This is a genomic window from Pseudalkalibacillus sp. NRS-1564 (genome assembly GCF_050467905.1).
Taxonomy (GTDB): domain Bacteria; phylum Bacillota; class Bacilli; order Bacillales; family Guptibacillaceae; genus Guptibacillus; species Guptibacillus hwajinpoensis_B.
In genome coordinates this window covers 57672-113006 of record NZ_JBITPM010000018.1, presented here as the reverse complement: position 1 = coordinate 113006, position 55335 = coordinate 57672, and the positions used below count along the sequence as shown (strand labels likewise).

At 40.2% G+C, this 55335-nt stretch carries 67 protein-coding genes and 1 other annotated feature (1 of these 68 cut by a window edge); of the genes, 38 read left to right on the top strand and 29 right to left on the bottom strand.

The features are described from left to right. Positions 1-815 carry the 5' portion of an MFS transporter gene (locus ACIFPW_RS09420; RefSeq protein ID WP_430243742.1) on the bottom strand. The gene continues 349 nt to the left of window position 1, outside the view, so the window shows 815 of its 1164 coding nt (coding positions 1-815); its start codon is at positions 813-815; its stop codon lies beyond the left edge, outside the window. A 183-nt stretch (positions 816-998) separates the two neighbouring features. On the opposite strand from ACIFPW_RS09420, the gene ACIFPW_RS09415 reads away from it, so the two are divergent. Together ACIFPW_RS09415 and ACIFPW_RS09410 are read left to right on the top strand one after the other, a co-directional pair. Then, the gene (locus ACIFPW_RS09415) at positions 999-1601 is read left to right on the top strand and encodes a TetR/AcrR family transcriptional regulator (protein ID WP_430243740.1); all 603 of its coding nucleotides are present in this window, start codon (positions 999-1001) and stop codon (positions 1599-1601) included. A 144-nt stretch (positions 1602-1745) separates the two neighbouring features. Further along, the gene (locus tag ACIFPW_RS09410; protein WP_430243739.1) at positions 1746-2510 is read left to right on the top strand and encodes an alpha/beta hydrolase; all 765 of its coding nucleotides are present in this window, start codon (positions 1746-1748) and stop codon (positions 2508-2510) included. A 99-nt stretch (positions 2511-2609) separates the two neighbouring features. On the opposite strand, the gene ACIFPW_RS09405 is transcribed toward ACIFPW_RS09410, so the two are convergent. From ACIFPW_RS09405 to ACIFPW_RS09395, 3 genes are read right to left on the bottom strand one after another with little or no spacing between them, the layout of a single operon-like run. Further along, a complete protein-coding gene (locus tag ACIFPW_RS09405; protein ID WP_430243737.1) occupies positions 2610-2855 on the bottom strand; it encodes a hypothetical protein in 246 nt (81 codons plus the stop codon). Then, positions 2839-3375, bottom strand: coding sequence for an RNA polymerase sigma factor (locus tag ACIFPW_RS09400; protein ID WP_430243736.1), 537 nt, complete (start codon positions 3373-3375; stop codon positions 2839-2841). Before ACIFPW_RS09400 ends, ACIFPW_RS09405 begins: the two co-directional genes overlap by 17 nt. Further along, on the bottom strand, positions 3365-3730 hold the full coding sequence (locus ACIFPW_RS09395; RefSeq protein ID WP_194220426.1) for a hypothetical protein: 366 nt from the start codon (positions 3728-3730) through the stop codon (positions 3365-3367). Before ACIFPW_RS09395 ends, ACIFPW_RS09400 begins: the two co-directional genes overlap by 11 nt. 174 nt (positions 3731-3904) lie before the next feature. On the opposite strand from ACIFPW_RS09395, the gene ACIFPW_RS09390 reads away from it, so the two are divergent. Beyond that, entirely contained in the window at positions 3905-4696 is a 792-nt protein-coding gene (locus ACIFPW_RS09390; RefSeq protein WP_430243734.1) for an SDR family oxidoreductase, read from the top strand. A gap of 169 nt (positions 4697-4865) precedes the next feature. Next, on the top strand, positions 4866-6152 hold the full coding sequence (locus ACIFPW_RS09385; RefSeq protein ID WP_430243733.1) for a PucR family transcriptional regulator: 1287 nt from the start codon (positions 4866-4868) through the stop codon (positions 6150-6152). Positions 6153-6594: 442 nt separating this feature from the next. Here the strand turns inward: ACIFPW_RS09385 and ACIFPW_RS09380 are convergent, their stop codons facing one another. Continuing rightward, on the bottom strand, positions 6595-6828 hold the full coding sequence (locus tag ACIFPW_RS09380) for a hypothetical protein (protein ID WP_430243731.1): 234 nt from the start codon (positions 6826-6828) through the stop codon (positions 6595-6597). Between the two features lie 384 nt (positions 6829-7212). Between ACIFPW_RS09380 and ACIFPW_RS09375 the strand changes: the two genes are divergently transcribed. From ACIFPW_RS09375 to ACIFPW_RS09365, 3 genes are all read left to right on the top strand, one after another. After that, on the top strand, positions 7213-8130 hold the full coding sequence (locus tag ACIFPW_RS09375) for a proline dehydrogenase family protein (RefSeq protein WP_430243729.1): 918 nt from the start codon (positions 7213-7215) through the stop codon (positions 8128-8130). Positions 8131-8160: 30 nt separating this feature from the next. After that, complete coding sequence (pruA, locus tag ACIFPW_RS09370; RefSeq protein WP_194220430.1) at positions 8161-9708, top strand: L-glutamate gamma-semialdehyde dehydrogenase; 1548 nt, start codon at positions 8161-8163, stop codon at positions 9706-9708. A 109-nt stretch (positions 9709-9817) separates the two neighbouring features. Further along, positions 9818-10021: a hypothetical protein gene (locus ACIFPW_RS09365; RefSeq protein WP_430243727.1), complete on the top strand. Its 204-nt coding sequence runs from the start codon at positions 9818-9820 to the stop codon at positions 10019-10021. On the opposite strand, the gene ACIFPW_RS09360 is transcribed toward ACIFPW_RS09365, so the two are convergent. Next, positions 10000-10755, bottom strand: coding sequence for an ATP-binding protein (locus tag ACIFPW_RS09360; protein ID WP_430243725.1), 756 nt, complete (start codon positions 10753-10755; stop codon positions 10000-10002). The two genes, ACIFPW_RS09365 and ACIFPW_RS09360, sit on opposite strands and share 22 nt — an antisense overlap. 31 nt (positions 10756-10786) lie before the next feature. Then, positions 10787-11593 carry a PAS domain S-box protein gene (locus ACIFPW_RS09355; protein ID WP_430243723.1) on the bottom strand — a complete coding sequence of 269 codons (807 nt, stop codon included), beginning with the start codon at positions 11591-11593 and terminating at the stop codon, positions 10787-10789. 217 nt (positions 11594-11810) lie between these two features. On the opposite strand from ACIFPW_RS09355, the gene ACIFPW_RS09350 reads away from it, so the two are divergent. Continuing rightward, a complete protein-coding gene (locus ACIFPW_RS09350; protein WP_430243721.1) occupies positions 11811-12377 on the top strand; it encodes a hypothetical protein in 567 nt (188 codons plus the stop codon). Positions 12378-12409: 32 nt separating this feature from the next. After that, complete coding sequence (locus tag ACIFPW_RS09345; protein WP_430243720.1) at positions 12410-12730, top strand: YnfA family protein; 321 nt, start codon at positions 12410-12412, stop codon at positions 12728-12730. 107 nt (positions 12731-12837) lie between these two features. On the opposite strand, the gene ACIFPW_RS09340 is transcribed toward ACIFPW_RS09345, so the two are convergent. From ACIFPW_RS09340 to ACIFPW_RS09330, 3 genes are all read right to left on the bottom strand, one after another. Beyond that, positions 12838-13464 carry a DUF2642 domain-containing protein gene (locus tag ACIFPW_RS09340; protein ID WP_430243893.1) on the bottom strand — a complete coding sequence of 209 codons (627 nt, stop codon included), beginning with the start codon at positions 13462-13464 and terminating at the stop codon, positions 12838-12840. 270 nt (positions 13465-13734) lie between these two features. After that, on the bottom strand, positions 13735-14193 hold the full coding sequence (locus ACIFPW_RS09335; protein ID WP_430243718.1) for a spore coat protein: 459 nt from the start codon (positions 14191-14193) through the stop codon (positions 13735-13737). Between the two features lie 16 nt (positions 14194-14209). Continuing rightward, the gene (locus ACIFPW_RS09330; protein ID WP_430243716.1) at positions 14210-14773 is read right to left on the bottom strand and encodes a hypothetical protein; all 564 of its coding nucleotides are present in this window, start codon (positions 14771-14773) and stop codon (positions 14210-14212) included. Positions 14774-14988: 215 nt separating this feature from the next. On the opposite strand from ACIFPW_RS09330, the gene ACIFPW_RS09325 reads away from it, so the two are divergent. From ACIFPW_RS09325 to ACIFPW_RS09310, 4 genes are all read left to right on the top strand, one after another. Next, on the top strand, positions 14989-15768 hold the full coding sequence (locus tag ACIFPW_RS09325) for a class I SAM-dependent methyltransferase (protein WP_430243715.1): 780 nt from the start codon (positions 14989-14991) through the stop codon (positions 15766-15768). Positions 15769-15801: 33 nt separating this feature from the next. Then, complete coding sequence (locus tag ACIFPW_RS09320) at positions 15802-16527, top strand: class I SAM-dependent DNA methyltransferase (protein ID WP_430243714.1); 726 nt, start codon at positions 15802-15804, stop codon at positions 16525-16527. A 266-nt stretch (positions 16528-16793) separates the two neighbouring features. Next, positions 16794-17573 carry a TerC family protein gene (locus ACIFPW_RS09315; protein WP_430243713.1) on the top strand — a complete coding sequence of 260 codons (780 nt, stop codon included), beginning with the start codon at positions 16794-16796 and terminating at the stop codon, positions 17571-17573. 104 nt (positions 17574-17677) lie between these two features. After that, the gene (locus tag ACIFPW_RS09310; RefSeq protein ID WP_430243712.1) at positions 17678-18094 is read left to right on the top strand and encodes an NUDIX hydrolase; all 417 of its coding nucleotides are present in this window, start codon (positions 17678-17680) and stop codon (positions 18092-18094) included. Between the two features lie 54 nt (positions 18095-18148). Here the strand turns inward: ACIFPW_RS09310 and ACIFPW_RS09305 are convergent, their stop codons facing one another. Next, positions 18149-19429 (bottom strand): histidine--tRNA ligase, encoded by a 1281-nt coding sequence (locus tag ACIFPW_RS09305; protein WP_430243710.1) that lies wholly within the window; start codon positions 19427-19429, stop codon positions 18149-18151. Between the two features lie 280 nt (positions 19430-19709). Here ACIFPW_RS09305 and ACIFPW_RS09300 point away from each other — a divergent pair, with 280 nt between their 5' ends. Continuing rightward, complete coding sequence (locus ACIFPW_RS09300; protein WP_430243708.1) at positions 19710-20633, top strand: aminoglycoside phosphotransferase family protein; 924 nt, start codon at positions 19710-19712, stop codon at positions 20631-20633. A gap of 17 nt (positions 20634-20650) precedes the next feature. Here ACIFPW_RS09300 and ACIFPW_RS09295 read toward each other — a convergent pair whose 3' ends face one another. Together ACIFPW_RS09295 and ACIFPW_RS09290 are read right to left on the bottom strand one after the other, a co-directional pair. Beyond that, positions 20651-21313 (bottom strand): DUF4396 domain-containing protein, encoded by a 663-nt coding sequence (locus ACIFPW_RS09295; RefSeq protein WP_430243706.1) that lies wholly within the window; start codon positions 21311-21313, stop codon positions 20651-20653. Between the two features lie 129 nt (positions 21314-21442). Continuing rightward, entirely contained in the window at positions 21443-22429 is a 987-nt protein-coding gene (locus ACIFPW_RS09290) for a zinc-binding dehydrogenase (protein ID WP_430243704.1), read from the bottom strand. A 199-nt stretch (positions 22430-22628) separates the two neighbouring features. Here ACIFPW_RS09290 and ACIFPW_RS09285 point away from each other — a divergent pair, with 199 nt between their 5' ends. After that, positions 22629-22781, top strand: a complete 153-nt coding sequence (locus ACIFPW_RS09285) for a hypothetical protein (RefSeq protein WP_430243703.1) — start codon at positions 22629-22631, stop codon at positions 22779-22781. A 30-nt stretch (positions 22782-22811) separates the two neighbouring features. Continuing rightward, the gene (locus tag ACIFPW_RS09280; protein ID WP_430243701.1) at positions 22812-23210 is read left to right on the top strand and encodes an NUDIX hydrolase; all 399 of its coding nucleotides are present in this window, start codon (positions 22812-22814) and stop codon (positions 23208-23210) included. 29 nt (positions 23211-23239) lie between these two features. On the opposite strand, the gene ACIFPW_RS09275 is transcribed toward ACIFPW_RS09280, so the two are convergent. Continuing rightward, the gene (locus ACIFPW_RS09275) at positions 23240-23656 is read right to left on the bottom strand and encodes a universal stress protein (RefSeq protein WP_430243700.1); all 417 of its coding nucleotides are present in this window, start codon (positions 23654-23656) and stop codon (positions 23240-23242) included. Between the two features lie 165 nt (positions 23657-23821). On the opposite strand from ACIFPW_RS09275, the gene lspA reads away from it, so the two are divergent. Then, entirely contained in the window at positions 23822-24283 is a 462-nt protein-coding gene (gene lspA / locus ACIFPW_RS09270) for a signal peptidase II (RefSeq protein ID WP_430243891.1), read from the top strand. Between the two features lie 69 nt (positions 24284-24352). Here lspA and spxA read toward each other — a convergent pair whose 3' ends face one another. Next, a complete protein-coding gene (gene spxA / locus ACIFPW_RS09265; RefSeq protein ID WP_194220443.1) occupies positions 24353-24748 on the bottom strand; it encodes a transcriptional regulator SpxA in 396 nt (131 codons plus the stop codon). 260 nt (positions 24749-25008) lie between these two features. On the opposite strand from spxA, the gene ACIFPW_RS09260 reads away from it, so the two are divergent. From ACIFPW_RS09260 to ACIFPW_RS09250, 3 genes are all read left to right on the top strand, one after another. Continuing rightward, positions 25009-26211: an MFS transporter gene (locus tag ACIFPW_RS09260; RefSeq protein WP_430243697.1), complete on the top strand. Its 1203-nt coding sequence runs from the start codon at positions 25009-25011 to the stop codon at positions 26209-26211. Positions 26212-26296: 85 nt separating this feature from the next. Further along, a complete protein-coding gene (locus tag ACIFPW_RS09255; protein ID WP_430243696.1) occupies positions 26297-26467 on the top strand; it encodes a hypothetical protein in 171 nt (56 codons plus the stop codon). A 173-nt stretch (positions 26468-26640) separates the two neighbouring features. Beyond that, positions 26641-27768, top strand: coding sequence for a M14 family metallopeptidase (locus tag ACIFPW_RS09250; RefSeq protein ID WP_430243694.1), 1128 nt, complete (start codon positions 26641-26643; stop codon positions 27766-27768). A 44-nt stretch (positions 27769-27812) separates the two neighbouring features. Here ACIFPW_RS09250 and ACIFPW_RS09245 read toward each other — a convergent pair whose 3' ends face one another. Continuing rightward, on the bottom strand, positions 27813-28112 hold the full coding sequence (locus tag ACIFPW_RS09245) for an MTH1187 family thiamine-binding protein (RefSeq protein ID WP_226616259.1): 300 nt from the start codon (positions 28110-28112) through the stop codon (positions 27813-27815). Between the two features lie 180 nt (positions 28113-28292). On the opposite strand from ACIFPW_RS09245, the gene ACIFPW_RS09240 reads away from it, so the two are divergent. Together ACIFPW_RS09240 and ACIFPW_RS09235 are read left to right on the top strand one after the other, a co-directional pair. Further along, a complete protein-coding gene (locus ACIFPW_RS09240) occupies positions 28293-28589 on the top strand; it encodes a hypothetical protein (protein ID WP_430243692.1) in 297 nt (98 codons plus the stop codon). A 79-nt stretch (positions 28590-28668) separates the two neighbouring features. Beyond that, entirely contained in the window at positions 28669-28953 is a 285-nt protein-coding gene (locus ACIFPW_RS09235) for a putative quinol monooxygenase (RefSeq protein WP_430243690.1), read from the top strand. Between the two features lie 154 nt (positions 28954-29107). On the opposite strand, the gene arsC is transcribed toward ACIFPW_RS09235, so the two are convergent. From arsC to ACIFPW_RS09220, 3 genes are read right to left on the bottom strand one after another with little or no spacing between them, the layout of a single operon-like run. Further along, positions 29108-29530, bottom strand: coding sequence for an arsenate reductase (thioredoxin) (gene arsC / locus ACIFPW_RS09230; protein WP_430243689.1), 423 nt, complete (start codon positions 29528-29530; stop codon positions 29108-29110). A gap of 27 nt (positions 29531-29557) precedes the next feature. Further along, entirely contained in the window at positions 29558-30850 is a 1293-nt protein-coding gene (locus ACIFPW_RS09225) for an arsenic transporter (RefSeq protein ID WP_430243687.1), read from the bottom strand. 13 nt (positions 30851-30863) lie between these two features. After that, positions 30864-31208 carry an ArsR/SmtB family transcription factor gene (locus ACIFPW_RS09220; RefSeq protein WP_430243686.1) on the bottom strand — a complete coding sequence of 115 codons (345 nt, stop codon included), beginning with the start codon at positions 31206-31208 and terminating at the stop codon, positions 30864-30866. Positions 31209-31475: 267 nt separating this feature from the next. Between ACIFPW_RS09220 and ACIFPW_RS09215 the strand changes: the two genes are divergently transcribed. After that, on the top strand, positions 31476-31571 hold the full coding sequence (locus ACIFPW_RS09215) for a YjcZ family sporulation protein (protein ID WP_142329528.1): 96 nt from the start codon (positions 31476-31478) through the stop codon (positions 31569-31571). 130 nt (positions 31572-31701) lie between these two features. Here the strand turns inward: ACIFPW_RS09215 and ACIFPW_RS09210 are convergent, their stop codons facing one another. Beyond that, the gene (locus ACIFPW_RS09210; RefSeq protein WP_430243684.1) at positions 31702-32754 is read right to left on the bottom strand and encodes a fatty acid desaturase family protein; all 1053 of its coding nucleotides are present in this window, start codon (positions 32752-32754) and stop codon (positions 31702-31704) included. A gap of 163 nt (positions 32755-32917) precedes the next feature. Beyond that, positions 32918-33164: a binding site (T-box leader), on the top strand. Positions 33165-33210: 46 nt separating this feature from the next. Here ACIFPW_RS09210 and ACIFPW_RS09205 point away from each other — a divergent pair. Together ACIFPW_RS09205 and ACIFPW_RS09200 are read left to right on the top strand one after the other, a co-directional pair. Beyond that, positions 33211-34209 (top strand): tryptophan--tRNA ligase, encoded by a 999-nt coding sequence (locus ACIFPW_RS09205; RefSeq protein ID WP_430243682.1) that lies wholly within the window; start codon positions 33211-33213, stop codon positions 34207-34209. Positions 34210-34299: 90 nt separating this feature from the next. After that, complete coding sequence (locus tag ACIFPW_RS09200; RefSeq protein ID WP_430243680.1) at positions 34300-36726, top strand: EAL domain-containing protein; 2427 nt, start codon at positions 34300-34302, stop codon at positions 36724-36726. Between the two features lie 209 nt (positions 36727-36935). Here ACIFPW_RS09200 and ACIFPW_RS09195 read toward each other — a convergent pair whose 3' ends face one another. Together ACIFPW_RS09195 and ACIFPW_RS09190 are read right to left on the bottom strand one after the other, a co-directional pair. Continuing rightward, the gene (locus ACIFPW_RS09195) at positions 36936-37541 is read right to left on the bottom strand and encodes an STAS domain-containing protein (protein WP_430243890.1); all 606 of its coding nucleotides are present in this window, start codon (positions 37539-37541) and stop codon (positions 36936-36938) included. A 33-nt stretch (positions 37542-37574) separates the two neighbouring features. Next, positions 37575-37778, bottom strand: coding sequence for a hypothetical protein (locus ACIFPW_RS09190; RefSeq protein ID WP_430243679.1), 204 nt, complete (start codon positions 37776-37778; stop codon positions 37575-37577). Between the two features lie 377 nt (positions 37779-38155). Between ACIFPW_RS09190 and ACIFPW_RS09185 the strand changes: the two genes are divergently transcribed. Continuing rightward, complete coding sequence (locus ACIFPW_RS09185) at positions 38156-39673, top strand: BCCT family transporter (RefSeq protein ID WP_430243677.1); 1518 nt, start codon at positions 38156-38158, stop codon at positions 39671-39673. A gap of 122 nt (positions 39674-39795) precedes the next feature. Then, positions 39796-40494 (top strand): Type 1 glutamine amidotransferase-like domain-containing protein, encoded by a 699-nt coding sequence (locus ACIFPW_RS09180; RefSeq protein ID WP_430243675.1) that lies wholly within the window; start codon positions 39796-39798, stop codon positions 40492-40494. An 85-nt stretch (positions 40495-40579) separates the two neighbouring features. Here the strand turns inward: ACIFPW_RS09180 and ACIFPW_RS09175 are convergent, their stop codons facing one another. Next, on the bottom strand, positions 40580-41401 hold the full coding sequence (locus ACIFPW_RS09175) for an STAS domain-containing protein (protein WP_430243673.1): 822 nt from the start codon (positions 41399-41401) through the stop codon (positions 40580-40582). A 124-nt stretch (positions 41402-41525) separates the two neighbouring features. Here ACIFPW_RS09175 and ACIFPW_RS09170 point away from each other — a divergent pair, with 124 nt between their 5' ends. Then, positions 41526-41855 carry a winged helix-turn-helix transcriptional regulator gene (locus ACIFPW_RS09170; RefSeq protein WP_430243671.1) on the top strand — a complete coding sequence of 110 codons (330 nt, stop codon included), beginning with the start codon at positions 41526-41528 and terminating at the stop codon, positions 41853-41855. A gap of 41 nt (positions 41856-41896) precedes the next feature. Here ACIFPW_RS09170 and ACIFPW_RS09165 read toward each other — a convergent pair whose 3' ends face one another. Further along, on the bottom strand, positions 41897-43471 hold the full coding sequence (locus tag ACIFPW_RS09165) for a peptide chain release factor 3 (protein ID WP_430243669.1): 1575 nt from the start codon (positions 43469-43471) through the stop codon (positions 41897-41899). A gap of 145 nt (positions 43472-43616) precedes the next feature. On the opposite strand from ACIFPW_RS09165, the gene ACIFPW_RS09160 reads away from it, so the two are divergent. Together ACIFPW_RS09160 and ACIFPW_RS09155 are read left to right on the top strand one after the other, a co-directional pair. Beyond that, entirely contained in the window at positions 43617-44039 is a 423-nt protein-coding gene (locus ACIFPW_RS09160; RefSeq protein ID WP_430243667.1) for a flavoprotein, read from the top strand. 217 nt (positions 44040-44256) lie between these two features. Then, a complete protein-coding gene (locus ACIFPW_RS09155) occupies positions 44257-45462 on the top strand; it encodes an MFS transporter (protein ID WP_430243666.1) in 1206 nt (401 codons plus the stop codon). A 180-nt stretch (positions 45463-45642) separates the two neighbouring features. Here ACIFPW_RS09155 and ACIFPW_RS09150 read toward each other — a convergent pair whose 3' ends face one another. Beyond that, a complete protein-coding gene (locus ACIFPW_RS09150) occupies positions 45643-45768 on the bottom strand; it encodes a hypothetical protein (protein ID WP_430243664.1) in 126 nt (41 codons plus the stop codon). A 2-nt stretch (positions 45769-45770) separates the two neighbouring features. Continuing rightward, positions 45771-46160: a DUF2202 domain-containing protein gene (locus ACIFPW_RS09145; protein WP_430243662.1), complete on the bottom strand. Its 390-nt coding sequence runs from the start codon at positions 46158-46160 to the stop codon at positions 45771-45773. A gap of 152 nt (positions 46161-46312) precedes the next feature. Between ACIFPW_RS09145 and ACIFPW_RS09140 the strand changes: the two genes are divergently transcribed. Continuing rightward, positions 46313-46978: a type 1 glutamine amidotransferase domain-containing protein gene (locus tag ACIFPW_RS09140; protein ID WP_430243661.1), complete on the top strand. Its 666-nt coding sequence runs from the start codon at positions 46313-46315 to the stop codon at positions 46976-46978. Between the two features lie 97 nt (positions 46979-47075). Here the strand turns inward: ACIFPW_RS09140 and ACIFPW_RS09135 are convergent, their stop codons facing one another. Further along, entirely contained in the window at positions 47076-47357 is a 282-nt protein-coding gene (locus tag ACIFPW_RS09135) for a hypothetical protein (RefSeq protein ID WP_430243659.1), read from the bottom strand. Positions 47358-47547: 190 nt separating this feature from the next. On the opposite strand from ACIFPW_RS09135, the gene ACIFPW_RS09130 reads away from it, so the two are divergent. Continuing rightward, complete coding sequence (locus tag ACIFPW_RS09130) at positions 47548-47754, top strand: DUF6007 family protein (RefSeq protein ID WP_430243657.1); 207 nt, start codon at positions 47548-47550, stop codon at positions 47752-47754. Positions 47755-47798: 44 nt separating this feature from the next. Here ACIFPW_RS09130 and ACIFPW_RS09125 read toward each other — a convergent pair whose 3' ends face one another. Next, positions 47799-48269 (bottom strand): nucleoside deaminase, encoded by a 471-nt coding sequence (locus ACIFPW_RS09125; RefSeq protein WP_430243655.1) that lies wholly within the window; start codon positions 48267-48269, stop codon positions 47799-47801. A gap of 174 nt (positions 48270-48443) precedes the next feature. Between ACIFPW_RS09125 and ACIFPW_RS09120 the strand changes: the two genes are divergently transcribed. The 4 genes from ACIFPW_RS09120 (at position 48444) to ACIFPW_RS09105 (ending at position 50817) form a co-directional block, all read left to right on the top strand. Further along, entirely contained in the window at positions 48444-49448 is a 1005-nt protein-coding gene (locus ACIFPW_RS09120) for an SDR family oxidoreductase (RefSeq protein ID WP_430243653.1), read from the top strand. A gap of 168 nt (positions 49449-49616) precedes the next feature. Then, positions 49617-49952, top strand: a complete 336-nt coding sequence (locus tag ACIFPW_RS09115; protein ID WP_430243652.1) for a potassium channel family protein — start codon at positions 49617-49619, stop codon at positions 49950-49952. A gap of 240 nt (positions 49953-50192) precedes the next feature. Continuing rightward, entirely contained in the window at positions 50193-50462 is a 270-nt protein-coding gene (gene rpsN, locus ACIFPW_RS09110) for a 30S ribosomal protein S14 (protein ID WP_404682878.1), read from the top strand. 16 nt (positions 50463-50478) lie between these two features. Then, positions 50479-50817, top strand: coding sequence for a hypothetical protein (locus ACIFPW_RS09105; RefSeq protein WP_430243650.1), 339 nt, complete (start codon positions 50479-50481; stop codon positions 50815-50817). A 49-nt stretch (positions 50818-50866) separates the two neighbouring features. On the opposite strand, the gene ACIFPW_RS09100 is transcribed toward ACIFPW_RS09105, so the two are convergent. Next, entirely contained in the window at positions 50867-52216 is a 1350-nt protein-coding gene (locus tag ACIFPW_RS09100; protein ID WP_430243648.1) for a dipeptidase, read from the bottom strand. Positions 52217-52615: 399 nt separating this feature from the next. On the opposite strand from ACIFPW_RS09100, the gene ACIFPW_RS09095 reads away from it, so the two are divergent. After that, on the top strand, positions 52616-53926 hold the full coding sequence (locus ACIFPW_RS09095; RefSeq protein WP_430243647.1) for a glycoside hydrolase family 68 protein: 1311 nt from the start codon (positions 52616-52618) through the stop codon (positions 53924-53926). 34 nt (positions 53927-53960) lie between these two features. After that, on the top strand, positions 53961-55289 hold the full coding sequence (locus ACIFPW_RS09090; RefSeq protein WP_430243645.1) for a glycoside hydrolase family 68 protein: 1329 nt from the start codon (positions 53961-53963) through the stop codon (positions 55287-55289). Positions 55290-55335 lie beyond the last annotated feature (46 nt).

Here is a 55335-nt window from a genome sequence, read left to right as displayed (position 1 = left end):
TACGGAAGAATCTTCTTAGGTAGAAACTTCTTCTCAAGCTGGTGACTTAATATGGCTGATCCATAGGCGAGCATTAATCCCCAGCCAAAGAAGACAAATCCAATTTGAATCGCATTAAGTCCGATAATTAGTGGCGTATAAGCCAGAACTACGAAAAATCCATAGTAATAAAGCATTGCTGCAAGAGCGGAAGTTAGGAATGGCTTGTATGAGAAAAGTCCTTTTAACTCACTCATTCCAACAGGTTTTCGTTTTTGTTTGCCATTTGGTTCAAACACAAAGAATAGAACAAGGCAGAATGCAGCTAGAATTAAGATGGACGTTGCAAAGAAAGGGAATCTCCATGAATAACCACCAAGAACACCACCTACAAGTGGTCCGCCCGCCATTCCAAGTCCAATAGCTGCCTCATAGTAGCCAACGGCTTTTTGCGGGTCTTTAGATAAAGCGATTAAAAGCGTCATGGCTGTCGCGAAGAACATAGAATTACCAAATCCCCAACCTGCTCTAAAAATAGATAGGCTTGCGATTCCATTTGAAAGAGCGCAAAGCAGTGCAAAGACCGTAACGATGAATAAACCAAATACCATCATGCGCTTATCACCAAATCGACTTGCAAAAATACCGGCTGGAATCATCATAATCGCCATTGTCAAAATGTAAGCAGTAAACAGCATTTCAACCTGCCAGTGGTTCGCTCCAATTTGCTCTGCGATCGTTGGAAGAATCGGATCGACAATCCCGATACCCATAAACGCAAGGAAGGTGGCGGCGATCGTTATCCATCTTTCTTTCGTGAATTTTTTTTCATTCATTCAACTTAACCTCCTATAAAAATCGTTCAAAAAGAACAACGGTTGTTATTTATACAACAAGTGTCGTAAAATATTGTAACAGAGTCATGAAATTGAGCAATAATCAAGTTTTCGATAAACGTTGTCTAAACGACGTGTTGTTAAATTTTGTTGAGAAAAAGTTTAATTTGGAGGAGATTTCTTATGAAAGAGAAAGAAGACCCACGTGTTACCCGAACACGAAAGCTCTTACAGGATGCGTTTATCCACCTAATGGCAGTAAAAGAATATGAGAAAATTACAATTGCTGATATTACTAAAGAAGCCACTGTTAATCGCGCTACTTTTTATTTGCATTATCAGGATAAAGAAGAGTTACTACTTCAAACGGTTGATGAAATGCTGAGGCAGCTTTTTGGCGAGGCGCTGACGATCCCACCTGGTAATTTACCAATTGATGATTTGCAACGATATATTGCAGAGCACATTTTCTCAAGCATTGCCGAATATGATAAGTTTTTTCACGTCATGTTAATCAAAAAAGGAATGCCGAACTTTCTTGATCATATGCGTAGCTTTTTCTTTGATTTCTGTGACAATCGAATTGCGAAAGGAAGGTTCGATCCTTTGCCGTTACCAAGTGAAGTCATCGCAAGCTATATCGCTTCTGCTTATACAGGTATGATTTCCTGGTGGCTTGAAAATGACATGCCCTACACACCAAAGGAGATGGCTGAGCAAATGATTCAGTTGAATCAGAAGGGACCAACTGGGATTTTGAAGATGCATGTGAGGAAGCGAGAGTAGGAGTACCTTCCTGAGCAAATTAAACATCATGGTAAAGCTAGTCTCGTTTTCCAATTGGAAAACGAGACTAGCTTTTTTAGTGTTAATAGAGGAACCGTGAGATTTTGATAGAAAAGGAAAGGAAGCAGAGGCGGTGTATGAAAAATGTTAGTGAAAATTAAATATTGGATTCCGGTGTTTCAGGAAGAGAGGATGATTCGCGTCTATTTGCCTCATGAGTACGCTCATACAGATAGAAGCTACCCGGTTCTTTATATGCATGATGGACAAAACGTATTTGAAGATCAGGATGTAGTTGGTGGAAGTTCGCTGAGGTTGTTAAACTATTTGGAGCAAAAAAAGTTTCAGCTTATTGTTGTTGCTATTGATTCAGGAGCTAAACGAATGGAAGAGTATTGCTTATGGCGGCATGGTCAATTAAGTGAAGAGCTAACAGGTAAAAGTGAGATCGTAAAAGCGAAGGGTCGAGAGTATATCGCATATATCGTAAAAGATTTAAAACCAGCCATCGACGCTACATACCGAACGCTTAGAAATACAAATTATATGGCGGGAATTTCTTTAGGTGGATTACTTACTACATACGCCCTCTGTCATTATCCTACTGTTTTTAGTAAAGGAGCTTGCATCTCTTCCGCTTTTTTTCGAAACCAAGAAGAATTGGAGGGATTTATCTTGGAGTCCGAACTAACAGATCGTAGTTGCTTTTATTTGGATTGCGGAGATAAGGAATCTGGAGACGAGCGGATTGATAAAGCATTTCTGAATTCAAATGATCGAATATATCAATTGCTCGAGGAGAAAGCTTCATGTGTGCAATTTCATTTGATAAAGGATGGGGAGCATAACTATAAATCATTTCGTACCAGAACGGATGATTTGATGAGTTTTTTTATGAATGAGAGATAGAGTGAATGAATGTTATATCTAACACTTTAATGGTAAAAGAAGGAAATTGTTAAAGTGAAGGAAAAGGACCTTCAAAGGAGGTCCCTTTCGAATTGATATCTAAAGAAAGAATAAGAAACCTGCTGACAATGCAATGGTTACGACGATAGGAGCTAATTGGATTTTTAGTAAAAGACCAGGCGTCATGGAGTGATTTTCTAGTGGGTTTTGTACTGGCATAGCTAAAAAATCAGCTAGTCGATCGCTTTTCTGCTGTTTATAAGGAATAGGAGGAACATCGACAGTATACTGGTCGAGCTGTTCACGGAGTTCTTCAGGTAGGTCGTGCTTATAGTGTGATTTCATCATTTTGCCCCTCCAATAAATCTCTTAAGTGTTTGATCGCTGTAGATAATCTTGATTTAACGGTTCCAACGGGGATATCTAGAACGTTGGCGGTTTCTTCTTGAGTCATATCGTGATAATAGATGAGAAGGATAACCGACCGATGTTTTTCTGAAAGTTCCTTAATAGCCCACTGAATTGTCATCTTCTCAACAGTATCACTAGAGAAACTTTCCTCTCCCTTGACTAGAAAGGGAAGGAGTGATTGCCACTTTTTTCTCCGTTTAATTTTATTGATCATCAGGTGATAACCGATTTTAAATAGATACGTTTTAAGCGATGCTCTTGAGACATCATAGCGGTTCTGGTATTTATGGAATTTAACGAATGTATCCTGCACAATGTCGATACTCAACTGCTCATCCCGCGTATACCGATAGATGAATCGATAAAGAGGGTCTTTGTACATAAGATAAATAGTCTCAAATGTCATAGATACGGCTGCTTCGAAGGAATAATCGCCACTTTCCTTAAAACTCATTCGGCCAGCGCTCTTTTATCCCTTTATAGGTGTAAGCCAGTCGAAAAATAAACCAGAGAAACGTGATAAGTGGAAAGACAAACGTTTGATGTAGAAAGAACTGAACAAATGGATTTTCGATATTCTCACCTTTAATTAGAAAAACAAATAGCCCTGTAATGCATAGGAATGAGTAAATGGACGACGCAATCATGACATAATCCCAGCGTGACCAGTAGAAATAAAGATTTGTTTTTTGAAAGTCAATTCTCCCATTCGTTTTGTGAACATGCTTTTGAAGCGTTGCAATTAAGACGGCAAAAATGGTTCCGAGAACTCCAGCCATCACTAACCCCATGATCCAACCGATTGCCATGTTTATCCACACCTCTCATTTCTTTATTTTCACATATTTATACAATTATTAGGGTGATAAAGTTCATTTTTTGTTGAGATTTATTTTTCGGGATAAAAGGTGTATGTCTAACTTGATCGATTTCATAGTGTTAGAATAGTAGAAAATGACATTTCAAAATGGAGTGAATTAGGGATGGATCTCAATCTAGAAGGAAAAACAGTAGTTGTAACAGCGGCAAGTAAAGGACTAGGAAAAGCGTTAGCACTGGCTTTTGCGAAAGAAGGCGCAAATGTGATTCTTTCTAGTCGAAGTGAAGAAGAACTTAAGAAAGCGTGCGAAGAAATGGTTGCAGAGACGGGAAATGATCAGGTCACATTTCAAGTTTGTGATGTTACAAAAGCGGATGAGATCAAACAATTGATGACGTTTGCAGCTGAAACATACGGTAGTGTCGATGTATTAATTAATAATGCAGGCGGGCCTCCAGCTGGTAAGTTTGAGGACTTCAGCGATGAAGATTGGCAGAATGCTTTTGAACTAAATTTATTAAGCTTCGTTCGAACGTCACGGGCCGCTATTCCTTTTATGAAAGAACAGGGCTGGGGGCGGATCGTAAATATTGCCTCTTCCTCTATAAAGCAATCGCTAGATAATTTGATCTTATCAAATACATTTCGTGCGGGTATCGTAGGGCTAGCAAAAAGTCTTTCACAAGAATATGCCGAGCACAATATTCTTGTGAATACGGTTGGACCTGGACGTATTGGGACGGATCGAGTTGAACAGTTGGATCAAATCAAGGCAGATCAGTTAGGGATGGATGTGACTGATCTCAAAGGACAGGCGGAGCTATCAATCCTAATGAAACGATATGGGGAGCCTGATGAATTTGCGAAAACAGTTGTTTTTCTTGCTTCAGGAGCAAATACGTATATGACCGGGCAATCACTCGTTGTCGATGGCGGACTTGTAAAAGCACTGTAATAAGAAAAAGGACGTAGCGCTTACGTCCTTTTTCTTTTGTCATTCTCGCCAAATCATTTTTCTTTTAGAGATAAATCTATATAATAGAAGGAGATGAAGAATTACTAATTCTGGTATTGCTAAACCCTTTGGTTTTAATGTAATTGGCGGTACAGGGGAGGGTTAAATAATGGTAGAAGCAAAAGAGCGCATTCTTGAAGCGACAGATATTCATAAAGCGACTGAGATGATCAGTGTGGCAACGAATAAGCCGGTCATTATTGAAAACAAAAACTTTGAACTTATTTCATATAGCACGGCATCGGAGAGCTTTGATCAAACGCAGCAAAAGACGATTCTCTATAAAAAATGTCCGGTGTTTATTATTGATCGTTTGAAAAAAGAAGGGATCGTTCAGCAGCTTGAGAACAACGAAGCTCCGATCCGGATTGCTCCAATTGAGGAAATTGGTTTTTATCAACGTATTGTTGTGAAAGCGATTTATGAAGAGCGGACGATGGGATATCTCTGGGTGCAAGAAACGAATAGTCCTCTGACGGAAGAAGAGGTTGCTTTTCTTACTGAAATCACACCTCACATTGGAAAGCTTATTCATGATTCTTATCAAAAAGGGAAAGAGCATGAGGGGAAGCAGGAGAAATTGCTTTGGAATGTGCTTCTTCATGAATACGAAAGTGAAAATCAAATGCGGCGTAAAGCTCAGGTGGCGAGCTTACCATTACCTGAGCGCTTTTCCGTACTCGTCATGTCAATTGCTGAGCCTACCCAGGAGCCCTTGTTAAATGAAGTTCTCGAGCTTTTATCCCGTTTTAAGAGGCATAAAATTCAAGTACTGAAAACTGAGCTTCAAATCGTTGCTGTTATTTCAGGTGATAAAAATAGAAAAGGCTCAGCGATTGAAAATAGCCGAGAGCTTATAGAGTATGTAAAAAGTGCGTTAACTCATGAAGAATTTTATTCTTTCTTGATTGGGATTGGGAAAGAATATACGGAGCTCATTGAGATGAGGAAGAGCTTCTTAGAAGCATTAGAAGTGATTGAGACAGCTGACTTCATTGGTCCAAGGCCAGATGTCATGCCACGTGAGTTCTCAAAGCTTGGCGTCTACCGATATCTTGCCGCCCTTTATGAGAAAAACAATACGGAGCATTATTTTAATCAGAATTTGCTTAACTTGATGGAAAAGGATTCAGTTAGTCACTCCAGTCTGTTAAAGACGCTAGAAGTGTATTTATCGAATAACGGTAAGGGGAAAAGCACCGCGGCTGAGCTGTTTATCCACCCAAACACGCTGAACTATCGCATGAAGCAGATTCAGGACTTAACGGACATTGATTTTGATGATTTTAATATGAAAAGTCACATATATATCGAGTTGTTGTTGCTAAACAACATACCGTCTTACTATAATCGGTACCTTTCTGCAGTAGAGGAGCAGAAAAGTACTGCGAAGTAGCCTATTTGAGTGGGCTGGGAGCTTGTTTATTGACCAAACTGGGAAGCTGCACATTGTGCAGCTTCTTTTCTGTTGTTTAGGGCTGGAAAGTGTGGCGCAATAGCTGGTTTTCGTGGGGGGAGTGTGGTTTATTGGCCAAAATGGAGATATATTGTCCAAAATCAGAATATATTGGCTAAAATCCAGATATATTGTCCAAATCGGAAATTCCGCTCACTAAACGGGGGCTCCGCTTTTCACGGCTCCAGTGCCTGTCGTGTCTAAACGCTCGTCTCCGCTTTACCTGAGATCCAGCTGCGCGGGCCAAATCCTCCGGCTGTTTCACCCAATCGAATGAGACAAAAAGCGTCTCACTCTCATGGGCTCCAACATCCTGCGGATTTAAACGGGCCCGCTCCGCTTTTCGTGAGATCCAGCTACGACTCGCAGAAACTGCGATATTTCACTCTTTCACCAGAACACAAAAAGCGTGTTCTAGTCCAAGAGTTCCAATATCTCCGTTTCTAAACGCTCGTCTCCGCTTTTCCTGAGATCTAGCTGCGCGGGCCAAATCCTCCGGCTGTTTCACCCAATCGAATGAGACAAAAAGCGTCTCACTCTCATGGGCTCCAACATCCTGCGGATTTAAATGGGCCCGCTCCGCTTTTCGTGAGATCCAGCTGCAGTGGGCAGACACTTGGTCACTTCACCATTTCATCCGAACACAAAAAGCGTGTTCAAATGAAATGGCTCCAGTGCCTGTCGTGTCTAAACGCCCACTTCCGCTTTTCTTGAGATCCAGCTACGACTCGCAGAAACTGCGATATTTCACTCTTTCACCAGAACACAAAGGGCGTGTTCTAGTTCAAGAGTTCCAATATCTCCGTTTCTAAACGCTCGTCTCCGCTTTATTCATTGTGTTTAAACCACAAAATCTCAGCAAACTATTGTGTCGTGACCACGTTGCCAGATGGGGGTTAAAATCGATATAATTTTCACAAGAAAACAAAAACTTTCTTTGAAGTATTTCACAAGCTTTATGAATGATTGGAGATATAGGGTTAAAAGGAGCGTGGTAGAGTTGGAAGCCATCAACAAGAGTTTTTTCCTTTTTCTCGCTAGCAGGCCCTCGCTTGATCGGCTCGCCAAACGATGGGGTAGTAAGTTTGGGGCGGATAAGATTGTTGGGGGTGAGACTTTTGAGCATGCGGTGCCTCTTATTCAGAATTTGAATAGTCAGGGGCTTCGGGTAACGGTGGATCATCTTGGTGAGTTTGTTTCTTCTGAAATAGAAGCGAAGGAGCGGACTCAGGAGTGCATTAATACCATTCGCATGATTAGTGCTCATCAACTAAATTCTCAGATGTCTTTGAAAGTCACTTCACTTGGTCTGGATATTAGCCATGATCTTGTATGGCGTAACATGATTGAGATTATGGAAGAAGCGGTAAAGCATGATGTATTCGTTACGATCGATATGGAAGATTCGACACGAACGGAGGCGACGCTTCAGCTTTATAAAGACCTGAAGAGAAAGTACGACAATATTGGAACGGTTGTTCAGTCTTATTTATACCGATACGATCAAGATTTAGATGATTTAAATGAAGTAAAGCCGAATTTACGTCTTGTGAAAGGGGCGTATAAGGAAGCCGCGAAGGTTGCTTTTCCAGCGAAATCAGATGTGGATCATAACTTGAAGCTGCTGATAAAGAAACATTTATTGAATGGGAATTTTACAGCCATCGCTAGTCATGATGATGCCATCATTAACTTTACGAAAGAATTCGTGAAAGAACATGATATTCCGAAAGATCAATTTGAGTTTCAAATGCTTTACGGCATGCGAAGCCAGAGTCAGCTAGATCTTCTTGCTGAAGGTTATGCGGTAAGAGTATACCTACCTTATGGGAACGATTGGTATGGGTATTTTATGCGGCGGTTGGCGGAACGACCTGCGAACATCGCCTTTGCTTTCAATGGATTATTTAAAAAATAAACTTCTTATATTTGAAAGGGGAATTTACTCATGGTAGTACCATACAAACACGAACCGTTTACTGATTTTACTGTTAAGGAAAACAAAAAGGCTTTTGAAGAGGCTCTTAAACTAGTAAAAGAAGAACTTGGAAAAGACCATGATCTTCTCATCAATGGTGAGCGAGTTAGCACGGAAGATAAAATTGTTTCCATTAACCCTGCGAACAAGGAACAAATCGTTGGTCGCGTATCAAAGGCAACGAAAGAGCATGCGGAACGCGCGATTCAAGCTGCAGATGAAGCATTTGAAGGTTGGAGAAAATGGTCGGCTCGCTCTCGCGCTGAGCTTCTATTCCGCGCAGCTGCGATTGTACGACGCCGCAAGCATGAATTCTCTGCTTACCTGGTGTACGAAGCCGGTAAACCTTGGAAAGAAGCGGATGCTGATACTGCAGAGGCAATCGACTTCATGGAATACTATGCTCGTCAAATGATCGAGCTAGGTGAAGGGAAAGCGATTGAAAGCCGTCCTGGAGAGCAAAACCGTTACGTTTATACGCCAAGCGGAGTTGCCCTTGTTATTCCTCCATGGAACTTTGCATTTGCGATTATGGCAGGGACAGCAGTAGCACCACTTGTTACAGGAAACACAGTACTTCTTAAGCCGGCAAGTGCAACACCGGTTGTTGCAGCGAAGTTTGTTGAAGTGCTTGAAGAAGCTGGGCTTCCTAAAGGTGTATTGAACTTTGTGCCAGGTAGCGGAGCTGAAGTAGGGGATTATCTCGTTGATCACCCGAAAACATCGATCATCACATTCACTGGTTCTCGTGAAGTTGGTACGCGCATTTATGAGCGCGCTGCGAAAGTACAGCCGGGTCAACAACACCTGAAGCGAGTGATCGTTGAGATGGGTGGTAAAGATACGATCGTTGTGGATAAGGATGCTGATCTTGAACTTGCTGCGCAGGCCATCGTTGTCTCAGCATTCGGCTTCTCAGGTCAGAAATGTTCTGCAGGCTCCCGTGCGGTCATTTTGAAAGAGGTATATGATCAGGTTCGTGATCGCGTTGTTGAATTAACAAATGAGCTTACACTAGGTGAAACGACAGGTCCAGATGTGTACATGGGACCAGTTATTGATCAAGCATCATTTGATAAAATCATGAGCTACATTGAAATTGGAAAAGAAGAAGGCCGCCTCGTTGCTGGTGGAGAAGGCGATGATTCGAAAGGGTTCTTCATCAAGCCAACTGTATTTGCAGACCTAGCTCCTAAATCACGCATGCAGCAGGAAGAAATTTTCGGACCGGTTGTTTGCTTAACGAAAGCAGATAACTTCGATGAAGCGATTGAAATTGCGAATAATACAGAGTACGGCTTAACTGGTGCTGTGATCACGAATAATCGTGCACACATTGAGCAAGCGAAAATGGACTTCCATGTAGGTAACCTATACTTCAACCGGAACTGTACGGGCGCAATTGTTGGGTACCACCCATTTGGAGGATTCAAAATGTCCGGTACAGATTCAAAAGCAGGTGGACCTGATTATCTTGGACTTCACATGCAAGCAAAAACTGTTTCAGAAATGTATTAATTAGTAAACACGATTAGTTTAAAAAGGCTGTTCCCCTCTGATAGGGGAACAGCCTTTGTTTGGTTTTAGTTAGGATGAGAAATATGGAAGAAAAAGGGGTTTTATCTATTTGAAGATTAGGGCTGCCATTGTCTTCACGATCGGTATTATCCTTGTTCTATCTTTCTTGATTAGAACCAAAAGGCAAGAGCTTAACAGAATGGCAAAAGTATGGATTAGACGCACTAGCGATTGGGATTTTACTCCTTACGTTCATCGTCGTGTTGAGCATGTGAGGAAAAAAAGAGAAGCTCAGTTCTCTTCTTTATGGTAAGGGAGAATGAGCCTGGCTTTTGTACCTTTTCCTATTTCTGAATCAATGGCTATTTCTCCATTATGAGCCTCCATAATATCAAAGCAAATCGATAGTCCAATCCCAAGCCCGCTTCTTTTCGTACTAAAGAAAGGGGTGCCTAGCTGTTTCACTTCTTCTTCGCTCATTCCTTTGCCGTCATCTTCAATGGAGATAACCGCATTTTCCTCGTTTTTTGTTAAATGAACCGAGATTTCTCCGCCTTCAGGCATAGCTTCGATCGCATTCTTGATAAAATTAATGAGCACTTGTTTGATTTGTGAGGAATCCATACAAACCGTAATATTCTCAGTGTTCGCATCGAATTCAAGTTCGACATTATGTAAGTGAGCATTGCTTTTCATTAATTCTACCGTTTCAAATACAAGGGGATTTAACTGTTTTAGCGTTCGCTCGCTTACCGTTGGTTTCCCCATCATAACAAATTGATTTACAAGATTTTTCATACGGTCGAGTTCAGCCCTAATGATACTAATGTAATTGGCTTGTTTCTCATCTACATCTAAAAGTTGTGTAAAGCCAATAATTGATGTAAGTGGGTTGCGGATTTCATGAGCAAAACCAGCACCTAGTTTTCCGATTGCAGAAAGCTTCTCAGATTGAATGACCTGTTCTTGTAGTTGATAATAAGAAGTCATATCTCGGAATTGAGCGAAAGCTCCGCTTAGCTGTTGATTGTGATCGTAAAGAGGCAAAATATCGAGTAAGCATTTACGTTCATCGTTTTTAAAAAAAAGTGATTTCGATGTCTTCGATGCCCTTTTGTTTCGAAAACACATGGTCGAAAAACGGTTTAAGAGTAGGGATTTCGGTAATTGGATAGCCAATCATTTTGGTTTTATTAAGTCCCGTTAGTTTTTCAGCACTTCGATTGAATTCTTTTATTTGCCCATCTTGATCCGAAATGACAATTCCGATAGGAGTGGCACGCATAAGCATCTGGTTATAGAGATGGAGCTGTTCGTTTTGCTTGTTAACCTGGATCTCCCGTTCAATCGTATCTATAGAAGATGAAAGCAAGCCTAGATGCAATTGAGAGGCATATTTCTTAGTTGTCATGAGGGAGATCGTACCGATAATCTCCCCATTATGATATGCATATGGTGCTGAGTAGCAAGCCACATCTTCAAAGCAGTAGTGATAATGATCATCCCCAATGAGATGAATCGGTTCTTGGTGTTTTAAGGCAAGTGTAATGGCGTTCGTACCAGCTGTTTCTTCATCAAACTTAACGCCATTTTGAATGCCGAGTGACGCTGTCATTTGTTCGAAGGATTCATCGCCATATGAATCTAATACATAGCCTTCGTGATCAGTTGTTACCACCACGGTTGGGGTGTCAGATAAAAAGCTAAGAAGCTTTTTCATGAATTTTTGTATGATGGAGAGAGAACATGAATAATTTTGTAAACGAAGCGCTAACTCTTCTTCTGAAAGTAAAACGTGAAGAACAGGAATTGAGTTTGGATCCAATTGATAGACATGTTCGCATGTGTTTTTAGAATGTTGGATTTGAATTTCACGTTGCGTCATGAGGCATCCTCTTTTCCTGGAAGTAGTAATGGTTTTATGTTAAAAGTATTATTTTTGCATTTAATAGAATCATTTTTTTATAGATTATCATACTTTGGTCCCTACTGGTTAGTTTTTACCATTAGTAATACGTGATTCTACTTGATGTTGTCGAAAAAAATTGTAATCGCATTCTTAGATACTTTATAATGAAGCCATTTAGATTGGAGGGAAAATTATGCTTGAGTATATAGAAGAAATCGAAATTAGAAAAGAGACGGATCATACGGGGAAGGGACTATTGTATACTGTATTGAGCAATAAAAAAGGAATAGGTTCAATTGAAGAAATCCCTTCAGATAGTCCATGGAATTGGTTTTTAAAGGTTTTTACCTTGCGCCAGGCTGTTAGTCGTGAATTACATCTACATTTGCCTAACGGACCGAATACATCTATTGATAAAGATCGCGGTTACTACAAAGACATCTTCCTTTATTCAGCAAGCGAATTAATTGGAACGATCAAGTCTGAAGTAAAAGTGAAATCGCCAAAAATGACGGTTGTTGACACAAGGGGGAGTACCATTATGCAAGCCCTTGGAAAGTATGGTGCTACAGATTTTTCTGTGTATGGCGTTGAATCAGTTCATCGTGTTGGTACGATTAAGAAACGATCTGCAGTTTATCAATCCATGAAAGATAATCTTTTGAATGAAGATCATTATTTTCTTGATGTTCGTCACCTTAGTTATGAAGAAAAGGTAGTGATGATCGGGATGACACTAGCGCTTGATTTGTATTATTAACATTTATTGCATTGTGAAGGAGGGTAGCGGAAATGAAAACCATTCTCTTATTTGTTTTAGCTGGGCTTGCAGAGATTGGAGGAGGTTATTTAATCTGGCTTTGGCTTCGTGAAGGGTATTCGAGCATATTTGGACTAGCTGGTGGAATCTCTTTAGCTCTTTATGGTGTGATTGCGACTTTGCAAGTATATCCGGAATTCGGTCGCGTGTATGCGGCGTATGGTGGTGTGTTTATAGTGATGTCCGTCCTTTGGGGATGGGGAATTGATAGGGAAGTCCCTGATAGCTATGATTTAATTGGAGCGTTTATTTGCTTAGTAGGTGTAACGGTGATGCTCTTACCGCGGAACTAAAGGAAGTTCATTTAGAAGTCTTCATCAAGATATGATAAAAAGCCCGTTTTCATGGAACGGACGAATGAGGCTGAGATATAACCAATGAGTGAATCGATGTTGTGATTTTAAGGGAAATGAACGCATTTTATATGGTGAAAATTAATGAAAACTTGACCCTCTTTTGCCGTCATTAACGTGACCTGGTTTTCCTGAATACTTGTTAATTTCCCTATTTTGTTTTGGTTTTCATATATATCGAAAATGACTATTTGATTGGTTACTTTTTTTAGCTGCTCTTCTAATGTGCGTGATAAGGAGAGTCCAATCGGTACAACGGGGAATTCTGAATGTGTTAAGTGATATGGTCTTTCGTTACCTTGATAAGGGGTCAGCCACTTTAGATGTTTCATGGATATATACATCGTTTTGTGAATAGGACTTTGGAACACAAAGTAATCGTTCATAATACTAGTGATGTATCCATGAAGAGAGTGATGGCCAGTAACATAAATCTCTGTAAACATTCCTTTTGATTCCTGTAGTGCTTTACGAAGCGAAATCGAATTTAACGTTTCAGGTTCTTCAAATAGCGACTCTTTTGGAAGTGAAATTTTTTCATCTTCTTTCGTACATACATCATAATGCTGAACATGGTATTGGGAGACATAGATGAAGTCTTTGCCGTTATATAAGACAAGAATGTCATTTCCTGAGTCGATTAGCACACCGATAATGTCTTTTGTTCCGTTCATTTTTAATCGAATGGTTTCGTTCGTTAAATCTGATGAATTTCTCACTTTTGACCTCCTTTCATATGAAAAAACCAGCTGTGGCATATAAACAAGTGATTCTGATAGGACGATCATTTTTCTACATAAAAAATAATTGTGAGGAGGAAGATGACTGTACAAATAACGATGAATTAAAAGGCGAGTCATTTCCTCATCACATGAAGTAACTCCCGAAATGCGTAAGGAGAGATGTAGGCGATCATGGCTCTCTCTTCCTCTCAAGAATACGAGTTAAGCCTCGACGATTTTTTCAGGAACTTCTTTAATCACCGTTTCGATAGTACTGAAGCTTTTAATATGGAAAAGTGTAATGCGAACAAGTTCAGCTTTCACTAATAGAAGAATATGGTCGCTTGCTACATTGATGAGAATACCTTCAACATGCTCTGGACCACCACGATTAATCTTTACCCATTTATAGTGAAGCGCCCCTAATACTTCTGTGATAGAGCTTCCTTGGATTGGATCAAGAAACATACTTCCAGTAATTTCCGGAACAGTGGTTGTATCTAAAGAAACCGATTTAACATGGTCAAGGTTGTAATAAATCATTTCTTTCTCTGTTTGTAGCATAAAGTGGTCCGTTGCAACCTGAAAGAGAATACCTACTTTTGCTTCAGGGCCTTTTAGATTAACTTTTACTTGCTTACCTAACAATGGCGCGATCGTATCGCTATTTAAATATGCCATCATATATCCTAACCTTTCATAAGCATTCGCTTTTTATTTTTTTTGAAACAGGCTGCCAGTAGCTAGAAAAAAGGTTTTCTCTTCGGATTTCTCCTCGGTTTTCTTTTTGATTGTCTTCTTGATTGTTGCTAGACTCTTCCTGTTGAGTCATTTTAACGACCTTACTAACGCTTTTTACATGAAACAGTGCAATGTGTACCAATTCTGCTTCCTTCCCTACGATGATGTGATCATCGTTCACTTCAAGTAAAACACCTTCTACTTTCTCTGGGCCACCGCGATTAACTTGAACAGAACTAAAGACTAATTCATCAAGAACTTCTTGAAAACTTTCTCCACTTTCAAATTCAATAACAGGTTCTTCAATTGGCACAATAACTTCTACTTCCTCTTTCGTATTGATTGTGACGCTTTTGATGTGAGTAGCATGGAAATAGATAACGGTATTTTTTTGTCCAAGCAAAGTTAAGAAATCCTGTTTAAGCTCAAGAAGTTTTCCTTCCTGACTTTCAGGTCCTCCACGGTTGATTCGAACATTCTTGCCGATGTAGCTCTCAAGTTGTGAAAAGTTCATTTGCACATTCATGCATCCTTTCTTCCTTTTTATATAAACGCTTGTAATGGCATAGTATGTATCTCGGAGGGACAAAGATCAGTATATTTGTCTATCATTTGGAAAATGTGTGTTTGTCCACCGTGAGATTAGCCTAATCATTGGGGAATTTAAGAGCAGGGTTTTTACTAGTTAAACAGAATAGGAGAACGAGAGTGATTTTAACTAAGTGAGGGAAGACAATGAAAACAAATGAGTATAACAGTCAGATTTGGGATAAGAAAGTGGAGGATCAAGTCGTTTATACAAAGCCAGTCACTCAAGAAATGATCAAAGAAAGTAAAGCAGGGAATTGGCGTATCACTGTTACGACGGAGAAAGCTGTTCCGCGTCATTGGTTTCCAGCTAATCTGAAGGGCTTGCGCATTCTCTGCTTAGCATCTGGTGGTGGACAACAAGGTCCAATACTTGCAGCCGCAGGGGGGGAAGTGACAGTTGTTGATCTTTCTGAGAAACAGCTAGAACAGGACAGATTTGTAGCTGAAAGGGAGAACTTGCAGTTAACTGTTGTTAAAGGAGACATGACGGATTTATCCTTTTTAGAAAATGGGTCATTTGATGTGATTGTGCATCCTGTTTCAAATGTATTTGTTGAAAATGTATTACCTGTCTGGAAGGAGGCGGCAAGAGTACTGAAGGAAGGGGGGACACTTATTTCAGGATTTACGAATCCACTATTGTATCTTTTTGATGATGAGCAAGAGGATAAAGGAATTCTGGATGTGAAGAATAGCATCCCATACTCTCCTCTTGAATTGTTAACGAAAGAAGAACTTCAGAAATACAAAGAGAGTAACTTGGCCCTTGAGTTCGGACATACGCTGGAAGATCAAATACAGGGACAGATTGATGCAGGATTTGTCATTAACGGTTTTTATGAAGATGATTTTGGAGGGAGTCGCCTAATCGATCAATATATTAAAACCTTTATAGCAACAAAGGCGATAAAAAATGCAGGTTGAACTAGTCACTTATTTATAAAGGAGATACTGAAAATGGAATATAGCGGTTCGCGGGTTTATGATGATCACGATTTTTTTGAGAACTATATGGCTAGACGACATAGGGAAGAAAGCCCGAATAAAGTCATCGAGTATCCTGCTCTTATGACATTACTAGGCGATGTTCGGGGGAAGACCATTCTTGATCTTGGTTGTGGAGATGCTTCGCTCGGAGAAGAATTACTAAAGCAGCAGTGCGAGCGATATGTCGGGATTGATGGTTCACAAAATATGTGTCACCAAGCAGAATTGAAGCTAAAGGGAACGAAGGGGAGCGTTGTCCAGTCAAATCTAGAGTCGTATGGTTATCCATCACAGACTTTCGATTGCGTCGTTTCACAATTAGTTCTTCATTACATAGAAGACCTTGATCATATTGTTAAAAAAGTATATGACACGTTAAAACCAGGTGGAGAATTTGTATTTAGCGTTTTGCATCCAGTTATGACCGCTTCTTTCAAAAGTATGATAGGTAAAAGAACCGATTGGGTTGTAGATGATTATTTCCAGACGGGGAGAAGAATAGAGCCCTGGATTGGAGAGAGCGTTGTGAAATATCATCGTACGATTGAGGAGTATTTCTTGCTTCTGCAGCGAACTGGTTTTACGATTCAAGGTCTTAGAGAGGGAACGCCGCAACGAGAAAACTTTCAACACCAGGAAGAGTATGAACGAAGACAGCGCATTCCGCTATTTCTTCTACTTTCTTGTATAAAATAATAATTGACAGCGATAGAATATTAGATTATGATCATTTCAAATAATAAAAATTTCATACTGCAACTCCTAAAGGGGAGTAGCTTTTACAGCAAAGTCGTCATTCCAGAGCTTCACTGCTCTCGGCTTTGTTGGCAACATTCGTGTTGTTAGCAAGACCTTTACTTTTACGGTAAAGGTCTTTATTTGCATCAAAAACCTTTGCCAATTAGGCAAAGGTTTTTTTGTGAAGAACAAAGCAGTATGGATGAAAAAAGGGGGATGTACAGATGGATGCTTCAATGTTACTAGAATATGGATGGGTTTTGCTGCTTCTGATTGCTCTTGAAGGGCTGCTTGCGGCAGATAATGCACTTGTCTTAGCGATTATGGTGAAGCATTTACCAGATGAGGAACGTCAAAAGGCTCTATTTTATGGTCTTGCCGGTGCATTTGTTTTTCGATTTGCTTCATTATTTGCTATTTCTTTTCTAGTCAACGTATGGCAAGTTCAGGCGATCGGTGCGTTATACCTCTTGTTTATTGCGATCAATCATATCGTTCGAAAACAGATGATTCACAAAGGTAAGGAAGCGCCAAAGAAACAGAATAAGAAACAGGCAGGCTTCTGGGGGACTGTTTTTAAGGTAGAGCTAGCGGATATCGCTTTTGCCGTAGATTCCATTCTAGCAGCCGTTGCATTAGCCGTCACATTGCCAAATACACCCCTACCGCATATTGGTGGTTTAGATGGTGGGAAATTCCTTGTTATTTTCGCTGGTGGATTAATTGGATTAGTCATAATGCGATTTGCAGCAAATTATTTCGTGAAGCTATTAAAAGCAAGGCCCGGTTTAGAGGTTGCTGCGTTTATGATTGTAGGATGGGTTGGAATTAAACTATCAGTATATACACTCTCGCATCCTGATTTAGGGGTGCTACCTGAAGCATTTGCAAAATCTCCAGGATGGAAAGTAACGTTTTATACGGTGTTACTTTTGATTGCAGTCGGTGGCTGGTTTTTATCGAATTCGAAAAAAACTGAAGCATCAAAGGGAGAAACACTGTAAAAACATGAATCTCAATCTTTTCCCCATTGTGAGAAAGGGATCTGGTAAACTATAAAGGTAAAAAATGGTTTTTGCGCTTTGTTGATTTTTGATTAGGATGGGGAGTGTTTAAAATAATAAGAGTTGATGTGGTATATACGCTACTTTACAACGAAAAAGAAGATCAAGTGTTAATGGTTCAAAATATCAAACATAATAACTGGTCTTTACCAGGTGGCTCGGTGGAAGATGGAGAGACCCTTGCACAAGCTGCTATTCGCGAAATGAGAGAAGAAACAGGATTAACCGTAGAAGTAGAAAATCTATTGAGTGTTAATGAAGCGTTTATGACGAATTACCATGTTCACTTCTTTACATTTAGAGGAAAAATATCGCGTGGACATTTATCTATTCAAGATACGGAAACAATAGCGGACGTCAGGTGGATGGACAGAAAAGAAGCAGACAAATGGATGCCTTATCATCAAGGGGGAATTGAGAGCTTACTTCATACTTCAATTCCTTACGTCTTAAAGGGATAATGTAAAGTAGCCTTAAGATCCTCGGGGGATCTTAAGGCTATATTTATAACAGTTTTAAAATTGGAAGGGAATGCGCTCCTCAGTTCCTTGATCTAGTGTTTTTACGATGATTTCATTGTTTTCAACTTCCTTATCCCCGATGAGAATTACTTTTTCTATTCCTCTTTTACTTGCGCGTTCGATCGATTTACCAATCCGTTTCTCACTCATATCCACCTCGATCCGACATCCTAATTTCCTATAAGCAGAGGCGACGATCAAGGCTTCGCGTTTAGCATCAATGGGGATGATGACATATTCAGGCTTTTCATTTGTCACAAGTGAAGTAGCATTTTGTTTCAATGCGGTTAAAATTACATCTAGGCCGAATGAAATCCCAACAGTTGAAAAAGGTTCTTCACTACCGAGTAATCCACCTATCGCACTATCGTAGCGACCACCGCTTCCAATGCTGGATGTAACGGATTGGTTACTTAAGAAAATCTCATAAATCGTCCCAGTATAAATATCGAGCCCTCTTGCAAGGAAAGGATTGAACTGACATTTTTGAACGAGGTTGAGTCCATCCAGGTAGGAAGTCAGTTCTTTAAGTTCATTTAACCCCTCCCGTACAGTTGAATTCGCAGATGCGAACTGTTCAAAATAATAGAGGTCTTGATTAATCCACTCTTTTGCATAGCGCTCAACGCTATTAATGGCTTCAGAGGAGATATCTTTTTGGAAGAGCTCTTCCTTAACGCCTTCCATCCCGATTTTCTCGAGCTTATCCATCGTGAGAATCACATCATTTAAGCGAAGTGTAGGAATAGAGATCGACTCTAGCATACCTGCAAGCAGTTTGCGGTTGTTATACTGAATCGTCACATCAAGTTCGAGTTGACTGAAAAGATCGAGCGCCATCTCCATTAATTCTGCTTCGGCCATTTGCGAACTAACGCCGGTTATATCCACATCGCACTGAGTGAATTCTCTAAAACGCCCTGGTTTAACTGGTCCATCTCGAAACACCTTTCCGATTTCATAACGCTTGAATGGCATTGGTAAATCTGGATTCATCGCAACAACTTTGGCGAACGGGATGGTCAAATCGTATCGAAGGGCAAGTTCTCTCTCTCCACGATCAGAGAGGGTGTACATTTCTGCTAAAATCTCATCGCCACCGGCATACTTTGAAGTCATCAATTTCCGATCGTTAAGGATCGGTGTTTCAAGTGGAGAACAGTTGTATTGAATAAATGTGTCTTCTATTATTCTTCTTACTTTGCGCCGTATGATTTCATCTTTAGGTAAATAATCCATCGTTCCTTTGACATTCTGATCTTTCAGCTTTTTCATAGTCCTCATCCTTTCGTTTTTGAATACAAAAAACCGCATGAATGGGAGAAATGTTCTTCTCAATTCATACGGTTACGAGTAATAGCCTTCCTATACGCGATTATTTTGCAATCGGATAGCAAGGCTAGCTGTGATGATGAAGTTGTACGATGAATAATTGTCTCATATCGCTCACCTCTTATTTCAAAATATGGTAGCACATGAGAACCATTTCAGCAATCTTTCTTTTTTTCTGAAGATTTGATAGGATAATATTTCCTATAGAAAGGTGGGGGGTTGCTTGAGGAGTCTTACGGAAGAAGAAGTCATATCGCATATTCCTGAACTATCGAATGTTACATTAAGAAAGATTACAAAGGGGTATTCTTTTGATTTGAAATTCGTAACAAAGTGGAATGGAAAGAACGTATTGCTTCGATTATATGAGTTGGATTTACGTGAGCGGGTTCAAGAGAAGGTTGAGAAGATGAAGGCTTTTAAGAAGCTAGGAGTCCGCTGTCAGGAAATTTATGCGTTCGGTGAAGTTCCTGAAGAAAACTTCTGTTATACGATTTTTTCTTTTCTGGAGGGGGAAGATGGCGAAGCTGCTTTAGCGAACTTAACAATGGAAGAACAGTATGCTGCTGGTTATGAAGCAGGATTAGATCTCGTTCACATGCATCAACTTCGAATCGAAGCGTCAATGCCGGAACATATGGCCTTTATTCAAGAAAAATTTGAGAAAGCGGTAGAACGGTATTATAGACTTGATATACAAATCCCTTATGGTAGAAAGACCATTGACTATGTAAGAAACAATATCCATCTTATCGGTGAAAGCAGGCTCGTCTTTGCTCATCATGATTTTCATGCAGGGAATTTGATTATCTCTCAGAAAAAATATGCTGGTGTGATTGATTTTAATCGATGCGGTGTAAATACGGCTTATTCGGAGTTTGATAAGCTAGAATTATTCTCAAGTCGTTTAAGCATTCCTTTCTCAAAAGGGGTTATTCATGGTTACTTTATTGATTGTGTTCCTGAACTATTTTGGAAAATCCGATCGGTTCATATGGCTCAGCTTCTGATCTATCATATGAATTGGGCAATGGATTACTTTCCGGAAGATCTTCCTCAAGCGAAAGAGGCCATTCAGTATGTGTGGGAGATGTATGAAGGCTTCGGCCGGACCATTCCTAAATGGTATGAAGAAAGCCAGGCCTAAGGCCAGGCTTTCTTCAGTTACATTGCTTCTTTTATTCCTTTCTTTACGAGCCACCAATTTGCTGGATAGCTTGTGGCAAATCCAAGAATCATCGCAATTTGCATCATAAACCAGTAGACAGCTGAGTCGGGCTTTGGTGGTTCGGTAAATAAAACAAAATGAACGATGGCCATCCAACCAAACATGCCAACTTCAAAAGCGATCAAAGAAAGCGTATCGGCTTTCGCAGCTTCTTTAATCGCATTCCATGCACCATTCTCTTTGTTCATAGGGTAAATGGCATAGAATTGAAATAGAATACCAAACCCATATGCCAGAATGAACTCGACAAGATAATGAGTATAGAGAATGGAACCAAGCAGCGCAAAACCTGTTAAAGCAACGATCGGAACGCCTACCGCATCACCAAGTGTACAACCGGCAGAGCAGTGACTTGTGGACATAAACACTTTGGCAGACTTTCCGCGATTGTCTTCTAGATCCAAATTCTTCGCTTTCAAACGCCCCCATTTAAAATAAGCCCAGATAGCGAAAGGTCCAAGAAACCATCCGTTAATCGGCCAGACCACATTCATGATTTTCATCATTTGAGGATGATGAATGATGTCTATAAGAATGACGATGGAAGAAAGAAGTCCAATTGATAGGGCAACAATGGATATAAGCTGTAAAGTAGTCAAATCATCTCACCTCTAAAATAAGTATGTACAAAACAATTACCCTCTGGGGGTATAGGATAAACGAATGATTCGGAAGATTCATGATCAGAAAAAGACTCGCCCTTTTTGAAAGAGAGCGAGTCCTATAGGTTATTCCTGTTCGATTTCAGCTACAATTTTCCCTGTAACATGACGTTCTGAAAGCTCAACCAATGCTTGCGGAATTTCTTCAAGCGATATTGTCTTCTTGATCATTGGATCGACATATCCACCCAACAGTAGGTTGATCATCTCATCACCCATCATGGCAAGATCCGCTTGCTCAGCTTTATTAGAGGATTGATAGACACCACCAAGTGCGATTTGATGGAACGAAAGAGGACGAGCAAAGGAAACGCCCTGCGCAAAGTCGGGTGCACCTGCAATATAAGCCATTTGCCCATTAAACGTAAGTGTGTCTAGCGATTTGGTTGCATTATCACCACTTACCGCATCTAGTACAGCGTGAACACCAATTCCATTTGTTATTTCAAGCGTTCGGTTCACAAAATCTTCTTCTTTATAATCAATGGCATAATCAGCCCCGAGTTTTTTTACAAAATCATGATTGTGGCGGGAAGCAGTTGTAATCACCGTTAATCCCATGTATTTGGCCATCTGTATAGCATAGCCTCCTACGCCGCCAGCGCCTGCATGGATGAGTATGGTTTGACCTCGTTGAATATGAAGTTTGCGGAATAGCGCCTGATAGGCTGTATAACCAGCTGTTGGAATTGCAGCCGCATGAACGAATGAGATCGACTCAGGAAGTTTAGAGATGGTATGAGCTTGTGCAATCGCATATTGTGCGAACGTTCCTTTTCTCATCAGGTCACCGTGATAAACGACTCGGTCGCCGGCTTGCCATTCAGTTACCTCATCACCAATTTGGTCAATAATACCAGCACCATCAAGTCCAAGAATGTGCGGGTATTCCCAGTTTGGATTCCCGTTAGTTGCTGTCTTATAGTCAACTGGGTTCAAGCCCGCAGCGTGGATTTTTACAAGAACTTCTCCTTTTCCAGGTGAAGGGGTATCGATTTCTTCAACACTCATTGAATCCCATTGTCCTTTAGCTTTTAGTAAAAGAGCTTTCATTATGAAAATCCTCCTTAAAATAAGTTCAGAATATGAATATGTTTCACTTGGGGAGCTTTTAGTAAACCTTCTCTCCCGTTTTCCCATTATAAAGTTCATGAATTTTTTTGGTAAGTAGGCACTTTTTAGTAACTATTTGAAACAATAAGGCGCCGTGAATCGTAGAATAATGAGAGAGTTTAATGGAGGAGGGGACAAATTGACGTTAATCGGTTGGATTTTCTGGGGTTTGATCGCTTCGATTCTAATGATTGGTTTTATCATCCAAAAAAAATATGGATTGAAAGCACCTGAAGAAACAAATCATCAGGTTTCTAGTTCAGAACACGTTAAAAGTCAGACGAGTCCTTAAATACATAATGGAAGCTAAAGGGTGAGTAGAATGCAGGAATGGTTTGGAGCAGCTGCTGTATGTATCAATGACCAGGGAGATTTACTAATGATTCGTAATGAAACTGACGAATGGGCCGTTCCTTCTGGTGAGATCGAGAAGGGAGAAACGCCTGAGATGTGCTGTGTTCGTGAAGTGATGGAAGAGACGGGGTATCAAGTAGCCATTGAGAAACCTTTGTTCGTTAAAGATCAGGATGTGAATGGAATGAATGTGACGACCTATTATTACGAAGTAAATGTGGTAGGCGGTATGCTTTCTCTTGACGATTCTGAAGAAGATGTGAAGGAAATTGAATGGAAAACGATTGATGAAGTAGAAGAAATTCCACATGCCTATCCTGAGGACGCAGCATATTTAACGAATTATTTATACGAAAAGACTCCTTAAGCTAAGGAGTCTTTTTTCTGCTTCATTCATTATTTGACAATAAGTACAGGGCAGCTTGCCTTTTGGATGACTTGATGACTTACACTACCGATCACCATTTCTTGAAGAACATTAAGTCCTCTTGTGCCCATGACAACAAGATCACTTTTTGTTTCATTTGCATGATCAATAAGAGTTGTGGAAGGAGATCCATGTAGAATAGTCACATCATAAGAAACGTTTGTTTCTTCAGCAATTGCTTCTGTGGAGCTTAGTTTCTCACTTCTCTCCATATCAAGACCGGGGGAATCGGCATGACGTAACGCATCGTGCTTAGATGTTTCACCATCAATGACATAAACGATTTCAACATGTCCACCTGTTAAGCTTGCTAATTCAAAAGCCTTTTCAGCTGCTTTTACTGAATCTGTGGATCCATCCGATGCAAGTAAAATCTGTTGATACATTATTACAAAACCTCCAGAGTAATTGACTTGTTACTAGGTTCTATAAGTCCTTACCCTGTATAGAAGTGTGTCAATCAAGCATAAAAGACGAAATGATTGTCAGAGAAAGCGGTCATAAAGGATAATGGTTGAAGAGTAAAAAAGGATGTGGGCACGGTGAAACGGATGATCACGATGGTGACCATTTTGCTTGTTATGGATCTTGTAACAAAGCGATGGATTGACTCGATCTTAAACTTAAATGAACAAATTGACGCGATCAATGGATTTTTAACCTTTCAGCTTTACTACAATACAGGAGCTACAAGAGGATTGTTAGAAGGATACACAGGTTTATTAATTTTTCTACAAGCGAGTATCGTACTTCTCCTTATTTATGGATACATACGTGCCACCCCAAAACGCTTTGCTGTGCAGCTAGCTTTTGGCTTACTCATTAGTGGTGGACTTGGAAACTTGATTGATCGTATTCAATATGGTTATGTGATTGATTTTATGAAAGTGAGCTGGAGCGAAGGGATTTTTAATCTTGCTGATACTGAGATCAGATATGGCTTTATTTTAATCCTCGTTCTTTATTTTATGAAGAAATTTACGATTCAAGGATTTGATGATCAGGAGAAATAGCGAAACAAAAAGCGAGAGAGGATAAACCTCTCTCGCTTTTTGTTTCGCTTACTCTAAAGGGACAATTTATTATTTTGCTTCTTGAAGGATTTGTTCAAGTTGAAAAGCTCGAACTTTTCTAGGGAGAAAACTTCTGATTTCGTCCTCGTGAAAGCCTACTTGAAGTCGTTTTGTATCAAGTAAAATCGGGCGTTTTAAAATGCCAGGATTTTCTTTAATTAAGCTGTATAGTTCCTGAAGTGTAAGCTCATCAACCTCTTTATCAAGCGCATCAAAGGCTTTTGAACGCTTTGAGATGATTTCTTCGGTACCTTTTTCAGTCATACGAATTATAGCTTTAATCTCATCTTCTGTGAGCGGCTTTGCGAACATGTTGCGCTGTTCATAAGGAAGGTTGTGCTCTTCCAGCCACGCTTTTGCCTTTCTGCACGAAGTACAGCTTGGTGATGTGTAAAGTGTAATCATATGTTTGACCTCCAAATGGATTTTACATGGTTCATCTCCATGTTAAGTATACTAAAAAAAGTCGTTGCCTGACTGTAAGTTATGTTACACATTTTCGACGATTATCTATGTGTTAAATTCCTCTTGGTCAAAGTTATTCGATCTAAATAACAGGAATTTCTTCTAAATGATTAATAATAATAGCCAGCTTTTACTAAGGTATACCCGCTAACGAGAGCAGGCAAACTACGTAAGAAGTTAAGTTTTATTGGAGGATGCTCATGGATGATAAAAAGAAGTGGGATTTGATATCACTTGCTTCAATTCCACTTGTGATGACGCTAGGGAACTCAATGCTTATTCCAGTCTTGCCTATAATTGAAAAGAAGCTCAGCATCACATCCTTTAAGGTTTCGATGATCATTACGGTTTATTCTATTGCAGCCATTTTATTAATTCCAATTGCCGGTTATTTGTCCGATCGATACGGAAGAAAAAAAGTGATCATCCCGAGTTTGTTTATCGCTGGGATTGGAGGGCTCGTCACAGGCTGGGCATCATGGTCTCTAGAAAATCCATACGTCATGATTCTTATAGGAAGGGTACTTCAAGGGATTGGATCTTCTGGAGCAGCCCCAGTTGTTCTTCCTCTCGTAGGAGATTTATTCAAAAATGATAAAGATGTAAGTGCGGGATTAGGCTTAATTGAAACATCAAATACAGTCGGGAAGGTGCTGAGTCCCATTCTTGGAGCTCTTCTGGCATCCTTTCTCTGGTACTTGCCCTTCTTGTCCATACCTGTTTTCTCACTTATTTCAATATTACTTGTCATATTCCTTGTTAAGTCACCAGAAAAAAAAGAGAAGCCACAAACTTTTTCCTGTTTTTTGTCATGCTTAAAAAATATTTTTCGAAAAGATGGAAAGTGGTTAACGGCGATTTTTGCAATTGGCGGTGTGATAATGTTTGTTCTTTTTGGCATTCTATTCTATCTTGCCGGGTTTTTGGAAAATGAATTTCAAATTGTAGGTGTTAAAAAAGGTGGGGTTATTGCTATTCCACTTGTTGCTCTTTCATTAACCTCTTTTGTGACGGGAAAACGTATCGGTGAGAATAAGAAAACGATGAAATGGTGCATTTTCATTGGTTTATTTATTCTGGCAGCAGCGACACTAAGCGTTTCATTTACAGAACGACTCTGGTTGATGTTACTGATCTTATTTGTGGGTGGAGTAGGAATTGGAATGTCTCTACCTTGTCTTGATGCCCTCATCACAGAAGGGGTAAAAAAAGAAGAACGTGGAACAATTACATCTCTATATAGCTCGACTCGCTTTCTTGGCGTAGCGGCTGGTCCACCAATCTATGCATTGCTCATGAAGCAGTCTCATGAAGTTGTTTTCTATGCTTCAGCAGGTGTAACAGCAATTGCGATCTTTCTTTGCTTTGTTTCCATTAAGCCTGAAACCAATACAGATGTTTAGAGTGGCGAAATAAAGGGTAAATATATAACCCCCACACGATAAGCAAAAAGTAAGGAATAAATGGAAAAATAGAAAGAGGGAATGAATGATGTCATTAGAATTAATACTACAGTTTTTAATGTTAAGTATAGGCTTTATAGCGGTAGCGGCACTATTTCTCAACGTTGATAAAAAGCGTACACAAAAGCGTTTAGAATTAGAACTTGCTGAATATGAACAATCGCATCAAGTATCAAAATACGAGAAGAACAAATAAGATGGAGACTCTGAAACGAGTTTTCATCTTTTTTTGTATCTTGCTTAATGGAAAGATAGAAAGTTACCGGGTATTTGAACTCTTAGAAGTTTGATAATTACGGATAGTGGTATGAAAAGGTTAGATAACCAATTTAGCAACGGTACAATAGAACGCAAAGGAGATTATTCGTTATGACACTTCAAACAGATCACTATTTTGCTAAAAATTATGAACAGTCACGTGAGACATTTCGCAATCATCTTGATAAAATCCAAAAGAAATGGCCTTCGGCAACCTTATCAACAAAGTCAATTGGGAAAGAAGAAGATAATACAATCGATATGATTTCCTCTGAAGCCCTTACATCAAACGATCGTGTCTTATTCTTTACTTCAGGTGAACACGGGATAGAAGGGTATGCTGGAGCAGCGGTTATCCATATGTTCGCAGAAGAATATCTTGATCAAATCGATCCTTCAACGACTGGGATTTGCCTGATTCATGCCCTTAATCCGTGGGGAATGCGTCATTTCCGACGGGTTACGGAAAATAATGTTGATCTCAACAGAAATTACTTTTATGACGAAAATTCTATTCGTAGAGACGTGAATAAAAATTATGCTAAGGAAAGCGACTTGTTTCTTCCAGATGGTAAAATCACTGACTTACAAGCAGAGAAGCACAAGCTATATGCACAGTTGATTAAAGGTCTCGCAAAGGAAGGGTACGCAGGATTAAAAAAGGCAAAGGGAATGGGACAATTTGAATTTGAGCGCGGTGTCTATTACGGAGGTTCAACAGCTGAAGAATCAGCTCTTTTCTTGAAGGATATACAAGAAAAGTTGTTAGGAACTTATCCTGGTGTTGTCCACATGGATTGGCATACAGCTCTCGGACCAACAAATGAAATAACGATGGTGATCTCAGAGAATGATGGAAGAGACGTGAAGGAGTTACAAGAAGCGTACAATCTTAACAACGTCGAAAAGTATACTCCTGAAAAAGTTAAAGGGGATTCTACGAATCATTTCTACAAATTAAAAGAAGAAGCATTTCCAGAAACATATCTTCTGTCGGCATTGTTTGAGTTCGGAACGTTTGGGACAGATAAACAGGCTGAAATTCGCGAATTTACGACGATTATTTTGGAAAACCATTTGTATTTTGAAGGGGCAGAATCAGTTGATGATATTCAATGGATTCTAGGAGAATTCGAAGCGATGTTTTACCCGGATGATTCCGAATGGAGAGAATCAGTTGTCAATGAGGCACGCCATGGAATAGAGGGAGTTTTAAAGAAAGAAGAGATTCTAAGTTAGAAATAAAAGGAGGGAGCGAATCATTCGCTCCCTCCTTTTTGTTATTACCCAATCGAACTTCGAACTTCATTCACTTGACCATCAATTGAAAGAGGCTGGTCTTCTCTTTGTTCAATCTTAATATTTGTGATAACACGATCTGTACCTTTTCCTAGAGCACTTGTATGAATGTCTCTTGCTAATTCAAAGAGTTCATCGACGTTTCCTTCAAAGACAGTAGAGGTTGGTCCAATATGGTAAGTGAATCCTTCTTTCTCAGCTAACTTTACAGCTTCTGTTACAAAATGATTCATGCTCGTTTGACTTGTCCCTACAGGTGTTACACTGATTTCTAATAGTGCCATAATTAATCCTCTCCTTCTCTTATGGTCATAGTAGTCTATTGACGTATTTTCTCTAATCCAAACGTTAATAGAAGGATACGATGTAAAAAGAATTAATGAAACTTCCTTTATTTTCAAAAAAACGAAACGAAAGAGACCCCTCATTCGTATAAATAGAAAAGAGCTCGGGAGGAATGCTGCATGATGAACTTGTTTCTTATGTTGGTAGTTATTGTTGCATCTTTAACTGGCTTCAATTGGTTAATGGGCTATCGGAAAAATCATATCCAGATTGACCTGGATGAACGCTATATCGACTACAATGAATACGTAAGGGCACTTAAGAATGAACTGAGTGCGCAAGGAAAAGATGTGGAGTACCTGGGGAATCGTAAGTTTAAGATCGATGGTAAGAAGTATCTGTTTATTGAACGAAACGTCACCATGGGGGGAGTCCCACTTCAGCGCACTATCTTGAAGCCAGCCCCTAATTCATAACAAGCACATCAATTGCTATAATAAGTTGAAGCTACTATGCTTATCCTATTCTTAAATAAGCATTGGAGGTAGTAAACTTATGGAACAAATTGCGGTTACGGCGATTTTAAAGCCTAAAACAGGTAAAGAAGAGAATGTCTTAAGTGTTCTTCAAGAAGTTCTGAAAGGTTCAAGGAATGAAGAAGGTAATATTCAATATGACGTTCATCAATCTATAGAAGATACAACATTTGTGATCTATGAAGTGTGGGAAAATCAACAGGCGATTGAAACGCACATTAACTCAGAGCATTATGAGAAGTATCGCAAGGATATCGGTGACCTTATTGATAGCCGAGAAGTTTATAAAATGAAAAAGCTTTAAAGTCATTTCCGTTTCATTTCCGCGGAAATAACTGAGATATCGGGGATATAGTTTGTTTTTCGTGGGAATAATGACGAAAATCGCTGAATGAGCCAAAAATAATAGCATTAGAAAAGCACCTCGGATTCGGGATCCGAGGTGCTTTTCTAATAAATTAACGTCCTTCTTTTGCAAACCGTGCGATACGTTCTTCGATTTCATCACGTACTCGCTGGAAGAAAGCCCATTTTTCTTCTTCTGTGCCTTCTGCTTTAGCTGGGTCATCAAATCCCCAATGTTCACGCTTTACATGCGCTGGTGTTCTCGGGCATTTATCATTCGCATCTCCACAAAGCGTAACTACAAGATCCGCATTGTTTAAAAGATCCATATCAATCATGTCGGAAGTTTGGGCGGAAATCTCAATATCGGACTCTTTCATTGCTTTAACAGCATTAGGGTTGAGGCCATGGGCTTCAATCCCCGCAGAATAAACATCGTATTCATCACCTAAGTGTTTTTTACCGAATCCTTCAGCCATTTGGCTTCTGCATGAATTACCTGTACATAAGAAATAAATTGATTTTTTGTTAGACATATATTGTTCTCCTTTTTAAATTAAAATTTAGATGATTAGTAGCCAGAAGTAAAGGCCAAGTAATGTAATGAGTAGAGTTGGTACTGTTAAAATAACACCAATTTTAAAGTAGTATCCCCACGATATTTTGACGCCCTTTTGGGAGAGAACGTGGAGCCATAATAGTGTTGCAAGAGACCCAATTGGCGTAATCTTTGGACCTAAATCAGATCCAATAATATTCGCGTAAATAAGGGCTTCGCGCATTGTACCGGTCGTTGAAGTCGCTTCGATCGCTAGTGCATCAATCATAACAGTTGGCATGTTATTCATAATTGAGGACAGGATTGCAGCGATGAAGCCCATCGAAACGGTTCCTACGAGCAAACCTTGATCTGCTACTGATTGGATGACATTTGCAAGAATATCTGTTAGTCCCTGGTTACGAAGGCCATAAACGACCACATACATTCCGATTGAGAAGAAAACAATCGCCCATGGGGCCCCTTTGATGACGTTCATCGTTTCAACCGCTTTACTGCGTCTCGCCATTAGTAGAAAGAAGATCGCGACGATTCCTGCGATAATCGATACAGGAACTCCGATAAATTCACTGGAGAAATAACCGACAAGTAGAATCGCAAGGACAAACCAGGAGAGCCTAAACATTTTGCTGTCTTTAATCGCTTCATGTGGAACGCGAAGCTGGTTAACGTCGTAATTTCCAGGAATGTCTTTTCGGAAGAACAGATAAAGGACAAGGATACTTGCGCCTAAGGAAAATAAGTTTGGAACAATCATACGTGATGCATACTCAACGAATCCGATATCAAAGAAGTCAGCGGAAACGATGTTCACAAGATTACTCACAACAAGTGGAAGTGAGGTTGTATCGGCAATAAACCCACTTGCCATGATGAATGGGAAAATCATTTTTTCCTTAAAGTTCAAGTTCCGTACCATCGCAAGAACAATTGGCGTGAGAATAAGGGCAGCTCCGTCATTTGCAAATAAAGCGGCAACGACTGCTCCGAGTAACGAAACGTAAATGAACATGCGAAGTCCGTTTCCTTTGGCGATCCGTGCCATGTGAAGCGCCGCCCATTCAAAGAATCCAATCTCATCAAGAATAAGAGAGATGAGAATGATGGCAATAAAAGCAAAGGTAGCATTCCATACAATCCCAGTTACGGTGATGACATCTTGAAAATCTACCACACCGACTAATAAAGCAAGCAATGCGCCGCCACACGCAGACCAGCCAATACCCAGGTTCTTAGGTTGCCAAATAACGAGTACTAACGTAAGTATGAAAATAAGAATAGCGAGTGTGACTGTCAATCTAATACCTCCATTAATCGCAACAAATGCGTAGTCCTTTTTTTTCTAGTTCGTAAAGTTTATCCTTTTGGTCAGGAATGAAGGTTAAAATACTCTGAATCACTAAAAAGGCTTCATGATCTGCATTTAATGAATAGAATACCCATTGGCCCTTTTTGCGTTCTTTCACTAAACCAGAGTCTCTCAATTTTCTTAGGTGCTGACTGATAGAAGGTTGGCTCATTTGCAATACTTCTACAAACTCACAGACGCAGCATTCACCATCTTTTAAAAGGCCCACTATCGTTAAACGCGTTTTATCGCCAAGTAATTTAAGGACAGAAGCAGCCTGATCGATTTCAATCATAGTGTTCTCCATTTCTTCACCTCCACAAATCATTATATAAGCATATACTTATATAATCAAGCAGATTTAAAATGTTGAGAAATTTAGAAAACGGAGCAAGAGTCATTGGTAAACGTTGCTTCGAAATTCTTGTTCGATTAGCATTCTTTCTTGTAGGCAACTGCCTTATGCTTAACAATATGGTTAGAAAAGTAACGATAAAACTAAACGAATGCCCATCCATTCAAAAGGGAGTTGCATAGTATGAAGTAATCCAAGATGGAAAGGAGGTCATACTCCATGGGATACGGTTACGGCAGTGGGTTTGCTCTAATTGTAGTGCTGTTTATTCTCCTTATCATCGTAGGTGCAGCTTTTGTTGGAGGAGGCTACTAATTCTCGGAACATAAGCTGTATTCAGCAGGGAATTCCTGTTGAAGGAGCACGGGTTGAATAATAAATGCGCAAGAAGGCTGATTACCTTTAAATCAGCCTTTTCTTGTATAGAAAGATTGAACAAGCTCCTTCAATCTGTTGTCTTTTTTGGGAGTATGGATTTTGGGTATAGCTTGTTACCTAGTGAACCGTATGTCTCACTCGTTCTGGGATCAATTAAATTTGTTTGTTCATGATAAACTCGAGGCGTATGCCAGAGAGTGATTAGGGCTCTTGTCATTGGCATCTCGTGGTATCGTTCTGGCCACATTGTTTTAATATGCTCTTTCACAAGTGGATAATATTTCGGATTCATCCCTGGAAACAGATGATGCTCTGTGTGATACGAGAAGTTGAAATGTAGGATGTCCACTATTTTTGGTACTGTAACGGTGAGACTGTTCGCAAGCGGATCATTGATAGGTGTTAATGGATTTAATCTGTGATTTGTTGAGATATAAGCCATTACGATAAAGTTTGCGATGAGAAGTGGAATGAAATAAGCAAATATCCAATTCCTTATCCCGATCACGAAGATAAGACTGATCCATGTTACCCAGGGCAAAATCATTTGTAGAAAAACGTCACGTTGCTTTTTTGGCGCAAATTCTTTTACATAAGTAAAAAACATTTTAATCGAATGGGCGGTAAATTGAACCGTTAATGAAATAAAAGCAAAGAACGAACGGATAAATAACGGGAGTCCGTAAATCCATTTGAACATTTTCATTCTCGAAATACGTTCTAGGGTTGGCCATGCATCTGGATCATTAGCATCATGCTGAGTATGTACATGGTGATTTAGGTTGTGCCATTTTCTCCAAAGTTTTGGGCCAGTACTTAATGGCCAAAACGCAATCGCGCCTAGAATATCACGTAGCAAGGCATTTCTTACAACTGTTCCATGTAGAATTTCATGGCCAAGAAAACCAAGTCCGGCAAAGCAAGCGCCTATCATAAATGAAAAGACAAGTGCTATGAGGGTAGGTAAAGGATTGGAGGCAATGATTAAGAAACAGGTCAATGTGATGACGAGATATGTAAATCCCCCGAAGAGTCGTACTGGAACAGGCTTAAAAGCTTCAGGTGGAAGGTGTTTCTTAATCCGAGCAGCATACCAGCTGAATGAGTGTAGATCGTTCATCATAATCTCCTTTCGAAATGCGAGAATGCTATAGAGCAACTGTTATTTAAGTGAAGAAATAAGCATATAAGTCAATCATGTACCTGAGTAAGAAGAAATATTCAAATGAAAATCAGGAAATGTATTGATTTCAAATAAGCGTTACGATAGAATTAGAAAAAATAACTAGGCAATGAAGAAGAAGAGTAGTCTTGAGCGGCACTTTAGAGAGCTGGTGGTAGGTGAAAACCAGTGTGCGCAACAGATGAATGGGCTTCTGAGCTACCGAACTGAACAGTAAAGTAGGATTCGGCGGAACGTCTTACCGATACAAGAGACACCTTATTGAAATAGGTTTCATTCTGTAAGGGGTAAGCGCGTTTACGTTTGTAAACGAATAAAGGTGGCACCACGGGTCTCTCGTCCTTTTTAGAGGATGAGGGGCTTTTTGTGTTGTCTAAAATGATGGAGGGACATATGAAAAAGACGATCTTAACAGGTATTAAGCCGACTGGAAGAGTTCATTTAGGCAATTACATTGGAGCGATTAAACCAGCTTTAAAACAAGCGAAGAATGAGGAACTTGACCCTGTTTATTTTGTCGCAGATTACCACGGATTGACGAAAATTCGAGATCAGCAGCAGATGGAAGAATTATCGTACGGGATTGCAGCTACGTGGCTTGCACTTGGACTTGATCCAACAAAGGTGATTCTCTATCGTCAATCGGATGTACCAGAAATCTTTGAATTATCGTGGATTTTGGCTTGTTTTAGCCCTAAAGGATTAATGAATCGGGCGCATGCCTACAAAGCAATTGTGGAGAAAAATCGTGAGGGAGATCGCGAAGAGGATGAAGGGGTGAATATGGGGTTATTCACTTATCCCATTTTAATGGCGTCTGATATTCTAATGTTTCAAACCGATTTCGTCCCTGTAGGCAAAGACCAGATTCAGCATGTGGAAATCGCAAGGGATATAGCCGCTGCTTTTAATTTTCAATTTGGAGAAACGTTCACGTTGCCAAGCTATATTGTCGATAAAAACACGTCCGTACTTCCTGGGCTTGATGGTAGGAAAATGAGTAAAAGCTATCACAATACGATTTCATTGTTTGAAGAGCCAGATAAGCTTAAAAAGTTAGTTAATCGTATTACAACGGATTCTTCTGACCCAACAGAACCAAAGGATCCGGATACATCAACGGTATTTGCACTTTATAAAGAATTTGCTAGTGATGCCGAAACGATTGAAATGAGGAAAAAATTCAAAGAAGGGATCGGATGGGGAGAAGCGAAAAAAGAACTTTTTCATGTTATGGATGATTTCTTAGCTGAACCTCGAGAGAAGTACCGTTACTATATGGCTCATAGAGATAAGCTTGACCAAATTCTTGAAGAGGGAGCAAGGAAAGCAAGAGCTAAAGCGCAGCCGTTCTTGAAAGATGTGAAAAGGAAGCTAGGCATTCGACGATAGCAAGCAAGCTAGAAAACTTAACGTATTGTTCCTATATGCCGATAAAGATCATATATAGATTTCTTATGATAACTTCGGAGGCACAACACTATGATTGAAATGATAGGAGAATATAATTGGTGGATCGTCTTACTGTCAGTAGTCATCGCGGTCTTTGCTTCATATAGTGCGCTAGATCTCGCAGGTAGAGTTTCTTATTCGAAAGGGATTCGCAAATGGGTATGGGTCATTGGTGGGGCTGGCGCAATGGGAGTTGGAATATGGTCGATGCACTTTATCGGCATGCTTGCTTTTTCAATGTCGATGCCAATGACCTATGATGTTCCCCTTGTTGCTCTATCTATTTGCGCGTCTTTCTTTGGATCTTTCATTGCTCTTGTCGCAGTTGGAGGGAAGGAGCTAACGATTAAAAGGTTAGTTGTTGGAACGATCTTTATGTCTGGGGCTATTATCGCTATGCATTATATAGGTATGGAAGCGATGGAAAATGTTAAGATCGTTTACAATGATTGGTTGCTCGTTCTTTCAACACTTATCGCTATGTGTGCTTCATTTACAGCGCTAAAACTAGCCTTTACCCTTTCTAGATCCCAAAAATACCGTCACTTAATTTTACTAAAGATAGGCAGTGCGGGAATTATGGGAATTGCTATTGCGGGGATGCATTACGTTGGACTTGAAGCTGCGACCTTCTATATGTCTAAAGTACATCATCAACCAGTTATAGAAGGATTAGACACGTCCGCTCTTTCCATTGCTATTGCCGTCGGTACGTTGTGCGTTCAAACGATTTTGATTTTTGGTGTTGTGACTGAACGGAAATTGATTAAGCAGTCAATTGAGATGAAGGGTAATGACTATCGTTTACGATCACTGCTTACATATAGCATTGATGCGATCCTCACTTTGACAGTAGATGGAAAAATCCGTTCGCTCAATCCGGCAGGTGAAAAACTATTCCGTGTGAAAAAAGATGAATTAAGTCATGTAAATCCAATGGATTTTTTCGAAAGTGAAGAATTAGAGAGAGTGAGTCACTATTTTCTTTCGGTGCATGACACAAGGCAGGCTGTCAGTTTCAATACGAAGGTCTTTACGTTTGACGGAGGGGTAAACGATTTAAATGTGACGTTCGTTCCCATTTATTTAAATGATCGTCTTGATCGGATCTATGCTATTACAAAAGATATAACGAAGCAAAGAGCAGCAGAGCAAAAAACCCATCAAATGGCTTATTTTGATGCCTTAACGTCATTACCAAATCGTCGCTCATTTGTTGAATACCTAGAAAACTGCCTTAGGAAAGTAGATGAACCAGCAGATCTTGCTGTTATGATGCTCGATCTTGATCGTTTTAAAGTTATTAATGATGCTCTTGGTCATAACACAGGTGATCTTTTTCTATGCGCAGTTTCCGTGCGTCTGCAAGAATGCGTGGACCCATTTGGTTTTCTCGCACGCCTTGGAGGGGATGAATTTGTGATTGTCCTCGACGGATTTAAGCACATTTATCCTGATGAGCTTGCGAATCAAATTATTGAAGCATTTGAGAAGCCATTTCAGGTTAGTAGCCACGAGCTGTCCACTTCGGTAAGTATTGGCATAGCAGCAGCACCTGGTGACGGAACAAACGTTGAATCATTGATGAAGCATGCCGATATTGCGATGTATTCTGCAAAAGGACGTAATCGCAAGAAATATCAATTCTACTCGACATCCATGGGACAAAAAAGTGAATTGAGATTAATAGAAGAAAGTTCGCTTCGAGCGGGACTTATCAACAAAGAATTTATTCTACATTATCAACCTCAGGTGAAATGCACTGATGGTTCACTGTCAGGAGTTGAAGCCCTCGTTCGCTGGAAAGCAGGAAAGGAAGAACTCCGCTACCCAGGCAATTTCATTTCACTAGCGGAAGAGACAGGTCTTATCGTTGAACTCGGCCGTCAAGTGCTTGATATGGCTTGTGAACAGGCGAAGAAATGGTGTGAGAGCGGTTATCCTCTTCGTGTTTCAGTGAATCTTTCTGCTAAGCAATTTCAGAGTGATGAACTAATTACAACGATTAAAGAAACGCTAACCAAGTATTCTCTTGATCCAACATTGTTAGAGCTTGAGGTGACAGAGAGTATGACAATGGAAAACTCTACTCGCTCATCGTGGATGATTACTTCTCTTAGAGAACTCGGGGTGAGTATTTCTATTGATGACTTTGGTACAGGTCATAGTTCGTTAAGCTATCTCAAAGACTTTTCGATCAATCAGGTGAAAATTGATAAATCCTTTATTGATGAGTTAACACAAAATGTGAAGTCCGACCAAATTACGAGTGCGATTATTGCCATGAGCAAGCAATTAAAACTACACGTTATTGCAGAAGGGGTAGAAACGATTGAACAAGCTGATTTTCTATCATCAAAAGGGTGTGATAGTATTCAAGGCTATTACTACAGCAAGCCGGTTCCACCTCAACAAATTGAAGATACCTATTTGAACTTGGAACCATCACCAGCTTAATCGTTTTATTTTAGCTAATGCTGTGGATTCTCGATTCTTGGCTCAGGCGATTGGTTTTCAATTCTTTTGATACGGGCTTTATAATAATGAAGAGTCATTCGAACATGGCCAAAATGTATGCAGCAGGATGTTTACAAAGATAGAATAAGTTTCTTATTCAAGAAATTCAACATAAAAAACAAAGACTACCAACTGGCAGTCTTTGTTTTTTATTTTTTAATTAAGCTGTATCCGATCCAATGCAAAGCCTGTTGAAGATTTGATTTTACAACAATTTGGTCAAAGTCACTTGAGGCTTGAACCGCTTTTATAGCGAGATCCGGACGAATACCTGTTACGATCATTTGAACTCCGACAAGTTTAAGAGACTCTCCTATTTTAAGAAGATTGGTCGCACTTTGGCTGTGAATATTAACAAGTCCTGATAAATCGAAAATGAGATAATCAAGGTTGTTCTTTGCACTTTCAGCGAGAGCACGTTCCATTAATCGTTCTGTTCGAATTTCATTAACGTCTCCAATGATCGGAAGAATGGCTACTTCTTCTGAAATGGGAACAATAGGCACAGATAGTGATTCGATCTCAGTATTTGCCCTTTCTAATTCAAGGACATTTCCAAGAAGGTTAGCCATCGCTTTAAATAAATCAACGTGATCTTGATTGTAGTGAAATGGTTTAAGATCAAGTCCACATAAAGTACCGTAGTTATCACCGTTACGATAATAAATAGGTACACCAATTAATGAGCCACCACCGAGATTTTTGGTAACTTCCATATTTTTTGTTGAATCATGGGCTGCCAAATCATCAATAATAAGGGGTTCACGACCGCCTTTTACGATGAATTGTCAGTAGGAATCGCGATATAATGTTTCAAAACCTGACTCCAGGATAATTTCATCACGATTGAATGAAGAAATAATATCTACATCTGTCTTATCGTTTTTGGCTACAAAAAATGTATTTACGCCTACGAATTTACTAATAACCTCTAAGACATCTTGAGATGCATCTTCAATGGAAGTATAGGTAGGGATATTAGAATGAATCATATCATACACCTCGTTTCTAATTCATCTAAACAAATCTTATATTTCTATACTATCTTATCATTAAGCTGATAGATAGAAAAATCACTATGAAATATTATTGGAAGTCGAATGATTACTAACGGTGGAGGAGTAAGAAGAGAAGTTATGAAATAAATTTTCATTCATTTCACAATTTCTGGATTAGATTTTGATGATTAGGGTATCAGTAAAATTGGGACATTGAAACTGCAGAAAAGACACTACCCTAAATAGATAGATAAAAGTGTGGATTGTCTCATTCTCCTTTTTAAATGTTTCGATCAATAATGGTAAAGCGTTTAGTTTTCTAGTAGGATAGGGATTTTTACATAGAAAATATCAGTACGAGAGGTGAGTTAATGAAAAATGCTACATTAGTTTTTTGGTATAGTCTCTTTGTATGTTTGCTCGTTGTTTTGTGGGGAGCGATTTGTCCTGAGCATTTACAGGAGGTAACATCTACCGCAACTACTTACATATCTAGTCGATTTGGATGGTACTATCTTCTGATTGTTGTGGCTATTCTAATCTTCTGTATTTATTTGATTTTCTCTAGATTTAAAGACATTAAGCTTGGTGGAAAAGACGACAAGCCAGAGTTCAGCTTGCCAACTTGGTTTGCTATGTTGTTTAGTGCAGGAATGGGAATGGGCATGGTGTTTTGGACAACCGCAGAACCAATTTCTCACGCCTTCAAAAGCAGCCCGAGTGGTGAATTAGGAACAGAACGAGCTATTGAGGAATCTCTACAGTTTTCTTTTTTTCACTGGGGTGTACACGCATGGGCTGTCTACGCGCTCGTTGCTCTCGTGCTAGCTTATTTTAAGTTTCATAAAGGATATCCTGGATTGATTAGCGCTACGTTAACCCCTTTGTTTGGAGAAAAGAGGATGCAGGGGACGCTAGGGTATATGATCGATACTCTTGCTGTTGTCGCAACAGTAGTAGGCGTTGCAGCTACACTAGGATTCGGATCTGCCCAAATTAATCAGGGTCTTAAATTCTTGTTTAACACACCAGCAAACTTCTCTGTACAGTTGCTTATTCTCGTTATTTCAACAGCACTATTTATTGCCTCTGCATGGTCGGGATTAAAAAGAGGAATCAAATATTTGAGTAACATTAATATGATACTTGGATTTGCGCTTATGATTCTCCTCCTTATTGTAGGGCCAACGCTCTACATTATGAACATGTTTACGGGCTCCTTAGGCGGTTATATCTCAAACTTTTTCGATATGAGTTTTCACATTGAGCCGATCAACAATGATCAACGTTCTTGGGTCGATAGCTGGACGATTTTCTACTGGGCATGGTGGATTTCTTGGTCTCCATTTGTGGGGATATTTATTGCAAGAATTTCAAGAGGTCGAACGATAAAAGAGTTTATGCTTGGGGTTTTATTTGTTCCATCTATTGTCTGTTTTATTTTCTTTGCGGTGTTTGGAGTCTCAGCGCTCGATCTTCAGCAGAGTGGAATTGCAACGATTTCGGATTATTCGATTGAGACGGCAACATTTGCGGTTTTACAAGAGTATCCTCTTGGCACGCTAATGTCCTTTATCACGATTTTCGTGATTGCCATTTTCTTTATTACATCAGCTGATTCAGCAACGTTTGTATTAGGAATGCTCAGTACGACGGGTTCATTAAACCCATCCGCGATGATTAAGATTGTCTGGGGTTTAACTCTTTCCAGTATGGCTGCCATTATTGTGTACTTCGGTGGAACACAAGGATTGCAAAACATGCTTATTCTTGCGGCATTGCCATTTTCCATCGTCGTTCTCCTCATGGGGTATTCCTTCTTTAAGGCAGCAAGCAAGGAAGTATTATCAAAGAGAAAACGAGAAAAGATGCAACAAAAAGCAGTGTAATTGGATGAAGAGCTGTGTACCTGATGAGGGTGCACAGCTTTTTTTTGCAGGGATCAAGTCATTGGATCGGGAATTAGGAACACAGTAAGTCAGATTGTTCGTATAGAAAGGAAGAGGGAAACGTGAAGCAAATTATAGCCATGGGAGGCGGCGGTTTTTCGATGGAACAGGATAACCCACTCTTAGATGCATACATTCTTAATCAAGCAAAGTGTACGAAACCTAAGATATGTTTTATACCAACAGCAAGCGGTGATGCGGAAGGATACATAGCGAAATTCTATGCCTTCTTTGAAAATCAGCTCTGTATTCCTTCTCATTTGTCTCTATTTAATCCGCGTGCAAATATTGAAAATTTTCTATTAAATCAAGACATAATATACGTTGGTGGTGGAAATACCAAAAACCTAATGGTGCTCTGGAAAGAATGGGGCTTAGATCATATATTGAAGAAAGCCTGGGAGCAAGGCGTCATTTTAGCTGGAATTAGTGCAGGGGCAATCTGTTGGTTTGAGGAAGGACTCACGGATTCCTATGGAGATAAGCTCGAGTTACTTAAGTGTCTTGGGTTTTTAAAGGGGAGTTGCTGTCCTCACTATGATGGAGAAGAAGAACGTAAACCAGCCTATCATCAAATGATTAATAATGCGCAAATGCAACCAGGAATCGCCCTTGATGATGGAGTAGCCGCTCATTTTATTGACCAATCGCTTAAAGTAGCTGTCAGTTCAAGAAAAGAAGCGAGTGCATATAAGGTTAATAAAAATGAGTCAACTGAAGAAAAGATTAAAACCATATACCTTGGTGCAGACGGACAATGATAAAACAAGGAAATGATTCTCAGAAAAGCCCCATCTCTTTGCGTGAGATGGGGCTTTTCTGAATTCTTTTTTTACAGTCGGGAGCTTAACCCTCCAACATTCCTAAAGACTTTAATGCACCTTCTAGGTTCTGCTTGATTGTAAGAGATTGCAAATCAAGTCCAAGTGATACTACACCTATAGCGACATCAGAACTTACACCTGTCACAATAATTTCAACACCCATCACTTCAAGAGAATCAACGATTTTAAAGAGATGCTGGGTCATCATCGTATCAAGTGTGGCTACGCCTGATAAATCAAGAATCAGAGAGCGGATTTTCTTCGCACTTGATTCCATTAACGTGCGTTCAAGAATGAGATTCGCGCGTTTTTCATCTATTTCACCAATGATCGGGCAAATGGCTACTTTAGAAGAGATTTTAATGATTGGGACAGTTAGTGCATCGTCTTGAATATACTGTTTCTGAAGGCTACGAGTTTTCTTATCAAGGTAGCTTTCGGTAAAAAGGTTAATGGAATGATCAATCAAGGGATCTATTAATTTCGATATAGTAATAACGTCAGACACTGTTAAAGAAAATGTATGTTGGTGATCTTCCATATAAGTCAGTAACGACTTTTTCATCGCTGTAATGCTCATTAAGATCGTATCTAAATAAGCAGGGAAGTTTTCTTCCTCTTCAAATCTTTGGAGATCTTCAGAGGGATAAGAAATTTCTCCTGCTTCAATGGACTCACCTAGTGAAACTAGAATTTGTTCAGTGAAAGTATATGACTCACCTGGTAGGCTCTGTACTTGAGTGTTCATATCAATTAAATGTCTAGTGTTGGCTGTGATATCATCTATGTTTTGTAGAATAGATTGTCCTAGGCGATGGATAGAGTGAGAAAATTGTTCGGACATAGAAACTCCCTTCTAGCATTACGGTCTACTTGTGGTAAAATAAATTTAATATATGCTTATCTTACTACAATGCACTGTTTTGTGAAGAAGTATATTACTATATACCTGGAGGTGCAGCTTAAATTTGAACAGGTCTGTAGAAGATATGAAAACGACGCTTGATGTTGTCTGTGGGAAGTGGAAAGCCGTTTTGCTGCTAGAATTAGTGGAGAAGCCTCTTAGATTTAGTGAGATCAAAAAGGTGATTCCGCGCATACCTCATCAAACGCTTATTAAACATTTGAAAGAGCTTGAAATGGATGGGCTACTTAATCGTAAAGAATCAAAAGATGTCCCTCCCAAGGTAGAGTACTCTTTGACACCATATGGGTATGAGCTTGAACCACTGCTTCACGAAATGGAGAAGTGGGGAAAGACCCATCGCACTCGTTCAGAAGAAACGATTGCAAACTAAAAGGAGCGTGCAGATGCACGCTCCTTTTTGGATATTACGGTTTATCTTGATTCTCTTAATGGAATATCGGGATTTTTATCCTGGAACCATCTTAGAGCAAAGTCGTTTTGGAACAGAAGAACCGGGCGCTTTAGCTGATCGTAGACAAGCATATTACGAATGCTATCTACCTTGTCTTCCGGATTATCTGTTTCAATCCAACGTGCATGCTGGTGAGGCATTGTATCGAATTGAATATCAACATTGTACTCACCTTTCATGCGGTATTCAAAAATCTCAAATTGGAGACGTCCGACAACGCCAATAACAATTTCGTCCCAGTGTGCGGTCCGATAAACTTGAATGGCACCTTCTTCAGAAAGTTGCTGTACACCTTTGTAGAAGTGCTTTTGCTTCATCGCTTTTTGTGCCCGTACTTTCGCGAAATGCTCAGGTGGGAATGTTGGTAAAGCTCCGAACGAATAAACGTTTTTAGAGCCTACGAGCGTGTCGCCAATTTGATATGTTCCTGAATCATATAGACCGACAATATCTCCAGGGTACGCTTTTTCAACATTACCTCGGGAGGAGGCAAAGAAAAGTTGGCCTTGAGAGAGCTTCAAACTTTTACCTGTGCGCTCAAGCCATGCTTCCATTCCTTTTTCAAAAGTACCCGATACAATTCGTAAAAAGGCAACGCGGTCACGGTGAGCAGGGTTCATGTTCGCCTGGATTTTAAAGATAAAGCCTGAGAATGTTTCTTCATCGGGCTTTACTTCGCCTTCAGAGCTCTCACGAGGAGCTGGGGAAGGAGCAAGATCCAGAAAGTGATTTAAGAATGTTGGAACGCCGAAGCTTGAAATCGCACTTCCGAAGAAGACTGGTGTCTGCTTCCCTGATTGCAATGCCTCTTCACTATAAGTTGCGCCTGCTTCATCAAGTAGCATGACGTCTTCTTGAAGTTGATTAACAAGATCTTCGCCAGCTTTTTCTTTAAGAACGGGATCATCTAAATCTGAGATTTGGATCGCCTGTTTATTGTCGCCTTCTGTATCGTAGAATTCAACGGCTTTCTGATGACGATCGTAAACGCCCTGGAACGATTGACCAATACCGATTGGCCAGTTCATAGGGTAAGATTCGATGCCAAGAACTTCTTCAATTTCTTCAAGTAGCTCTAAAGGCTCACGGCCCTGACGATCCATTTTGTTTATGAACGTGAAAATTGGAATACCATGCTCACTAACAACTTTAAAAAGTTTCTTAGTTTGAGACTCAACACCTTTTGCAGCATCGATAATCATTACAACGCTGTCAACGGCTAGAAGCGTACGATACGTATCTTCACTGAAGTCTTCGTGTCCTGGTGTATCCAGAATATTAATCGTGTGTCCCTTATAGTTAAAGTTCATAACACTCGATGTAACAGATATACCACGCTGTTTCTCGATTTCCATCCAGTCAGACGTCGCGTACTTGGATGATTTTCGTGATTTAACTGTTCCTGTTGAACGGATCTGACCGCCAAGGAACAAAAGTTTTTCAGTCAAAGTCGTTTTACCAGCATCGGGGTGAGAGATGATCGCAAAGGTCCGTCTCTTCTTTATTTCTTCTTGTAATTCTTTATGGTTACTCATTATGTCAATTAGTCCTTTCAATATCACTTCTTATGTAATATAACATATTCTTACGGTTGTTCCTATCGCGTGAAGGGTACGAAAATAGTGAGAAAGGATTCGATGAAAATAGATCGAAATGAATAGCGAAAGGGGAATGAGCGATATGAGTGGATTTGAAGGATTTTTAGATGATTTCCTATCAAGCTGGCGGAACTCTTCGTTAGATGAAATAAAGTATAAAATAAGCGATACGTATCAGGCGAGAGAAATCTCAAGCCAATCTGAGCTATATGATTTTGGGTATGAGGAGTCGATTCAAGGCTGGGATCAAGCTTTTTCGGCTTTTCAAAAAGACAGAACGAAGTGGGTACTAAAGAAGCTCGCTGTCACTCCAATTCGACGAAATGAAATGCTTGCGATTATTTTTGCTTCTATTGAGGTAGATGGCAAACAAAGTGAAACTGGGAGTGTCTTTTTTGATACTTTTCGAAAAGGGGTACAAGGGAATTGGAAGCTTGTGAGAAGTTACATTGAAGCTGGGGTTCCGATTGAACACATCGCAGCGTTTCAGACGGAAGAAAAATAGTTAATACATTTGAAGCTCCTGATAAACGGATCCGTTTATCAGGAGCTTTTTTGTGTAGAGAGCTTGTTATGACTCATTAGGCACTTGCAGGTACCTATATTACACCAAAGTGCGTACTTACATAAAGACTTGGAAGGTTGCATAATCAGTTGTACAGCCGAGAGAGAAGACGTCTTTCTACTCGGCACTTAAAAAATATCAAGGAGGAATTCGCTTTATGAGTTCTCAAACACATACAATGTCACATTCGAAAGAAAAATCCAGTGGTACTCTTGCCCTTTTAGCGCTCGCGATTAGTGCATTTGGAATTGGAACAACCGAATTTGTTCCTGTTGGCCTTCTTTCTTCTATAGCAGATGACTTATCGATTTCGATTACACTTGCTGGCTTATTGATTTCAGGTTACGCCATTGGAGTAGCAATTGGTGCTCCCGTTCTAACTGCTTTAACTGGAAAAATAAATCGGAAGACACTCCTCATGTCATTAATGGTCGTTTTTATCATTGGTAACCTTGTAGCGGGAATATCCACATCCTTCGGTTTACTACTCGTTGCACGGTTTATTACAGCATTTTCACACGGGATTTTCTTCTCAATCGGTTCAACGATTGCAGCAGATCTCGTTCCAGAAAATAAACGGGCAAGTGCGATTGCCTTTATGTTTACAGGATTAACCGTTGCAACCGTGACTGGCGTTCCGCTTGGTACATTTATTGGCCAAGCCTTTGGGTGGAGAGCAACGTTCCTTGGTGTCGCTCTTCTTGGTGTGATTGGGATTATCGCAAGTGCGATTCTCGTACCGAAGGATTTAAAAGAAGCACCGCCAGCGAAATTTAGTGAACAGGTGAAGATCTTAACGAATGGAAAATTACTCTTAGCATTTGCGATTACAGCACTAGGTTACGGTGGTACGTTCGTTGCCTTTACGTATTTAGCTCCGCTACTTGAAGATGTAACAGGACTTAGCGCGAAATTTGTTAGTGTGATTTTACTAGTTTATGGTGTTGCCGTAGCGATTGGAAATGTCATTGGTGGGAAAGCGTCGGATAAGAACCCATTAAAAGCACTGTTTTGGATGTTCGTGATGCAAGCAATCATTCTCTTTATCATGACATTTGCCCTTCCATTTAAAGTGGCTGGAATAATTTCGATTTTCTTCATGGGTTTGTTTGCCTTTATGAATGTTCCTGGTTTGCAAGTACTTGTAGTGAATCTTGCTGAAAAATATGTACCATCTGCCGTTAACGTGGCATCCGCGCTTAATATCGCTGCGTTTAACGTTGGTATAGCGATTGGCTCATTTGTAGGTGGCATCATCGTTGATTCCATTGGTCTGATTCACACTCCGTGGATTGGCGGCATTATGGTTGTCGGAGCGGTTGCGCTTACGGGATGGCTACGAGCTATGGAGAGAAAAGCATAGGAGAATGATGTAGAAAGTTCTTTAGTATTCAAACCTATCTATTTAGCGTCTAAAAAATTTAAGTCAATCTTCATCCAATTTCCGCATTTCGTATTACATTAGTTTGCTAGTGAAGGAACAATTGAATGATTGCTGAACAAAGCGATCCCTACCACGAATATAGTGGTAGGGATCGTTTATTCATTCATACTGACTTAAGCCTTTTTTAAACGCAGCAAGATGATTTTTTGAGGCATCACCAAGCCTTGTCATAACGGTTTTGACATCCTGCGGCAGGTCGGGTAGATCCGCTAATTTCTCATACATGGCTATGTTGTCAACTTCTCCTTGAACGCCAGATTCGAACGCTTTTTTAACGTTTTGGGGGTGGTTGTATACTGGCTAGCATTATTTTCGGGCGCGGTTATGTTATACCTTGTAAATAAGGGGAGAAGAGCTGTAATGTGCCTTTGCTCAGCCATTTTAATTTGAGAGAAAGGTCTTATGTCACCGAATTCTTTGATGATAGCATCATATCTTGCCTGTGCCAGATACTCATCCTGAATCGCATACGTTAAGGCTTCCTTCAATGTAATGGAAGAGTCTTGTAGTGCTCCTTTTGCACCGTAGTCTTCTGGAAGAGCTTCTGCATTCGCTTCAATAAGATTGAAGTTGAAGAAAATGAAGCTGATGATCGCAATAATCGCTACTTTTTTCAATTTGCTCACCTTGCCTTTTTGTTGATTAACCTTCCTACAAAAGAGGAGTTTTATGTAATTTTTAATTGGTGAAGTCATTTTGTTTGATTTCCCTTAAAGAACAGCATATGATCTTAACTGTAAAGTGTTAAATTACAGTAGGAGGAACAGTCGTGAGCAAACGTATATTAATGGTTGTTACAACCGCAGATACAATGAAAGAAGGACATAAGACAGGTCTCTGGTTATCAGAGTTTGGGGAAGCGTATATCGAATTTGAAAAGCTTGGCTATCAAATCACAGTAGCTAGTCCGCTAGGCGGAAAAGCGCCTGTTGATGATCGCAGTCTTGAAGGTGGAGAAACGCCTCAAGAAATTCTCGATACTGCCAAATACCTTGAAGATACAGTGAAGCTCGAGAAAATCGTTGGCGCGTCTACTTTTGATGCGATCTTTATGCCTGGTGGGCACGGAACAATGTTTGACCTTCCAGAAAACGATAAGCTTCAGCACCTGATTCGTGAGTTCTATGAATCAAACAAAATTGTTGCTTCTGTCTGCCATGGTCCCGCTGGACTCGTTGGCGTAACTCTTTCAGATGGTACGCCACTTGTTTCAGGTAAAACGATTACGGCGTTTACAGACGATGAAGAAAGAGAAACAACGCTTGATCAATTCATGCCTTTCTTACTGGAAACTCGTCTTCGCGAACTTGGTGCTGACTTTGTTACAGAAGATAACTGGTCAGATCACATGCAAGTAGATGGTAATTTAATTACCGGTCAAAATCCGCAATCAACCACTAGCGTTGCGAAAGAAGTAGTCGAGAAACTTAGCTAATGAAACGAGATGGAAATGACCGATTTGAGATCCCTAGAAGATAGATAACATAAACGAAAAGGACTCCGAGCTCGGAGTCCTTTTCGTTTATGTTTTTTTACTCTTTGTCTTTTTTCTTACCGAAAACCTTTTTAGTAGCACCTTTAAATACATTAGAGGCCGTATCAACTGACTTACCAACGACTTTGTTCCCTGTTTTACTCACATTTTTAACAAAGTCTGTTGAAGCGTCAGCGGCTTTCCCTACAAGACCGCCTTCTCCGCTAACTGACTTGACAATATCGTTCGCTGTGTCAGCGGATTTATTCACAAGATCACTTGCGGTTTTTGATGTCTTCTTCACAATATTATCTTCTTTCGTTGAATTTCTCTCAGACATCTCAATCCTCTCCTTTGCGAATTTTGATACAACACTATGCTATGAACGGAATGGGATAAATATGATTTTCAAGTAAAACGTCATTTGAATTTGGAATTTTCTCCATCTAACTGCGAAAAGAGGAGGTGTTTGATAGGAAGAAGTGGAAGGATTATTGAACGACCATATCTATAAGGGAGTGAAAAGATATATGAATCATCAGTTGGATTTACGAGGTTTATTAAAAGGGATTGCCATATGGGAAGTGGTATTGTTTCTTTCGGCTATTTTGTTGTTTTCTTATCTGCCTGATGATCGACTGATCGACATCTTTATTAACGTATTTATTTTCTTTGGTTGTACAATTGGTCTGTTTACGATATCAAGGTATGTTCAGCGGTTTGTGAAGAGAGGATAATAAATTACTAAAAAGGAGGATGCGCATAGTGCACATCCTTCTTTTTAGTAGTCTATTCGATTCTTATGCTTTTCCCAGCTTTGAAAAGGTTCGTTCTTCTCATCCATTTCAATATGGTGAAACGGAATGGTTCTTTGTTCAGGTTTTTTCTCAATTTCGTTATAAATCACGGCATCATCAAAACCAGCGTCAGCAGCTTCATTTCTCGATGCAGCAAAATATACACGGTCTGGGCGAGACCAGTAGATTGCTCCAAGGCACATCGGGCAGGGCTCGCAGCTTGCGTAAACAACACAGCCTTCAAGCTGATGCGTCCCGAGTTTTTGACAGGCGTTTCGTATTGCGACAACTTCTGCATGGGCAGTAGGATCATGATCCGTTGTCACTTGATTGAATCCTTCGCCTATAACAACGCCATTTTTGACGACGATTGCACCAAATGGCCCGCCGTTATGTTCAGTTACGCTTATAGATGCTAGCTGGATTGCATGTGTTAACCAATCTTTCTCCGTCATTTCATCACACTCCTGTACACTAATAATTAGACATATTCCACAGCATTCCCTATCTGATCAAATAAATTTCCATACAGGAGATTGGAATGTTAAGGCGAAGTGTTTTCTTAACGACTAAAGAGCGAGGGGGGGAATTTTTGATTAATGTTATAACAAAATAAGGAGGGAATGAGAATGGAGCTATTAATCCTTGGTGGAACACGTTTTATTGGAAGATATGTAACAGAGAGAGCTTTAGAGAATGGACATACGGTTACGCTATTTAATAGAGGGACTAATAAGCAGCAATTTTCAGAGGTTGAAACGATTATCGGAGATCGTGATGGAGATTTATCCAGTCTAGCGGGAAGAAAGTGGGATGCCGTAATTGATACGTCAGGGTTTATTCCGAGAACAGTGAATAAATCGACGAAGCTTTTACAGGATAGGGTTAACCATTATACATATATATCGAGTGTTTCAGCTTATCAAGATTTCGGAGAAAAGCCATGTACAGAAAGTTCGCCTCTTCAGGAAATCTCAGATACGGAAGCGGAACGTATCACGGCAGGAACAGCTGGACCGATTTACAACGAGCATTATGGTGCACTAAAAGCGAAGTGTGAAGCTGTTGCAGAAAAGAATTTGAGTGGCCGGGTTCTTCATATTCGACCTGGACTCGTCGTAGGGCCGTATGATTATTCAGATCGCTTTACTTACTGGGTTAAGCGAATTCACGAGGGTGGTGAAGTTCTAGCGCCAGGAAACCCTGAGCGTCCGGTACAATTCATAGATGTGCGAGACCTTGCTGATTGGTTATTGCGAATGACGGAACAAAGGGTCGCGGGCGCGTACAATGTGACCGGGAGAGAAAGAATGAATACAATGGGGGAAGTGCTTGCGTCATGTAAAAAGGTGAGCGGAAGTAATGCGGTTTTTCGTTGGGTAAACGAAGAGTTTCTTCTTGAAAATGAAATAGCGCCGTGGACTGAATTACCGCTCTGGCTTCCTGAATCAATGAGCGCAGCTGAGACGAATATTGATCGGGCGCTTCGTGAGGGACTGAGCCTTCGTCCTCTTGAAGAAACGATTCACGATGTTTTAAACTGGCTACCCATTCGAAATGATGAGAACCCATTCAAAGCTGGACTTACAAGAGAGAAGGAGAAAGCCCTTTTACGTATGGCAGAATCACGATGAGTTTTCCCCTCCGAAAATGAGGCGATCTTAACCGAGTGAGTTAAAAGGACAGAGCCTGGCGGCGATCCGTCAGGTTTTTGTTGTTATGCTAGAATAATCTATTGTATGTAGTTGAACGATGTGAGGGAAGAATACTCGGTTTCATCAACGAAACAGAAGGAGGTCAAGATGATATCATTTCTTCTTACTTTAAAGAGGATGTTGTCAGCATTATGGAAAGCGATAAAGGATAAAGAATTTCAAGTTCTTTTCTTTCTTACAACGATTACACTCGTCTCAGGAACAATTTTCTATCACACTGTCGAAAGCTGGTCCGTGTTAGATTCGCTTTACTTTAGTGTTGTTACGCTAACAACTGTAGGGTTTGGGGATTTTAGTCCACAAACCGATTTTGGGAAAATTTTCACGATCATTTATTTATTCACAGGAGTTGGTCTAATTCTTGGATTTATTAATAAGCTTGCTTTACATATGGGGAGAAGTAAAAGGAAACAAGATTTATAGATAGTGATGATAAAGGGAGGGCTCAACTGGAAATGAAGTTGGGCTTTTTTTATCATTCATTAGGACGCACTCAATGCGGAGTTTGATTCCTTGCGTTATAACGAATACAAGCATATAATACAAAACGTAATGTTTACGATTTGTAAAAAGCGAGCTATTGGTATAGGTTGTGGATAATTGCTCTATGCACGGTGCCAAAACGAATAGCATAAATTAGAATAGATGAAGGGATGAATTAGGTTGGCTAAGAAATCGAAAGTAGTAAAAGAACAAAAGCGGCAGGAGCTCGTCATGAAGTATGCTGAGCTACGAAATGAATTGAAGGCAAAAGGAGATTTTGAAGCGTTACGAAAGCTCCCACGTGATTCATCACCAACACGCTTGAATAATCGGTGTGAAGTAACTGGTCGTCCGAAGGGGTATTTAAGGAAATTTAAAATGTCTAGAATTGCGTTTCGTGAATATGCTCATAAGGGGCAGATTCCTGGGGTGAAGAAGTCAAGCTGGTAAAAGGGTAGGGGAAGATATGGAGTGCAATGAACATTTGTTGAAGATGCTCGTTCGTGATATCGTGGCGAAGCTCCCTGAGAAGGAGAAAGCCCTCTATCAGTTCATCGATGAACTGGAAGTTAGGTTAATACAATCAGCGGCTACACCGGATCAATACCTTAACCTTCTGAAAAAGTATTCCCCATATCATGAAGCAGCTAATGAGTTTGGTATCTCAGCTTATAAGGCGAGAACAATGATGCATCGGATTGAATGGAAGATTGCCGCAAGATTGGATGAAAAGCTTCAGCGTATGAAATGGTTGGAGCAACCTTCAAGTGGAAAAAGAGTCATAAAAGGTTATCTCACGTTCTAAATGAAGAGAGGCAGCTCGCAATCGAGCCGCCTCTCTTTTTCATTAGGAACTACAGTGATTTGAAGTAGGTACAAACCGTTTCAATTCCTTTTGTGAAATTATCAATGTGAAAATGTTCATTTGGAGCATGCAAGTTTTCTGATGGTAAGCCGAAGCCCATAAGGACGACGGGTGCTTCGAGAACGCGAGCGAACACTTCTACGATTGGTATTGATCCCCCTTCTTTAGGGAAGAGAGCGCGCTCGCCGTATACTTTTTCATAAGCATCGGCCGCTTTTTGAATCATAGGATCATTCGAATCAAGCGAGACTGGGCGTGCTTGAATAAATTGATTAACGGTCATCGTAGTACCTGCAGGTTGATGCTCGAGCAGGTGTTTTTCAATTAATTCGTAGATGTGCTGAGGATCCTGCTTCCCAACGAGACGACAGCTAATTTTACCAGTTGCTTCTGATGGAACAATCGTCTTAATTCCATCACCCTGGTAGCCACCTGAAATGCCGTTCAATTCGAGCGTCGGGCGAATGCCTGTCCGTTCCTTGAAGGAGAATCCTTTCTCACCAAATAAGGAAGTTAGTCCGAGCTCTTGCTTCATCGCTTCATCATCAGATGGAATACGAGCAATCTCTTCTCTTAATTCTTCTGTTAGTTCTGGTACCCCTTCGTAAAATCCTTCAACAGCAATGGATCCATCTTCGCTATGAAGACTATCGAGTAGCCGAACAAGGGAATGAACCGCGTTTGGAACGCCGCCACCATAAACTCCTGAATGCAAATCAGTATTCGCTGTTTTCACCTTCACCTCCATCGCAAGGGCGCCGCGTAGAGACGTACAAATGGCAGGTAATCCTTCTTTAATAAAAGAAGTATCTGAAATCACAACCGCGTCAGCAGCGAGCTTATCAGTGTTTTCTTCAATAAAAGGTCCAAGATGTGGACTTGCGATTTCTTCCTCACCTTCTATACAGAACTTCACATTGACGGGTAGCTTGTTATCTTCTTGCATCAGCAGTTCCACCGCTTTGATATGAATAAACAGCTGCCCTTTATCATCCGTTGCACCGCGGGCATAGATCTTATTATCACGAATAACGGGTTCAAATGGCGGTGTTTCCCAAAGTTCGAGTGGGTCAGCAGGCTGTACATCATAATGGCCATAGATAAGAATTGTCGGTTGATCTTCCGCATAAAGCCAGTCGGCGTAAACGATCGGATGGCCGTCTGTTTCAATGACTTCAATGTTTTCCATGCCAGCTTTTTCTAAAGAATTTGCGACCCACTCAGCCCCTTTTTGAACGTCTGACTTATGGGTGGGAACGGCTGAAATACTTTGGATTTTTAGAAATTCTTCTAGCTCGTTAAGAAACGCATTTTTATGTTGTTCGATGGCTTTTTGCATATAGGTTTTCCTCCTCTATTATGTTGTCCTTATTATAGTCGAGTGTGGCTTATTTTTACATTGAAGCGTATTATAATGATGGATAAAAAAGGTAAACTGATAACAGTGCCTTGAATTTAAGATTAAAATTATTACATTCACATTAATCAGTTGTCATATTGAGTGAGTCTAAATACCTCCATGTGGAATCGATTCCTGATACGAAAGAACTATTTATTTTCGGTTTGGAAACCTTTTCAATACACGATTGCAAACCGCTTTCTTTTCTGTGAGAGTAGGGTTTACGTATCAAAAGTTGTGTATGAAATGTGACTTTTCGAGCTTGTTGACGTGTTCACATATTTTCCATACAGTTATGGCGAACGAAACAATCAACTAAAATTTTGAGGAGTGTGGCAGATGGGGAACGTGAAAAAGTCTTCTGTTTTTAAGGGGATTGCACTATCGACAATTATGCTAGTAAGTGGATTTGCAGGTACACCATTAACAACGAATGCAGCTGAAAATGAAGCTGAAACAGCTGTATGGTCACGTCAAGATGCGCAGGATTATGACTTATCAAAAGATAACACTGCACCTAACATTGACAATGTAGATGAAGTCGCTCCAGACTATTGGGTTTGGGATACATGGCCGCTACGTAACCGTGATGGATCAATTGCTCAGATAAACGGTTACCAGGTTGTTTTTGCACTTACAGCATCTAGAGAATATACATGGGGAGGCCGACATGACGAAGCTCAAATTCGCTACTTCTACTCGAAGAACGGGAAAGATTGGAAGATGGGCGGACTTGCTTATGATTCAGAAGATGCACTAGGTGCTCGCCAATGGGCAGGATCAGCTATGATGGATGACGATGGAAAGGTACACCTTTTCTATACAGCAACTGGACGTAAAGGCGAAGAACAAACAACATTTGAACAGCGTCTTGCGAAAACAACGTTTGATATCGAAGCAGATAAGAAATCAAAATCTGTTGAACTAAGCAACTTTGGCGAACACGAAATTCTTGCTGAAGCAGACGGCGAGTATTACGAAACGCAAGAACAAAAAACAGGTAATATCATTTATTCATTCCGTGACCCATGGTTCTTCCAGGACCCTAAGACAGGAAAAGAATACTTAATCTTTGAAGGTAATACAGCTGGAGATGACAAGTCACTTGATCCAGAAAACATTGGCGATGCTGATTTCCGTTCTTCTCACGATGTACCAGCTGGCGCTGAAGATTACAACGGGAACGTTGGGATTGCTGAAGCACAGAATGAAGATCTAACAGACTTTGAATTGCTTCCACCACTACTTGAAGCAAACGGTGTTAACCAGCAGCTTGAACGTCCTCACCTTCTTGTTAAAGGCGGAGACTACTACCTCTTCACAATCACACATAAATTTACGTTTGCTCCTGGATTAACTGGTCCTGATGGTCTTTATGGCTTTACGAATGATTCTCTTCGAGGAGACTACGAGCCGCTTAACGGCAACGGTCTTGTTGTAGCAAACCCTGAAGATGATCCTTTCATGACATACTCTCATGCAGTTATGCCGAACGGTACAGTTATTAGCTTTGTAAATGAGTATCGTGATGAAAATGGTGAGCTTCAATATGGCGGTACATTTGCACCAACGCTTAAACTTTCGATCCATGGTAACGAAACAAAAGTAAACGGCGCACTTAAGCCAGGGCAAATCATGCCATCACACTAAAACTGGGAAACCAGACTAAAGGAGACTTACAAACATGAATAAGTTTTCAAAAACAGTAGCGACTTCCGTACTCGGATTCGCTACCCTGTTTTCAAGCTTTGCTCCGGCAACAGGCTTTGCGGCTGAGAGCGAAACGTCGAACTGGACAAGAGAAGATGCAGCAAAGATTGTGCAAAACAAGGATAATACAGCACCTGAAATTAATACAAAAGATCTTGAGCAGATTGCGCCAGATTATCATATCTGGGATACGTGGCCTCTTCGAAAAAAGGATGGCTCCATCGCAACTGTGAACGGATATAAAGTGATCTTCTCACTGACAGCACCAAGTGATGTATTGCCTGGTAAGCGTCATGATATCGCTGAAATTCGCTACTTCGTTTCAAAGAACGGGAAAGATTGGAAGCTTGGCGGTACCGTTTTTAATGAAGAGCAGGCACTAGGTTCCCGTCAATGGGCGGGTTCAGCTATGATTGAAGATGGCGAGATTAATTTCTTCTATACGGCAACAGGTCGCAAAGGCGAAGAACAGCTAACTTATGAGCAGCGTCTCGTAAAGGCTTCTGCTGATGTGGATGCTTCAAATAAGGGAATCGAATTCAATAACTGGTCTGATCATGAAGTGATTCTTGAGCCAGATGGCGAATACTACCAGACAATGGAACAAAGTAAGCAGGGCGACATCGCTTATGCATTCCGTGATCCATGGTTCTTCGAAGATCCTAAAACAGGCGAAGATTACATTTTGTTTGAAGGAAATTCCGGAGGCACTCCTGCAGAGCGCTCGGTTGAACAAGAACACATTGGTTCTGAAGACTTCGCTACTGTAGACGAAGTACCAGAAGTATCAAAGCTCTTTAATGGTAGCATTGGTATCGCAAAAGCAGAGAACGATGACTACACTGAGTTTGAAATCATGCCTCCGTTGATGGAAGCGAACAGCCTAAATCAGGAACTTGAGCGTCCGCATATCGTGACAAAAGGGAATAAGTATTACCTTTTCACTGATACGCACAAGAACAAATTCGCTCCTGGAACGAATGGTCCAGATGGTCTCTATGGCTTCGTATCAAACTCTCTAACAGCAGACTATGAACCTCTTAACGGTAGTGGTCTTGTTGTAGCGAATCCAGAGAATGAACCATATCAAACGTATTCTTGGATGGTAATGCCGAATGGCACAGTGGTTAGCTTTGCTAACTTCTATGACCTAAATGGCTTAACGATCGATGAACTTGGAGCGCAATCAGAGGAGTACCAATTTGACCACTTTGGTGGCACACTAGCACCATCTCTTAAACTTTCCATTCATAATGATGAAACGAAGATTGTGAAAGAAATGGATGCTGGCGTATTTAAATAATCTTTTATGGTAACTGTCGGGGGACACACTTCGGCAGTTACTTTTT

Coding starts and splice junctions, on each gene's coding strand:
- ACIFPW_RS09415 (WP_430243740.1), top strand. CDS start 999: ATGAAAGAGAAAGAAGACCCACGTGTTACCCGAACACGAAAGCTCTTA.
- ACIFPW_RS09410 (WP_430243739.1), top strand. CDS start 1,746: ATGTTAGTGAAAATTAAATATTGGATTCCGGTGTTTCAGGAAGAGAGG.
- ACIFPW_RS09405 (WP_430243737.1), bottom strand. CDS start 2,855: ATGAAATCACACTATAAGCACGACCTACCTGAAGAACTCCGTGAACAG.
- ACIFPW_RS09400 (WP_430243736.1), bottom strand. CDS start 3,375: ATGAGTTTTAAGGAAAGTGGCGATTATTCCTTCGAAGCAGCCGTATCT.
- ACIFPW_RS09395 (WP_194220426.1), bottom strand. CDS start 3,730: ATGGCAATCGGTTGGATCATGGGGTTAGTGATGGCTGGAGTTCTCGGA.
- ACIFPW_RS09390 (WP_430243734.1), top strand. CDS start 3,905: ATGGATCTCAATCTAGAAGGAAAAACAGTAGTTGTAACAGCGGCAAGT.
- ACIFPW_RS09385 (WP_430243733.1), top strand. CDS start 4,866: ATGGTAGAAGCAAAAGAGCGCATTCTTGAAGCGACAGATATTCATAAA.
- pruA (WP_194220430.1), top strand. CDS start 8,161: ATGGTAGTACCATACAAACACGAACCGTTTACTGATTTTACTGTTAAG.
- ACIFPW_RS09355 (WP_430243723.1), bottom strand. CDS start 11,593: ATGACGCAACGTGAAATTCAAATCCAACATTCTAAAAACACATGCGAA.
- ACIFPW_RS09350 (WP_430243721.1), top strand. CDS start 11,811: ATGCTTGAGTATATAGAAGAAATCGAAATTAGAAAAGAGACGGATCAT.
- ACIFPW_RS09345 (WP_430243720.1), top strand. CDS start 12,410: ATGAAAACCATTCTCTTATTTGTTTTAGCTGGGCTTGCAGAGATTGGA.
- ACIFPW_RS09340 (WP_430243893.1), bottom strand. CDS start 13,464: ATGAACGGAACAAAAGACATTATCGGTGTGCTAATCGACTCAGGAAAT.
- ACIFPW_RS09335 (WP_430243718.1), bottom strand. CDS start 14,193: ATGGCATATTTAAATAGCGATACGATCGCGCCATTGTTAGGTAAGCAA.
- ACIFPW_RS09325 (WP_430243715.1), top strand. CDS start 14,989: ATGAAAACAAATGAGTATAACAGTCAGATTTGGGATAAGAAAGTGGAG.
- ACIFPW_RS09320 (WP_430243714.1), top strand. CDS start 15,802: ATGGAATATAGCGGTTCGCGGGTTTATGATGATCACGATTTTTTTGAG.
- ACIFPW_RS09315 (WP_430243713.1), top strand. CDS start 16,794: ATGGATGCTTCAATGTTACTAGAATATGGATGGGTTTTGCTGCTTCTG.
- ACIFPW_RS09305 (WP_430243710.1), bottom strand. CDS start 19,429: ATGAAAAAGCTGAAAGATCAGAATGTCAAAGGAACGATGGATTATTTA.
- ACIFPW_RS09290 (WP_430243704.1), bottom strand. CDS start 22,429: ATGAAAGCTCTTTTACTAAAAGCTAAAGGACAATGGGATTCAATGAGT.
- ACIFPW_RS09280 (WP_430243701.1), top strand. CDS start 22,812: ATGCAGGAATGGTTTGGAGCAGCTGCTGTATGTATCAATGACCAGGGA.
- ACIFPW_RS09275 (WP_430243700.1), bottom strand. CDS start 23,656: ATGTATCAACAGATTTTACTTGCATCGGATGGATCCACAGATTCAGTA.
- lspA (WP_430243891.1), top strand. CDS start 23,822: ATGATCACGATGGTGACCATTTTGCTTGTTATGGATCTTGTAACAAAG.
- spxA (WP_194220443.1), bottom strand. CDS start 24,748: ATGATTACACTTTACACATCACCAAGCTGTACTTCGTGCAGAAAGGCA.
- ACIFPW_RS09260 (WP_430243697.1), top strand. CDS start 25,009: ATGGATGATAAAAAGAAGTGGGATTTGATATCACTTGCTTCAATTCCA.
- ACIFPW_RS09255 (WP_430243696.1), top strand. CDS start 26,297: ATGATGTCATTAGAATTAATACTACAGTTTTTAATGTTAAGTATAGGC.
- ACIFPW_RS09250 (WP_430243694.1), top strand. CDS start 26,641: ATGACACTTCAAACAGATCACTATTTTGCTAAAAATTATGAACAGTCA.
- ACIFPW_RS09245 (WP_226616259.1), bottom strand. CDS start 28,112: ATGGCACTATTAGAAATCAGTGTAACACCTGTAGGGACAAGTCAAACG.
- ACIFPW_RS09240 (WP_430243692.1), top strand. CDS start 28,293: ATGATGAACTTGTTTCTTATGTTGGTAGTTATTGTTGCATCTTTAACT.
- ACIFPW_RS09235 (WP_430243690.1), top strand. CDS start 28,669: ATGGAACAAATTGCGGTTACGGCGATTTTAAAGCCTAAAACAGGTAAA.
- arsC (WP_430243689.1), bottom strand. CDS start 29,530: ATGTCTAACAAAAAATCAATTTATTTCTTATGTACAGGTAATTCATGC.
- ACIFPW_RS09220 (WP_430243686.1), bottom strand. CDS start 31,208: ATGGAGAACACTATGATTGAAATCGATCAGGCTGCTTCTGTCCTTAAA.
- ACIFPW_RS09215 (WP_142329528.1), top strand. CDS start 31,476: ATGGGATACGGTTACGGCAGTGGGTTTGCTCTAATTGTAGTGCTGTTT.
- ACIFPW_RS09210 (WP_430243684.1), bottom strand. CDS start 32,754: ATGAACGATCTACACTCATTCAGCTGGTATGCTGCTCGGATTAAGAAA.
- ACIFPW_RS09205 (WP_430243682.1), top strand. CDS start 33,211: ATGAAAAAGACGATCTTAACAGGTATTAAGCCGACTGGAAGAGTTCAT.
- ACIFPW_RS09200 (WP_430243680.1), top strand. CDS start 34,300: ATGATTGAAATGATAGGAGAATATAATTGGTGGATCGTCTTACTGTCA.
- ACIFPW_RS09190 (WP_430243679.1), bottom strand. CDS start 37,778: ATGATTCATTCTAATATCCCTACCTATACTTCCATTGAAGATGCATCT.
- ACIFPW_RS09185 (WP_430243677.1), top strand. CDS start 38,156: ATGAAAAATGCTACATTAGTTTTTTGGTATAGTCTCTTTGTATGTTTG.
- ACIFPW_RS09175 (WP_430243673.1), bottom strand. CDS start 41,401: ATGTCCGAACAATTTTCTCACTCTATCCATCGCCTAGGACAATCTATT.
- ACIFPW_RS09165 (WP_430243669.1), bottom strand. CDS start 43,471: ATGAGTAACCATAAAGAATTACAAGAAGAAATAAAGAAGAGACGGACC.
- ACIFPW_RS09160 (WP_430243667.1), top strand. CDS start 43,617: ATGAGTGGATTTGAAGGATTTTTAGATGATTTCCTATCAAGCTGGCGG.
- ACIFPW_RS09155 (WP_430243666.1), top strand. CDS start 44,257: ATGAGTTCTCAAACACATACAATGTCACATTCGAAAGAAAAATCCAGT.
- ACIFPW_RS09150 (WP_430243664.1), bottom strand. CDS start 45,768: ATGTATGAGAAATTAGCGGATCTACCCGACCTGCCGCAGGATGTCAAA.
- ACIFPW_RS09135 (WP_430243659.1), bottom strand. CDS start 47,357: ATGTCTGAGAGAAATTCAACGAAAGAAGATAATATTGTGAAGAAGACA.
- ACIFPW_RS09130 (WP_430243657.1), top strand. CDS start 47,548: ATGAATCATCAGTTGGATTTACGAGGTTTATTAAAAGGGATTGCCATA.
- ACIFPW_RS09125 (WP_430243655.1), bottom strand. CDS start 48,269: ATGACGGAGAAAGATTGGTTAACACATGCAATCCAGCTAGCATCTATA.
- ACIFPW_RS09120 (WP_430243653.1), top strand. CDS start 48,444: ATGGAGCTATTAATCCTTGGTGGAACACGTTTTATTGGAAGATATGTA.
- ACIFPW_RS09115 (WP_430243652.1), top strand. CDS start 49,617: ATGATATCATTTCTTCTTACTTTAAAGAGGATGTTGTCAGCATTATGG.
- ACIFPW_RS09105 (WP_430243650.1), top strand. CDS start 50,479: ATGGAGTGCAATGAACATTTGTTGAAGATGCTCGTTCGTGATATCGTG.
- ACIFPW_RS09100 (WP_430243648.1), bottom strand. CDS start 52,216: ATGCAAAAAGCCATCGAACAACATAAAAATGCGTTTCTTAACGAGCTA.
- ACIFPW_RS09095 (WP_430243647.1), top strand. CDS start 52,616: ATGGGGAACGTGAAAAAGTCTTCTGTTTTTAAGGGGATTGCACTATCG.
- ACIFPW_RS09090 (WP_430243645.1), top strand. CDS start 53,961: ATGAATAAGTTTTCAAAAACAGTAGCGACTTCCGTACTCGGATTCGCT.